46 protein-coding genes, 1 pseudogene and 1 riboswitch (2 of these 48 running past the window's edge) are annotated in these 57,136 nt (G+C 69.2%); of the genes and pseudogenes, 26 read left to right on the top strand and 21 right to left on the bottom strand.

What is annotated here, in order from left to right; all coding sequences use genetic code 11:
- Positions 1-258, bottom strand: the 5' portion of a protein-coding gene (locus ALMP_RS26490) for a PadR family transcriptional regulator (RefSeq protein ID WP_264932734.1). The gene continues 426 nt to the left of window position 1, outside the view; only the first 258 of its 684 coding nucleotides appear in the window; the start codon lies at positions 256-258; its stop codon lies off the left edge, out of view.
- Between the two features lie 351 nt (positions 259-609).
- On the opposite strand from ALMP_RS26490, the gene ALMP_RS26485 reads away from it, so the two are divergent.
- Positions 610-3,303: a transglycosylase domain-containing protein gene (locus tag ALMP_RS26485; RefSeq protein ID WP_264932731.1), complete on the top strand. Its 2,694-nt coding sequence runs from the start codon at positions 610-612 to the stop codon at positions 3,301-3,303.
- A gap of 128 nt (positions 3,304-3,431) precedes the next feature.
- Entirely contained in the window at positions 3,432-4,931 is a 1,500-nt protein-coding gene (locus ALMP_RS26480) for a glycosyltransferase family 87 protein (protein ID WP_264932730.1), read from the top strand.
- 88 nt (positions 4,932-5,019) lie between these two features.
- On the opposite strand, the gene ALMP_RS26475 is transcribed toward ALMP_RS26480, so the two are convergent.
- From ALMP_RS26475 to ALMP_RS26465, 3 genes are all read right to left on the bottom strand, one after another.
- Positions 5,020-6,051, bottom strand: coding sequence for an alanine racemase (locus ALMP_RS26475; RefSeq protein WP_264932728.1), 1,032 nt, complete (start codon positions 6,049-6,051; stop codon positions 5,020-5,022).
- Positions 6,052-6,147: 96 nt separating this feature from the next.
- Positions 6,148-7,269: a peptidoglycan bridge formation glycyltransferase FemX gene (gene femX, locus ALMP_RS26470; RefSeq protein WP_264932725.1), complete on the bottom strand. Its 1,122-nt coding sequence runs from the start codon at positions 7,267-7,269 to the stop codon at positions 6,148-6,150.
- 208 nt (positions 7,270-7,477) lie between these two features.
- Positions 7,478-7,789, bottom strand: a complete 312-nt coding sequence (locus tag ALMP_RS26465) for a hypothetical protein (protein WP_264932723.1) — start codon at positions 7,787-7,789, stop codon at positions 7,478-7,480.
- Positions 7,790-8,075: 286 nt separating this feature from the next.
- On the opposite strand from ALMP_RS26465, the gene rpsF reads away from it, so the two are divergent.
- From rpsF to rplI, 4 genes are all read left to right on the top strand, one after another.
- Positions 8,076-8,366: a 30S ribosomal protein S6 gene (rpsF, locus tag ALMP_RS26460; RefSeq protein WP_004950685.1), complete on the top strand. Its 291-nt coding sequence runs from the start codon at positions 8,076-8,078 to the stop codon at positions 8,364-8,366.
- 81 nt (positions 8,367-8,447) lie between these two features.
- Positions 8,448-9,032 (top strand): single-stranded DNA-binding protein, encoded by a 585-nt coding sequence (locus tag ALMP_RS26455; RefSeq protein WP_264932691.1) that lies wholly within the window; start codon positions 8,448-8,450, stop codon positions 9,030-9,032.
- 89 nt (positions 9,033-9,121) lie between these two features.
- Complete coding sequence (gene rpsR, locus ALMP_RS26450; RefSeq protein ID WP_003949403.1) at positions 9,122-9,358, top strand: 30S ribosomal protein S18; 237 nt, start codon at positions 9,122-9,124, stop codon at positions 9,356-9,358.
- 18 nt (positions 9,359-9,376) lie between these two features.
- Entirely contained in the window at positions 9,377-9,823 is a 447-nt protein-coding gene (gene rplI, locus ALMP_RS26445; RefSeq protein WP_264932528.1) for a 50S ribosomal protein L9, read from the top strand.
- A gap of 203 nt (positions 9,824-10,026) precedes the next feature.
- Here the strand turns inward: rplI and ALMP_RS26440 are convergent, their stop codons facing one another.
- Positions 10,027-11,364 carry an MATE family efflux transporter gene (locus ALMP_RS26440; protein ID WP_264932526.1) on the bottom strand — a complete coding sequence of 446 codons (1,338 nt, stop codon included), beginning with the start codon at positions 11,362-11,364 and terminating at the stop codon, positions 10,027-10,029.
- A 459-nt stretch (positions 11,365-11,823) separates the two neighbouring features.
- On the opposite strand from ALMP_RS26440, the gene dnaB reads away from it, so the two are divergent.
- From dnaB to ALMP_RS26425, 3 genes are all read left to right on the top strand, one after another.
- Complete coding sequence (gene dnaB, locus ALMP_RS26435) at positions 11,824-13,302, top strand: replicative DNA helicase (RefSeq protein WP_264932523.1); 1,479 nt, start codon at positions 11,824-11,826, stop codon at positions 13,300-13,302.
- A gap of 406 nt (positions 13,303-13,708) precedes the next feature.
- Entirely contained in the window at positions 13,709-14,020 is a 312-nt protein-coding gene (locus ALMP_RS26430) for a LysR family transcriptional regulator (protein WP_309299542.1), read from the top strand.
- 178 nt (positions 14,021-14,198) lie between these two features.
- Positions 14,199-14,882: a 1,4-alpha-glucan branching protein gene (locus ALMP_RS26425; RefSeq protein WP_264932521.1), complete on the top strand. Its 684-nt coding sequence runs from the start codon at positions 14,199-14,201 to the stop codon at positions 14,880-14,882.
- 516 nt (positions 14,883-15,398) lie between these two features.
- Here ALMP_RS26425 and ALMP_RS26420 read toward each other — a convergent pair.
- The gene (locus ALMP_RS26420; protein WP_264932519.1) at positions 15,399-16,370 is read right to left on the bottom strand and encodes a succinylglutamate desuccinylase/aspartoacylase family protein; all 972 of its coding nucleotides are present in this window, start codon (positions 16,368-16,370) and stop codon (positions 15,399-15,401) included.
- Positions 16,371-16,582: 212 nt separating this feature from the next.
- Complete coding sequence (locus ALMP_RS26415; RefSeq protein ID WP_264932516.1) at positions 16,583-19,609, bottom strand: aminotransferase class III-fold pyridoxal phosphate-dependent enzyme; 3,027 nt, start codon at positions 19,607-19,609, stop codon at positions 16,583-16,585.
- A gap of 867 nt (positions 19,610-20,476) precedes the next feature.
- Between ALMP_RS26415 and ALMP_RS26410 the strand changes: the two genes are divergently transcribed.
- The 4 genes and pseudogenes from ALMP_RS26410 (at position 20,477) to ALMP_RS26385 (ending at position 26,128) form a co-directional block, all read left to right on the top strand.
- Positions 20,477-21,694, top strand: coding sequence for a helix-turn-helix domain-containing protein (locus ALMP_RS26410; protein WP_264932514.1), 1,218 nt, complete (start codon positions 20,477-20,479; stop codon positions 21,692-21,694).
- A gap of 598 nt (positions 21,695-22,292) precedes the next feature.
- A complete protein-coding gene (locus ALMP_RS26405) occupies positions 22,293-22,976 on the top strand; it encodes a haloacid dehalogenase type II (RefSeq protein WP_264932511.1) in 684 nt (227 codons plus the stop codon).
- Positions 22,977-23,033: 57 nt separating this feature from the next.
- Positions 23,034-24,318: pseudogene (locus ALMP_RS44185) on the top strand (NAD(P)/FAD-dependent oxidoreductase).
- 424 nt (positions 24,319-24,742) lie between these two features.
- Positions 24,743-26,128 (top strand): serine hydrolase, encoded by a 1,386-nt coding sequence (locus tag ALMP_RS26385; RefSeq protein ID WP_264932504.1) that lies wholly within the window; start codon positions 24,743-24,745, stop codon positions 26,126-26,128.
- Between the two features lie 69 nt (positions 26,129-26,197).
- Here the strand turns inward: ALMP_RS26385 and ALMP_RS26380 are convergent, their stop codons facing one another.
- Together ALMP_RS26380 and ALMP_RS26375 are read right to left on the bottom strand one after the other, a co-directional pair.
- The gene (locus ALMP_RS26380; RefSeq protein ID WP_264932502.1) at positions 26,198-26,650 is read right to left on the bottom strand and encodes a GNAT family N-acetyltransferase; all 453 of its coding nucleotides are present in this window, start codon (positions 26,648-26,650) and stop codon (positions 26,198-26,200) included.
- Between the two features lie 9 nt (positions 26,651-26,659).
- Positions 26,660-27,124 (bottom strand): MarR family winged helix-turn-helix transcriptional regulator, encoded by a 465-nt coding sequence (locus tag ALMP_RS26375; protein ID WP_264932500.1) that lies wholly within the window; start codon positions 27,122-27,124, stop codon positions 26,660-26,662.
- Positions 27,125-27,262: 138 nt separating this feature from the next.
- Between ALMP_RS26375 and ALMP_RS26370 the strand changes: the two genes are divergently transcribed.
- Positions 27,263-28,471, top strand: a complete 1,209-nt coding sequence (locus tag ALMP_RS26370; RefSeq protein ID WP_264932499.1) for an MFS transporter — start codon at positions 27,263-27,265, stop codon at positions 28,469-28,471.
- Between the two features lie 139 nt (positions 28,472-28,610).
- On the opposite strand, the gene ALMP_RS26365 is transcribed toward ALMP_RS26370, so the two are convergent.
- A complete protein-coding gene (locus tag ALMP_RS26365; RefSeq protein ID WP_264932497.1) occupies positions 28,611-29,477 on the bottom strand; it encodes a GNAT family N-acetyltransferase in 867 nt (288 codons plus the stop codon).
- A gap of 169 nt (positions 29,478-29,646) precedes the next feature.
- Here ALMP_RS26365 and ALMP_RS26360 point away from each other — a divergent pair, with 169 nt between their 5' ends.
- Together ALMP_RS26360 and ALMP_RS26355 are read left to right on the top strand one after the other, a co-directional pair.
- Entirely contained in the window at positions 29,647-30,279 is a 633-nt protein-coding gene (locus tag ALMP_RS26360; protein WP_264932495.1) for an HAD family phosphatase, read from the top strand.
- Between the two features lie 431 nt (positions 30,280-30,710).
- Entirely contained in the window at positions 30,711-32,414 is a 1,704-nt protein-coding gene (locus ALMP_RS26355; RefSeq protein ID WP_264932493.1) for a globin domain-containing protein, read from the top strand.
- A 16-nt stretch (positions 32,415-32,430) separates the two neighbouring features.
- Here the strand turns inward: ALMP_RS26355 and ALMP_RS26350 are convergent, their stop codons facing one another.
- The 5 genes from ALMP_RS26350 to ALMP_RS26330 all read right to left on the bottom strand — a co-directional run bounded on the left by ALMP_RS26350 (position 32,431) and on the right by ALMP_RS26330 (position 36,185).
- Positions 32,431-32,913: an NUDIX domain-containing protein gene (locus ALMP_RS26350; protein WP_264932491.1), complete on the bottom strand. Its 483-nt coding sequence runs from the start codon at positions 32,911-32,913 to the stop codon at positions 32,431-32,433.
- 88 nt (positions 32,914-33,001) lie between these two features.
- Positions 33,002-33,907 (bottom strand): LysR family transcriptional regulator, encoded by a 906-nt coding sequence (locus tag ALMP_RS26345; protein ID WP_264932489.1) that lies wholly within the window; start codon positions 33,905-33,907, stop codon positions 33,002-33,004.
- A gap of 253 nt (positions 33,908-34,160) precedes the next feature.
- Positions 34,161-35,312 carry a cystathionine gamma-lyase gene (locus ALMP_RS26340; RefSeq protein WP_264932487.1) on the bottom strand — a complete coding sequence of 384 codons (1,152 nt, stop codon included), beginning with the start codon at positions 35,310-35,312 and terminating at the stop codon, positions 34,161-34,163.
- Positions 35,309-35,800 carry a low molecular weight protein-tyrosine-phosphatase gene (locus tag ALMP_RS26335; RefSeq protein WP_264932485.1) on the bottom strand — a complete coding sequence of 164 codons (492 nt, stop codon included), beginning with the start codon at positions 35,798-35,800 and terminating at the stop codon, positions 35,309-35,311. Before ALMP_RS26335 ends, ALMP_RS26340 begins: the two co-directional genes overlap by 4 nt.
- A 7-nt stretch (positions 35,801-35,807) precedes the next feature.
- On the bottom strand, positions 35,808-36,185 hold the full coding sequence (locus tag ALMP_RS26330) for a phage holin family protein (protein WP_264932483.1): 378 nt from the start codon (positions 36,183-36,185) through the stop codon (positions 35,808-35,810).
- 48 nt (positions 36,186-36,233) lie between these two features.
- Here ALMP_RS26330 and ALMP_RS26325 point away from each other — a divergent pair, with 48 nt between their 5' ends.
- The 4 genes from ALMP_RS26325 to ALMP_RS26310 all read left to right on the top strand — a co-directional run bounded on the left by ALMP_RS26325 (position 36,234) and on the right by ALMP_RS26310 (position 38,551).
- Positions 36,234-36,551, top strand: a complete 318-nt coding sequence (locus ALMP_RS26325) for a cupin domain-containing protein (protein ID WP_264932482.1) — start codon at positions 36,234-36,236, stop codon at positions 36,549-36,551.
- Positions 36,552-36,730: 179 nt separating this feature from the next.
- Entirely contained in the window at positions 36,731-36,943 is a 213-nt protein-coding gene (locus ALMP_RS26320; RefSeq protein WP_264932480.1) for a DUF5326 family protein, read from the top strand.
- 197 nt (positions 36,944-37,140) lie between these two features.
- The gene (locus ALMP_RS26315; protein WP_264932478.1) at positions 37,141-38,004 is read left to right on the top strand and encodes an IclR family transcriptional regulator; all 864 of its coding nucleotides are present in this window, start codon (positions 37,141-37,143) and stop codon (positions 38,002-38,004) included.
- Between the two features lie 100 nt (positions 38,005-38,104).
- Positions 38,105-38,551, top strand: a complete 447-nt coding sequence (locus ALMP_RS26310) for an SsgA family sporulation/cell division regulator (protein WP_264932476.1) — start codon at positions 38,105-38,107, stop codon at positions 38,549-38,551.
- Positions 38,552-38,747: 196 nt separating this feature from the next.
- Here ALMP_RS26310 and ALMP_RS26305 read toward each other — a convergent pair whose 3' ends face one another.
- Positions 38,748-40,388 carry a YibE/F family protein gene (locus ALMP_RS26305; RefSeq protein WP_264932474.1) on the bottom strand — a complete coding sequence of 547 codons (1,641 nt, stop codon included), beginning with the start codon at positions 40,386-40,388 and terminating at the stop codon, positions 38,748-38,750.
- A 630-nt stretch (positions 40,389-41,018) separates the two neighbouring features.
- Positions 41,019-41,209: riboswitch (TPP riboswitch) on the top strand.
- Between ALMP_RS26305 and thiC the strand changes: the two genes are divergently transcribed.
- Positions 41,202-43,016, top strand: coding sequence for a phosphomethylpyrimidine synthase ThiC (thiC, locus tag ALMP_RS26300; protein ID WP_309299541.1), 1,815 nt, complete (start codon positions 41,202-41,204; stop codon positions 43,014-43,016). (Overlaps the previous riboswitch by 8 nt.)
- Before the next feature lie 142 nt (positions 43,017-43,158).
- On the opposite strand, the gene ALMP_RS26295 is transcribed toward thiC, so the two are convergent.
- From ALMP_RS26295 to ALMP_RS26285, 3 genes are all read right to left on the bottom strand, one after another.
- Complete coding sequence (locus ALMP_RS26295; RefSeq protein ID WP_264932472.1) at positions 43,159-44,037, bottom strand: hypothetical protein; 879 nt, start codon at positions 44,035-44,037, stop codon at positions 43,159-43,161.
- Between the two features lie 204 nt (positions 44,038-44,241).
- Entirely contained in the window at positions 44,242-45,330 is a 1,089-nt protein-coding gene (locus tag ALMP_RS26290) for a metallophosphoesterase (protein ID WP_264932469.1), read from the bottom strand.
- Between the two features lie 499 nt (positions 45,331-45,829).
- Positions 45,830-46,942 (bottom strand): LacI family DNA-binding transcriptional regulator, encoded by a 1,113-nt coding sequence (locus ALMP_RS26285; RefSeq protein WP_264932467.1) that lies wholly within the window; start codon positions 46,940-46,942, stop codon positions 45,830-45,832.
- 415 nt (positions 46,943-47,357) lie between these two features.
- Here ALMP_RS26285 and hisC point away from each other — a divergent pair, with 415 nt between their 5' ends.
- The 5 genes from hisC to ALMP_RS26260 all read left to right on the top strand — a co-directional run bounded on the left by hisC (position 47,358) and on the right by ALMP_RS26260 (position 56,030).
- Complete coding sequence (hisC, locus tag ALMP_RS26280) at positions 47,358-48,443, top strand: histidinol-phosphate transaminase (RefSeq protein ID WP_264932465.1); 1,086 nt, start codon at positions 47,358-47,360, stop codon at positions 48,441-48,443.
- A 211-nt stretch (positions 48,444-48,654) separates the two neighbouring features.
- Positions 48,655-50,163 (top strand): cytochrome ubiquinol oxidase subunit I, encoded by a 1,509-nt coding sequence (locus ALMP_RS26275; RefSeq protein WP_264932463.1) that lies wholly within the window; start codon positions 48,655-48,657, stop codon positions 50,161-50,163.
- 20 nt (positions 50,164-50,183) lie between these two features.
- Entirely contained in the window at positions 50,184-51,188 is a 1,005-nt protein-coding gene (cydB, locus tag ALMP_RS26270) for a cytochrome d ubiquinol oxidase subunit II (RefSeq protein ID WP_264932461.1), read from the top strand.
- A gap of 59 nt (positions 51,189-51,247) precedes the next feature.
- Positions 51,248-54,745 carry a thiol reductant ABC exporter subunit CydD gene (gene cydD / locus ALMP_RS26265; protein WP_264932459.1) on the top strand — a complete coding sequence of 1,166 codons (3,498 nt, stop codon included), beginning with the start codon at positions 51,248-51,250 and terminating at the stop codon, positions 54,743-54,745.
- A gap of 220 nt (positions 54,746-54,965) precedes the next feature.
- Entirely contained in the window at positions 54,966-56,030 is a 1,065-nt protein-coding gene (locus ALMP_RS26260; protein ID WP_264932457.1) for a M23 family metallopeptidase, read from the top strand.
- A gap of 1 nt (position 56,031) precedes the next feature.
- Here the strand turns inward: ALMP_RS26260 and ALMP_RS26255 are convergent, their stop codons facing one another.
- Together ALMP_RS26255 and ALMP_RS26250 are read right to left on the bottom strand one after the other, a co-directional pair.
- The gene (locus ALMP_RS26255; RefSeq protein WP_264932455.1) at positions 56,032-56,931 is read right to left on the bottom strand and encodes a Cof-type HAD-IIB family hydrolase; all 900 of its coding nucleotides are present in this window, start codon (positions 56,929-56,931) and stop codon (positions 56,032-56,034) included.
- A gap of 60 nt (positions 56,932-56,991) precedes the next feature.
- Positions 56,992-57,136: the 3' portion of an LLM class flavin-dependent oxidoreductase gene (locus ALMP_RS26250; RefSeq protein WP_264932453.1), read on the bottom strand. Its footprint extends 758 nt past the window's final position; only the last 145 of its 903 coding nucleotides appear in the window; its start codon lies beyond the right edge, outside the window; its stop codon occupies positions 56,992-56,994.

Raw genomic sequence — 57,136 nt, 5'->3', positions numbered from 1 at the left:
CGTCAACCGGTAGACGATCTTGGCGCGGCGTCCCGTGAGGGGAGCGGTGAGGGCGTCGTCGGGGGCGTTTCCCGGCTCTTCGATCAACCAGCCGTTGGCGACCAGCGTCTTGAGGCAGGGATAGAGGGTGCCGTAGCTGAACGCTCTGAACACACCCAGTGACGTATTGAGTCGTTTGCGCAGCTCATAGCCGTGCATCGGGGACTCGCGGAGCAGGCCGAGGACGGCGAACTCAAGGATCCCGGAACGCCGGCTCATGATCGCCTCCCTCGCCTTATCTCGCCCTGATGTATCGACTCGATACATCACGACGATAGAACGGCCTTCCGCATGCGACAAGAGGGGGGATGGTGAACGGGATCACATCACCGATTCATTGCATGCAAGTTGTCCGATTTGGTGTGAACTTCGGGGCTAGGCAGGTTTTGAGGGTGCGTAGTCTGTGCGCCATGCACATCACCGGGACTCACGTGGCGCCGGGGGGCGCCGAGGTCCCCGGTGCGGTACGGGTGAATGCGCCAGCGACCGCATCCGTACTTCGGGGGGACAGGAAACCAGCCGCCGTTTCCAGGCGCGCACGGATGCGCCTGCCCGAGGAGTAATCGTTCGATGAGCGAGCACCGTCGCAAACCGCCGCAGCCGCAGGGAGGCGGACGTGCCGCGGCCCGACGCGGCCAGCCCGGCTCGTCCTCCGGCCGCCGTGCGGCACCGCGAGGCGCCACCGGGTCTCCTTCCGACTCTCATGAGTCGGGTTTCTACGGGTTGGGAGGCGAGGAACGATCGCCCGGCGGCCGCGCCGAGGCCCGCCGCGCGGCGCAGAGAAGCGCCGGTGGCCGGCGCAGAGCGGCCGAACCCGCAGGGGGCCGCCGAGGCGGCGCCGCCGGTCCGCCCGGCCGGGGCAGGGGGCGCCCCGCACCCGACAAGAAGCGCCTGATCGACTATCCGCGCGCCTACAAGGACGGTTGGCGCCGGTGGGTGCCCTCCTGGAAGCTGGTCGCCGGCCTCTTCGTGGGCTTCGTCGGCAGCCTGGTGGCCGTGGCGGGCATCGGATACGCCATGGTGGGCATCCCGGACGTCGACAAGACGGCGACGTCGGAGAACAACGTCTACTACTGGAAGGACGGCAGCCAGATGGTTGCCACCGGTGGTGAGACCAATCGCCAGATCATCGCTTACTCCGAGATCCCCGAGGCCATGCGCTGGGCGGTGATCTCGCAGGAGAACAAGACCTTCCTCACCGACAGCGGCATCGACCCCAAGGGCATCGCCCGTGCCGTGTTCAACATGGCTCGCGGTGGACAGACGCAGGGTGGCTCGACCATCACCCAGCAGTACGTCAAGAACGCCATGCTGGCCGACCAGTCGCAGACGATCTCCCGGAAGTTCAAGGAGATCTTCGTGTCCATCAAGGTGGGCGCAAAGCTCGACAAAGAGACCATCATGGCGGGCTACCTGAACTCCGCGTACTACGGGCGCAACGCCTACGGGCTCCAGGCCGCCGCCCGCGCGTACTTCGACAAGGACGCCATCAAGCTCGACGCGGGTGAGTGCGCCTTCCTGGCCGCCATGCTGAAGGGCGCGACGTACTACGACCCGGCGGGTGCGGTCTCCATCGACCCGGCCGCGCGGCCGGAGGACAACCAGAGGCGGGCTCTGCGCCAGATGCAGGACACGCTGAACAAGATGGTCGAGTACGGGCACCTGCCCGCCGCGGAGCGGGCCAAGTACACCACGCTCCCCAAGTGGCAGAACCCGCGCTCGAACACCCAGCTGAGCGGTCAGATCGGTTACCTCGTCGACCTCGCCAACAGCTACGTGGTCACCCACAGTGACGAAACGGGGATCACCCAGGACAAGCTGCAGCGGGGTGGCTACTCGATCTACACGACCTTCGACAAGAAGAAGGTCAAGGAGCTCGAGACGGCCGTCACCAAGGTCCAGAAGGCCAACATCAAGCCCGACAAGCGGCCGGACACGGACACGCACGTCCAGTTCGGCGGGGCGTCCGTCGACCCGGCGACCGGCGCCATCGAGGCGATCTACGGCGGTGAGGACGCGACCAAGCACTTCACCAACAATGCCGACCAGACCGGTGCCCAGGTGGGTTCGACGTTCAAGCCGTTCGTGCTGGCGGCAGCGATGACCTGGGGCGTCCGTGATCCGGATCTGGGGTCCTCGCAGGCCCAGGACGAGCGGACCATCGTCTCTCCCAAGAGCCTGTTCAGCGGCAAGAACAAGCTCAAGATCAAGAACTACGACGGAACGATCTGGAAGAACGAGAAGGGCGAGGAGTGGCTCCAGACCAACGACGGCAACGTCTCGCTCGGCACTCCCCCGGAGTACAAGATCGATCTTCGTGAGGCGATGCGGGAGTCGGTGAACTCCGCCTTCGTGCAGCTCGGCATGGACGTCGGCCTGGACAAGGTGAAGGAGGCCGCCGTCAGCGCCGGCGTCAAGGCGAGCAGCCTGGACGGCAGCACCTTCCCGTCGTTCTCGATCGGCATCTCCGACCCGAGCGCCATCCGGATGGCGGGCGCGTACGCCACCTTCGCGGCCAGCGGCAAGCAGCGTGATCCGTACTCCGTCCAGAAGGTCACGAGCAAGGACGGCGTGATCTACACGCACAAGACCGCGACGAAGGAAGCGTTCACCGCAAAGGTCGCCGACAACGTCACGGACGTCCTCAAGACCGTGGTCGAGAAGGGCACGGGTACCAACGCCCAGCTGCCCGGTCGTGAGGTGGCCGGTAAGACGGGTACCACCGACGGCAACAAGTCGGCCTGGTTCGTCGGCTACACGCCGCAGCTGTCGACCGCGATCAGCATGTTCCGCCTGGACGACGACGAGACGAACAAGAACCGCAGCTTCCTGGAGATGTTCGGAACGGGTGGTCAGAAGAAGATCCACGGTGCCTCGTTCCCGGCCCAGATCTGGCACGACTACATGGCCGAGGCCATGGAGGGCCTGCCGGTGAAGACGTTCCCGACCCCCGAGCCCATCGGCGAGGTGGTCAACGCGGAACCGTCCCCGACCCCCACTCCCTCGCAGACCGAGACCGAGGAGACGAGCCCCTCGCCCTCCCCGAGTCCCAGCGAGACGGAGACCGAGCCCTCGCCCTCTCCCAGCGAGACATGCACGTCGTTCTTCGGCTGTGACGAGAACACGGGCGGGGCGAACAGCGGTGGCACGGAGGGCGGCTCGGGCGAGACAAGTCCGACACCGACGGCCACGGAGACAGAAGGCGACAACAGAGGCAACGGCAACAGTTCCGGCGGAGGCTTCTTCGGAGGCGCGACCGGTTAGGCACTCTTGCCCGGCACGGGTGTTTCACGTGAAACATGGGGATGTTTCACGTTAAACGAGGGCCGTCCCACCGCACCAGGTGGGGCGGCCCTCGGTGTTTTCCTAGGTGCGTACGGCAGGATGAGCCCATGCCCAGTGCAGAATCGACGCCAGCGCGCGCGCACGAGCCGGACCCGGTGCGGCCGACGAGGGACGACGAGGTGGCCGCGGCCGGCAGTGAGCTGATCGGCGGCCCTCTCGGACGACGAGCCCTGACCGGGACCTCCTGGTGGACCCCCGTACGGGTCGTCGCGCTCGTGGCGATCGGGATGTTCGCCCTCGGGATGGTGCAGAAGGCGCCCTGCTACAACGGCGCCTGGTTCTTCGGCGCCAGCTCCCAGTACACGCACGCCTGCTACTCGGACATCCCGCACCTCTACCAAGCGCGCGGATTCGCCGACGGGCTGGTGCCGTACTTCGACAGGCTCCCCGGCGACATGCAGTACCTCGAATACCCGGTTCTCACCGGTGTGTTCATGGAGGTGGCCAACTGGCTGACCCCGGGCAGTGGAAGCATCCAGCGCCAGGAGCAGTGGTACTGGATGGTCAACGCGGGGATGCTGATGGCCTGCGCCGCCGTCATCGCCATCTGCGTGGCCCGTACGCACGCCCGGCGGACCTGGGACGGCCTGCTGGTCGCCCTGGCACCGGCCTTCGCGCTGACCGCCACCATCAACTGGGACCTGCTGGCGGTCGCTCTGACGGCCGCGGCGATGCTGATGTGGTCGCGGGGCCGCTCCCTCGCCTTCGGTGTCCTCCTGGGGCTCGCCACGGCCGCCAAGCTCTATCCGGTCTTCCTGCTCGGGCCGTTGTTCGTCCTGTGCTGGCGGGCCGGGAAGTGGCGGGACTACGGCACCGCGCTCGGCGGTGCGATCGTGGCCTGGCTCGTGGTCAACCTGCCGGTGATGCTCTTCGCCTTCGAAGGCTGGTCGAAGTTCTACACGTTCAGCCAGGAGCGGGGCGTCGACTTCGGTTCCTTCTGGCTGATCCTGGCCCAGAACTCCAGCGACCCCCTCACCACCGAGAACGTCAACACCTTCGCCACCCTGCTGGTGGCGCTGAGCGGCCTGGGTATCGCGGCGCTGACCCTGACCGCGCCGCGCCGCCCGCGCTTCGCCCAGCTCGCCTTCCTGATCGTGGCGGCCTTCATCCTCACCAACAAGGTCTACTCGCCGCAGTACGTCCTGTGGCTGGTGCCGCTGGCGGTGCTGGCCCGGCCGAAGTGGCGGGACTTCCTGATCTGGCAGGCGTGCGAAGTGGCGTACTTCCTGGGGATCTGGATGTACCTCGCGTACACGACCAGCGGAGACGCCCACAAGGGTCTGCCGACCGACGGCTACCACTGGGCCATCGGCGTGCACCTGCTGGGAACGCTCTACCTGTGCGTCATGGTCGTGCGGGACATTCTGATGCCGGAGCGGGACGTGGTGCGGCAGTCCGGCGACGACGACCCCTCGGGCGGCGTGCTCGACGGCGCGGAGGACGTCTTCGTCCTCGGCGGGGCGGCCCGTCCCCGACGGCCGGCGGCCGACTCGGACGGGCCGCAGGTGGAATGGGGCAAGCAGGCAGCGGTCGACGGTTCGCCCTGAGCGAACATGTGACCGCCTGGGTCATGCGAAGGGCCGTACACGGAACCCCGTGTACGGCCCTTCGTGCTGATGCCGGTCCGGTCAGCGGTCAGCGGTCTACGATTCGGTCGAACTGCGTGGTGGTGTGCCGCAGATGGGCCACCAGCTCGTCGCCCACCGTCGGCTCCGGCGCGTCGGCGGGCACGAACAGGATGGACACCTGCATGTGCGGTGGCTCGGCGAACCAGCGCTGCTTGCCGCCCCAGACGAACGGTGAAAGGTTCCGGTTCACCGTGGCGAGGCCGGCACGGGCGACGCCCTTGGCACGCGGCATGACGCCGTGCAAGGCCTTGGGGGCCTCCAGGCCCACCCCGTGCGACGTACCGCCCGCCACGACGACCAGGAAGCCGTCGGAGGCCGCCTTCTGCTGCCGGTAGCCGAAACGGTCGCCCTTGGCGACGCGCGTGACGTCCAGGACGGCGCCGCGGTACTCGGTGGCCTCGTGGTCGCCCAGCCACAGCCGCGTGCCGATGCGGGCGCGGAAGCGGGTCTGCGGGAACTGCTGCTGGAGCCGGATGAGGTCCTCGGCCTTGAGGTGGCTGACGAACATCGTGTGCAGCGGCAGCCGGGCCGCGCGCAGCCGGTCCATCCAGCCGATGACCTCCTCGACGGCGTCGGAGCCGTCGGTACGGTCCAGCGGCAGATGGATGGCGAAGCCCTCCAGCCGGACGTTCTCTATGGCGGCGTGCAGCTGCGGCAGGTCCTGCTCGCTGATGCCGTGGCGTTTCATCGAGGACATCACCTCGATCACCACACGAGCGCCCACCAGGCCGTACACGCCGTCGACCGAGGACACCGAGCGCACGACGCGGTCGGGCAGCGGCACGGGCTCCTCGCCGCGCCGGTAGGGCGTCAGCACCAGCAGGTCACCGCTGAAGAAGTCCTTGATGCGCGCGGCCTCGTAGGTCGTGCCGACGGCGAGGATGTCCGAGCCCAGCCGGGTGGCCTCCTCCGCCAGCCGCTCGTGCCCGAAGCCGTAGCCGTTGCCCTTGCAGACCGGGACGAGCCCCGGGAACTGCTCCTGCACGTGCTTGTGGTGCGCCCGCCAGCGCGCGGTGTCGACGTAGAGCGTGAGCGCCATGGCCGGACCTGGAACCTTTCTCGGGGGTGTGTCAGAGGGTTGAGAGCCGTCGGAGCTGACGGAGACGTCGAAATTATCGACTCAGCCGGTGCCTGCTCAGCGACGCGACATGTAAATGTCGAGCGCCTTGTGGAGCAGCTTGTTCAGCGGGAAGTCCCACTCACCGAGGTACTCGGCGGCCTGACCGCCCGTGCCGACCTTGAACTGGATCAGGCCGAAGAGGTGGTCGGACTCGTCCAGCGAGTCGGAGATGCCGCGCAGGTCGTACACGGTCGCGCCGAGCGCGTACGCGTCGCGCAGCATCCGCCACTGCATGGCGTTCGAGGGGCGGAACTCCCGGCCGATGTTGTCGGAGGCTCCGTAGGAGTACCAGACGTGTCCGCCGACGATCAGCATCGTCGCCGCCGACAGGTTCACGCCGTTGTGGCGGGCGAAGTACAGCCGCATGCGGTTGGGGTCCTCGGTGTTGAGGGCCGTCCACATGCGCTGGAAGTACGACAGCGGGCGGGGCCGGAAGTGGTCACGCACAGCCGTGATCTCGTAGAGGCGCTGCCACTCCTCAAGGTCGTGGTAGCCGCCCTGGACGACCTCGACGCCGGCCTTCTCGGCCTTCTTGATGTTGCGCCGCCACAGCTGGTTGAAGTTCTTGTGGACCTCTTCAAGGGAACGGTTCGCCAGCGGCACCTGGTAGACGTAGCGCGGCTGGACGTCGCCGAAACCGGCGCCGCCGTCCTCGCCCTGCTGCCAGCCCATGCGACGCAGCTTGTCGGCCACCTCGAAGGCGCGCGGCTCGATGAAGTCGGCCTCGATGTCCCGCAGCCGCTTCACGTCCGGGTTCTGGATGCCCTGCTTGATGGAGGGAGCCTCCCAGCGCCGGATGATCACCGGCGGGCCCATCTTCACCGAGAAGGCGCCCTGCTGCTTGAGGTGCGCGAGCATCGGTTCCAGCCACTCGGTCAAATTCGGCGCGTACCAGTTGATGACCGGGCCCTCGGGCAGATAGGCCAGGTAGCGCTTGATCTTGGGCAGCTGACGGTAGAGGACGAGGCCGACGCCGACCAGCTCGCCGGTCCTGCTGTCGAACCAGCCGAGGCTCTCCGAACGCCACTCGGCCTTGACGTCGGCCCAGGCCGGAACCTGCATGTGGCTCGCCGACGGCAGGCTCTGGATGTACGCCAGATGCTGCTCGCGACTGATCGTCCTCAGGGTCAGGCTCATTCGGGGCGCTCCTCGGGCTGGTGTGTCCCCATGGGTACAGGGGCTCCGGCTCTAGCGCCGAAGCCTACTGCGCCTTGCGAGCAGCCCGTCTGGGCGTACGGCACCTTCGCCCCGGCCGAGTTGGCGGCCGGGGCGTCAGGAGGGTTCGCAGACGTCCTGCGCGCCGTCGGCCGAGGACAGTGTCCATGGCCGGCCGACGGCGGTCAGGTCACCAGAGCCCGCCGAAGAGTCCGCCGTGGGCCATGCCGAGGAAGAAGCCGACGGCGGCGGCACCGAAGCCCAGGATCAGGAAGAAGCGCTCACGGGTGGTCTCGGAGATCCACTGTCCGTACGCGCCGGTGAAGATCCCCACCAGACCGGTCCAGGAGCTGAGCAGGTGCAGGCTGTGGAACATCGCCGTGACGAAGGACACCGCCCCGAGCACCAGAGTCACGACCATCAGCGTGTCCTGGACGGGGTGGGGTCGGCCGTCGGTGGCGAAGAGGGATCCGGCGGTGTTGGGTCGCAATGCCTGTGCCATGGGGCACCTCCTGCGGAAAACGGCGTATCGTAGCGCCATACACACCCGATGTGTACAGATTGGCGGTCCACCCGGCCGGATTTCAACCGGAAGCGCGATGCGGGTAGTCTGTACCGTCTGCACCGGTGTCTGCCCAGGCACAGCCAGGGATTCCGCCCAGCTCAGAGTGGGAGCGTCGTAAGCCGACCCCCCATTGTCAGTGGCGGCCGATACCGTTGCGTACGCATCACAACCCTCCTGCCACGGAACGACCGTGGCCGCTGAGTCCAAAGGAGGTGGGTTCCACATGCGTCACTACGAGGTGATGGTCATCCTCGACCCCGATCTCGAGGAGCGCGCTGTCTCCCCGCTGATCGAGAACTTCCTCTCCGTCGTCCGTGAGGGCAACGGGAAGGTGGAGAAGGTCGACACCTGGGGCCGTCGTCGTCTCGCGTACGAGATCAAGAAGAAGCCCGAGGGCATCTACTCGGTCATCGACCTGCAGGCCGAGCCTGCGGTCGTCAAGGAGCTCGACCGCCAGATGAACCTGAACGAGTCGGTCCTCCGGACCAAGGTCCTCCGCCCCGAGACCCACTGAGCTCTCCCGCTCAGCTGATCTCGGGATTCTGAGTAGCAGCACAAGCAGCCAGCAGCAGCAAACCCGCCGAGAGGTTCCCCCATGGCAGGCGAGACCGTCATCACGGTCATCGGCAATCTTGTCGACGACCCCGAGCTGCGCTTCACCCCCTCCGGTGCGGCGGTCGCGAAGTTCCGTGTCGCGTCCACTCCCCGCACCTTCGACCGCCAGACGAACGAGTGGAAGGACGGCGAGAGCCTCTTCCTGACCTGCTCGGTCTGGCGTCAGGCGGCGGAGAACGTCGCCGAGTCGCTCCAGCGAGGCATGCGCGTCATCGTGCAGGGCCGGCTGAAGCAGCGGTCCTACGAGGACCGCGAGGGTGTCAAGCGCACGGTCTTCGAGCTGGACGTCGAGGAAGTCGGCCCCAGCCTGCGCAACGCGACGGCCAAGGTCACCAAGACCTCCGGTCGAGGCGGCCAGGGTGGCGGTGGCGGATTCGGCGGCGGTGGCGGCCAGGGTGGCGGCGGCTGGGGCGGCGGCCCCGGCGGCGGTCAGCAGGGCGGCGCGCCGGCCGACGACCCCTGGGCGACCGGCGCTCCCGCCGGTGGCAATCAGGGCGGTCAGGGCGGCGGCTGGGGAGGAAACTCCGGCGGCGGTGGCGGCTACTCGGACGAGCCCCCCTTCTAGACCCTCGGGCCCGCGGTCCACGGACCGCATCGGGCCTCCGGGCGGAGGCGGGGCGTACCCCAACTTCTTGATCACACAGGAGAAACACCATGGCGAAGCCGCCTGTGCGCAAGCCGAAGAAGAAGGTCTGCGCTTTCTGCAAGGACAAGGTCACGTACGTGGACTACAAGGACACGAACATGCTGCGGAAGTTCATTTCCGACCGCGGCAAGATCCGTGCCCGCCGCGTGACCGGCAACTGCACGCAGCACCAGCGTGACGTCGCCACGGCCGTCAAGAACAGCCGTGAGATGGCGCTGCTGCCCTACACCTCCACCGCGCGCTAAGGGAAGGGTGACCGACACATGAAGATCATCCTCACCCACGAGGTTTCCGGCCTCGGTGCCGCGGGCGACGTCGTCGACGTCAAGGACGGTTACGCTCGCAACTACCTGATCCCGCGGAACTTCGCGATCCGCTGGACCAAGGGTGGCGAGAAGGACGTCGAGCAGATCCGTCGTGCTCGCAAGATCCACGAGATCCAGACCATCGAGCAGGCCAACCAGGTGAAGGCCCAGCTCGAGGGTGTGAAGGTCCGTCTGGCCGTCCGCTCCGGCGACGCCGGTCGTCTCTTCGGTTCCGTGACCCCGGCCGACATCGCCTCGGCGATCAAGGCCGCCGGTGGCCCCGAGGTCGACAAGCGCCGCATCGAGCTCGGCGCGCCGATCAAGACCCTGGGCGCCCACCAGACGTCCGTGCGTCTGCACCCCGAGGTTGCCGCCAAGGTCAACATCGAGGTCGTCGCGGCCTGATCGCTGCGTTCAGCTTGCAGAGCTGAGAAGGGGCCGCACCCTCAGGGTGCGGCCCCTTCCGCATGCTCCGGTACAGGAGAGGACCGGCCGAGCCGCTTTCCGCGTGCTGGCGCACCAGAGAGCACCGCCAAGCCGCTTCCGCTCCTGGACACCAGAGAGCACTGCCATGTTTCACGTGAAAACCGGCGTTTCACGTGAAACGCTCAGCGGGTCGCGCCGGTGACCACCCAGCGGCCCGACCGTGCACGAAGCCAGAGGGTCAGCATCCGGACCATCATCATCAGCGCCATCGCTGCCCAGACCGCGGTGAGGCCACCGCCGAGTGCCGGAATGAGCAGGGCCACCGGAGTGAAGACGGCGAGGGTGAGCACCATGGCCCATGCGAGGTAGGGCCCGTCGCCGGCGCCCATGAGGACGCCGTCCAGGACGAAGACGATGCCACTGATCGGCTGGCAGAGCGCCACGACGAGAAGTGCCGGGAGCGCGGCGTCCTTCACTGCTGAGTCGCCGGTGAACAGCGGAAGGAACAGCGGCCGGGTGAGCACGACCAGCAGGCCGAGCAGGATGCCCACGGCGATGCCCCACTCCACCATGCGACGGCAGACGTCCCGGGCGCCCTGTGCGTCGTCGGCGCCGAGATACCGCCCGATGATGGCTTGTCCGGCGATGGCGATCGCGTCGAGCGCGAAGGCGAGCAGGGTCCACAGGGACAGGATGATCTGGTGTGCCGCGATGTCCGCGTCGCCGAGTCGGGCGGCCACCGCTGTGGCGATCATCATGGCGGCTCGCAGGGAGAGGGTGCGTACCAGCAGCGGCACGCCGGCCTGGGCGGAGGCCCGTATCCCGGCGGCGTCGGGGCGCAGCGAGGCGCCGTGCCGCCGAGCACCCCGGATGACGACGGCGAGGTAGGCCCCCGCCATGCCGCACTGGGCGATGACAGTGCCCCAGGCGGAGCCCGCGATGCCGAGGTCCGCGCCGTAGACGAGGCCCATGTTGAGAGCGGCGTTGGCCACGAACCCCGCGACGGCGACGTAGAGCGGGGTCCTCGTGTCGTGGAGACCGCGCAGAACCCCGGTGGCGGCGAGCACGACGAGCATGGCGGGGATACCGAGCGCCGAGATACGCAGATAGGTCGTGGCATAAGGGGCCGCGGTGTCGGAGGCGCCGAAGAGTTCCACGAGCGCGGGGGCGGTCGGCAGGACGACGGCGATCACGGCGGCGCCGAGCAGCAGTGCCAGCCAGATGCCGTCCATTCCCTGGCGGATGGCTGCCGGGAGGTCGCCGGCTCCCACCCGGCGGGCGACGGCGGCTGTGGTGGCGTAGGCGAGGAAGACGAAGACGCTGACGGCGGTCATCAGGAGTGCCGAGGCGACGCCGAGTCCGGCGAGCTGGGCCGTGCCCAGGTGGCCCACGATCGCGCTGTCGACCATGACGAAGAGGGGCTCGGCGACGAGCGCGCCGAAGGCCGGAACGGCCAGCGCGACGATCTCTCGGTCGTGCTGCCGACGGGTGGCCCGGGAGGTCGCGGGAGCCTGTGTCATGTGCATCAATCTAATCGTCCACAGGTAAGAGATGCAACTGCTCTATGACTATTACATTTGGTCTCGGGCTGTATCCTCTCGCGCACCGTTCGAAGCGATCTTGGCCCGACTGGGGAAGTTTTTCTTCTGCACAGCCGGTGGATGACAACAGTGCAGGTCAGAGAGGTTCCATGGGGAAAGGCGAGGGCTTGTTCACAGCGCTGTCCACCGGGTCGTGCACAGGTTTTGCGGAGTTGTCCACAGCATCTGGGCGGTCGTCCACACGGCCTGTGGATAACCAGATTGGCTGACGGTGCCCGCGGCCCTACGGTGGTCCGGCGCCTGCTCCTCCCACCGGCTCGGAAAACCTCACAAATCCGACCTGGCACAACCGGAGTTGGGTCTCTTAGTTGTCAGTGTCGTGCCGTAGAAATGAAGAGCGCGGCGAGGTCCGCTCCGCGGACGGGAGGAGGTGGCTCGGTGAGCATTTCCGAGCCCTTGGACGATCCGTGGGCCGACAGCGGTCCCAGCGATCGTCTTCCTTCCGCCCGGCGACGGGGCGACGGCGGCCGGGGCCGTGACGAACAGCACGACCGGGGTCGGGACAACGGCGAGTGGGACGGCGGCGGCACCGCCTTCGAGCGGGTACCGCCGCAGGACCTCGACGCCGAACAGTCCGTGCTCGGCGGCATGCTCCTGTCCAAGGACGCCATCGCCGACGTCGTCGAGATCATCAAGGGCCACGACTTCTACAAGCCCGCGCACGAGACGATCTTCCAGGCGATCCTCGACGTCTACGCGAAGGGCGAGCCGGCCGACCCCATCACCATCGCCGCCGAGCTGACCAAGCGCGGCGAGATCAACAAGGTCGGCGGCGCGTCCTATCTGCACACGCTCGTCCAGACGGTGCCGACGGCGGCGAACGCCGAGTATTACGCGGAGATCGTGCACGAGCGCGCGGTCCTGCGCCGCCTCGTCGAGGCCGGCACCCGCATCACGCAGATGGGATACGCGGGCGACGACGACGTCGACGAGATCGTCAACCGCGCCCAGGCGGAGATCTACGCGGTCACCGAGCAACGCACCAGCGAGGATTACCTCCCGCTCGGCGACATCATGGAGGGCGCCCTCGACGAGATCGAGGCGATCGGTTCACGCAGCGGTGAGATGACCGGTGTGCCCACCGGGTTCACCGATCTCGACTCGCTCACCAACGGCCTGCACCCGGGCCAGATGATCGTCATCGCAGCCCGACCGGCCATGGGAAAGTCCACGCTCGCGCTGGACTTCGCCCGTGCCGCGTCCATCAAGCACAACCTTCCGAGCGTCATCTTCTCCCTCGAAATGGGCCGCAACGAGATCGCGATGCGTCTGCTGTCCGCCGAGGCCCGTGTCGCCCTGCACCACATGCGGTCCGGCACCATGACGGACGAGGACTGGACCCGTCTGGCCCGCCGGATGCCCGAGGTGTCGTCCGCGCCCCTCTACATCGACGACTCACCGAACCTGTCGATGATGGAGATCCGCGCGAAGTGCCGTCGTCTGAAGCAGCGCAACGACATCAAGCTCGTGATCATCGACTATCTGCAGCTGATGCAGTCCGGCGGCTCCAAGCGCAGCGAAAGCCGGCAGCAGGAGGTCTCGGACATGTCCCGGAACCTCAAGCTCCTGGCCAAGGAGCTCGAAGTCCCGGTGATCGCGCTCTCCCAGCTCAACCGTGGCCCCGAGCAGCGCACGGACAAGAAGCCGATGGTGTCCGACCTGCGTGAGTCCGGCTCCATCGAGCAGGACGCCGACATGGTGATCCTGCTGCACCGCGAGGACGCGTATGAGAAGGAGTCCCCGCGCGCGGGCGAGGCGGACATCATCGTGGGCAAGCACCGTAACGGCCCGACGGCCACGATCACGGTCGCCTTCCAGGGCCACTACTCGCGGTTCGTGGACATGGCGCAGACCTGATCGGCGCCCCTGTAGGGTCTCAGATTTCGTGGCCAAAACTCACGGTCGATGGCCAAGCGATGGCAGATCTGACACGAGTTTGAGATTGGCAGGTCAGGCCCTTCACTCATATGGGGAGCGGGGCCTGATGCCGCCCCGCTACCGAATCTGCGCCGACGACTGGCCGGAACCCGGGAGGCGTTCAAGGCTCACCGGCATGGCCGTGGCGATCGTCGAGGCCCTGGAGCGCGACGACTTCCGCATCGTGGATGTCTTGAGCGGCAGCCGGACCGAGAGGCCCACACCCGAGCCGGCCTGACGGCATGGCAGCGGGGCGCCGGCCACTCCCGCCCCGCTTGCGTTCTGCCCTCCGTCAGCTGGTGGTTAGCCAGCGAGCTGACGAGCCAGCAAGCCAGCCGTCCCGAGGATTCGGACACGATCGAAGCCGACGCTCTCCCCGCCATCCTCCGCAAAAGCGCTCACCAGCCCATACGCACGCCAGAGGCTCTCCCGCTTCCTGGCAGCTCGGTCCTACCCCACCCTCACTGAAGCAGCCCGAGACCTCGGCATCCACCAATCCACCCTGGTGATCCAGATCAACCGCCTCGGAGCGGACCTAGGACAGCTCCTCTTCGAACGGGCCGAACGCGGCACGGCCATGAAACTGACCCGATTCGGGAAACGCGTCGCCGCAGCCGCCCAGAAGATCCCGGCCAAGGGGCGCAAGGCCACGAGTTGATCGCGTCATGACTGGATCGTTCTGATGTCCGACCCGAAGGTCGCAGCCGTGCTTGTTCAGGAGTGCGGTGATCGGGGGCCTGTCTCGTGGAGCCTGTCGGCTGAAGAACCGCCATGCCGACGTCGCGCAGTGGGAATATGCGAAGGTCGCACCCGTTCGGCGGAGGAGAATCCTCGGCATGGCCGTCATCCACAACGTTGCTCTCAAGCCGAGCAAGCTAGAACTGCTCACCTCCTGGCTACCCTCCCGGCCGTGGTACTTCGGCGGCGCGGGCGAACCGGAATTGGCCGAGGCCGGCGGCTTCCGGCTGGACGACCCCCAGGGTGAGGTCGGGATCGAGTTCATGGTGGTCACCGATACCTCGGGCACCCAGCCGACCGCCTATATGGTGCCGCTCACCTATCGCGGTGCCCCACTCGACGGGGCGGAGCACGCCCTCGTCGGCACCATGAAGCACGGGATTTTGGGGCGGCGCTGGGCTTACGACGGCTGCCACGACCCGGTGCTGGTGGCCCAGTTGCTGGCTCTGATCGAGGGCCGGGTCCAGGCACAGGACCAGAACACCAGCGACATCCCCGACCGGGACGTCACCCGCTCCTACATAGGTGATAGCCCCGCCCGCATGGACTTCACCGCCACTGCCATCGATCACCGAGAGTGCACTGAGCTGTCTGCACCGCATGGTCCGGCCCTCCGCCTGCATCGGGCCCTACGTGCCGCCCCAGACAACGCGCCTGTCCTTCCACTGGAGGCGACTGGCCATGTCGCCGGTGCCTGGCACATGCCGGATGGCACCCGCGCGCGGGGGCTGTTCGTTGTCTTGCACAACTGGGGACAAGCTGCCGCTGTTGGGGCCAGCTGAGAAACTGGGAGTCGATCCGGCCGAGCCGAGTCACGCTGCCCAGATGCCTCTGCCCTTGGGCGTGTCCGAACTTATCGCTGAGGTCAAAGCCACCGCTGGGCTGCCGGACGAGGGCACGGTGTGAGTGGACCGAGAAGAGCGCCGTCTCCGTGCTTGATTGCTGCATGGAGGAATCTGCCACGGTCGTGAGACTGATCATCCCCGTCACGCAGTGAGACTGTCTGCAGACCACCAGGTCAGCGCGCTGTCCTGTGACACGAGCGGTGAGATCCTACAGCCCCTTGTAGGGTCTCAGATTTCGCTGCACAGTCTCACGCTCTGCTTCATATCGGCTGCACTTATCCTCCGCCGCAGCGGAGGAGCAAGTCACCGTGCCGCCCTCTGAACAACCGAACTCGCTGCGTATCTCCCGGCTATCCTGCGAAGCGGCCTCACCAGTCCCTTCGCGCGGCAGGAGTGAAATGGGGCCATCTCGGTGGGGTAGGGGATGGGATCAGTGGGCGGGCGTGCGGCCCGTCAGTGGTGCGGGGCGGCGATGGCGGCGAGATGCGTGCCGGGGCGGACGGAGAGCCCGTTCATGTTGTAGATGATCTTTCCGGTGGCGATGGCGGTGATCTTGTGCTCGGTGCCGTCGACCGGGTCGATGATGCGGCCGATGGTCTGTCCCTCGGTCACCTCGTCACCGGTGACCGCGTCCGGGTACCAGAGGCCTGCGGCCGGAGACTCGACGTCGCCCGTCCAGATCCAGTCGCGCGGCTGCACGGTCGGCGGCTTGACGTGCTCCGACGCCTCGATGGCACCGAGGTGGTGCAGGATCCGGTACAGGGCGTCGAGCAGCCTGCGCACGGTGGCGGGGTCGCGGTCGCCGAGCTGCCCGGTCTCCACGAGGATCGCGGGGACTCCCTGCCGGTTCGCCGCGGCGTGGCTGTTGCCGCCGTCCGGGCTGGTGCCGAAGACGACCCGCTCGTATCCGACCGCGTGGGCCATCGCCTTGTTCTTCGCGTCCAGCTCGTCGTCGCCGGTCAGGCGGTAGCCGACGAAGTCGAGCAGGTGCTGGTCGATGCCGCCGCTGTGCAGGTCGATGTAGGCGTCGGCGCCGTCGATCAGGTTCTCGAACAGCCAGGCCGCCATCCGCTCGGTGGGGCCGCCGTCCTTGTCGCCGGGGAAGACGCGGTTGATGTTGACGCCGTCCAGCGGGGAGATGTTGAGCCTGCCCCCGTAAACGGCCGGGGGGTTGGCCACGGGGCAGATCACCAGCTGGCCGGCGACCTCGTCCGCTTCCAGCAGCCCGGCCAGGCGGGTGGCGGCGTCGACGCCGATGAACTCGCCGCCGTGGACGCCCCCGGTGATCACGACCCTGGGGCCGGGGCGGGAGCCGTTGACGAGGATCAGGGGGACCTCCGCCGTCGTGGAGCCGAGGTCGGCGGACAGGCTCCCGCGGGTCTTCCGGCCGGGCTCGGCCCTCAGCGTGCCGATGGTCAGGGTCATGTGTTTCCTCTTTCTGACTCAGGCCGTGGAGCGGCCGATTGTGGTGATGAAGTCGAACGACTGGGAGGCGCGGCGCTCCGGGGCGATCTCCGCGGAGATGCCGCCCATACCGGGCGAGAGCTTGAAGCCCTGGCCGGAGAAGCCGGCCCGCGGGGCGCTTTTCGCTTTCGCGGGCCACTCTCGTTCACTGCCTCAGTGGACGGTTGCCCGTCTCAGGACTGAACGGCCGAGCGCAGCTCGGGAAGGGACAGGACCTCGTCCAGTACGTCGACGTAGAGATCCACGTGCTCGCGGCGGAAGGTCATGGGCGGTTTGATCTTCAGTACGTTGTCGTGCACGCCATTGGGGAAGACGATGACGCCTCGCTCCTTCATGAGCTCGGTGACCATGAAGGCCTGCTCAGTGGCCGGCGTTTTGGTGGTGCGGTTACGGACCAGTTCGACGCCGAGGTAGAGCCCTTCCGCCCGCACGTCACCGATGACCGGCTGGCGCTGCTGGAGCTCTCGCAGCGACTGGGCGAAGTACCCGCCCACGCTCACGGCGTTCTCCCTCAGCCCGTCCTGCTCGACGATGTCGAGCACGGCCTCGCCGATCGCACAGGAGACCGGGTTGCCGCCGAAGGTGTTGAAGTACTTCATGCCCGTGTCGAACGCGTCGGCGATCTCCCGAGTCGTGACCACCGCCGCGAGGGGATGCCCGTTCCCGAGCGGCTTGCCCATCGTGACGATGTCCGGGACCACCCCCTGGAGCTCGAACCCCCACCACGGCCCGAGTCGTCCGACGCCGACCTGGACCTCGTCGGAGATGCACAGCGCGCCCGCCCGCCTGGCAGCGGTGAACACGCCGTCGAGGTAGCCGTCGGGGAACACGATGTTCCCACCCGATCCCATCAGGGACTCGGCGATGAAGGCGGCCGGGGGTCGGCCGTCGGCCGTGATCCGCTCGATGACAGCCGCGGCGTCGCGCGCGTACTTGACTCCGGCGTCCGTGTCGTCGTACCCGTAGGTGCTGCGGTAGCGGTCCGGGATGACGACCTCGTGGGTGGTCGCGGGCGCACCGGCGCCGCCGGGGCCCTTGTAGCGGTTCGGGCTGATCCCGGTCACCACACCGGTGTTTCCGTGGTACGCGCCGTCGATGTTGACGATGTGCTGACGACCTGTCACCTGGCGGGCGATCCGCAGCGCCAGGTCGTTCGCCTCGCTGCCGGTGCACACGAGGAAGACGACCTCGAGCGGGTCGGGCAGCGTGGCTACCAGCTTCTGCACGTAACTGGCGATCTGCGGGTAGACGAAACGGCTGTTGGTGTTGAGCTTGCGCATCTGTCGGGTGGCGGCGGCCGTCACCCGTGGCTCGGCATGGCCGACGTGGGTGACGTTGTTCAGCGAGTCCAGATAGGCAAGGCCGTCCTCGTCGTGGAACCACACGTCCCGCCCACGCACAAGGTTCATCGGGGTGCGGTAGTAGTTGCGCTGGGAGCGAGCGATGTGGCGACGGCGCACTGAGACGACGTCGTCGATGGTGGGGGCCGCGGCGGGGGACTCGGTGAACCCGAGAAGCCGGGCGGGGTCGGGTGACAGGTGGCTCCACACCTGCCGTGCGGAAGGCGGCACGACACGAGGCGGCGGCCACGTGGCCATCCGCGCGGTGCGGTGGACCTGTACCTGGACGCAGGACCCGAGCGGGTCCGTCTCCTCGCTCGCGCCGGCGCGTCCCAACGGCGCCCCGGCCGGGACCGTCGCCGCGACGGGCGGCGTGTCGTCGAGTCCCCACCAGCACGTCCAGAACTCCAGCCCCTCGACCGCATGTCGCAGTACCAACGGCATCCCGGCGCCACCGCGGGTTTCGACGACGCCGGACAGCGGGCTGGCAACCTCCTCGGCGTCTGCCACGATCAGCGAGCCGCCGACCTGAACTGTCGCGGGCTCGTCGGCTCCCGGGCGGCGCCGGCCCCCCAGGAGCAGCGATGCGCTGAGGTGGGGCACGTAGCCCCGCCGCCGTCGTCCGTCGAGGACGTCGTCGATGCTCGCGCGCACCGCCCTCGCGTCGTGCCAGTCGACTTCGTCGTAGAGATCACTTGCCGGTCGCAGGTCGAGCAGCTGCGGGGCCGGTGTGTGCGGGGCACCGTCTCGGGCCGCCTCTGCCAGGACCTCTTCCAAACCTCGCTGCTCCCGCGTCGGGGGGAGCCCACACGCGACCCGGAACGTCGCCTCGGCGACGTCGGGGCAGACCTCGGCCACCTGCGCGATCGCGGGCCAGGTGTGTTGCATGCGGGTCCGCCCGTACGGCGTGTCGCTCTCGGCGACCCGGCGCGTCCACGTCACGGCGTTCATGCACAGCCGGGCGGCCGCCAACGGATAGACAGCCGCCAGTTCCTCGGCCGTCAGGGGGAGCACCGAGTGGAAGCCGGCCACGACTTCGGCCGCCGCAGCGAGCGGGTCGGCCTTGCGGACCATGGCGTAGCCCGCCGCGATCGCCACCTCAGCCGCGCGCACACTGTAGAGCGAGTCGCCCAGGTCGACGATGCCCGAGATCCGCAGCACCCCGTCCTCGTCGGTGTCGGCCAGGACGTTGGCGTCATTGAGATCCTGGTGTACGACGCTCCGAGGCAGTCGGTCCCATGCCGGCAGGAGCTCGTCGTACCAGCCCATGATCGTGCGCACCGACTCCCGCCGGTCCGCGTCCTGTACAGCGTGCAGCGACGCCTCGACGATCTCAGCGGCCCGGCGCATGTCCCAGTCGTGCGGTTCCAGGCCCACCGGTGGCTCCACGCTGGAGAGTCCGAGGCTCAGCCGCCCGGCGGCTTCTCCCAGCTGGCGCAGAAGCGCCGCGGGGTGGTCGTCGAGATCCGCCAGGACCCGGCCCTCAAGCCAGCTCATCACGCGAACCACGTGCGTTCGGCCCTCGTGGACGACGGCGGCAAGGAACTTCCCCTCGCGTGTCGGGACCAACCGTGGCACCGGAAGGCCGGGAACGGTGGAGGCCAGGTGCTGGAAGAGCGAGTTCTGCCAGAGAACGTCGGCCGAGTCCGGCTCCGCGCGGGTGACCCGTACGAAGTAGCGCATGCCGTCGTCGCCGGTGATCCGGACGTTCTGGTCGACCTCCCCTCCCAGGGGGTGCTGGACGTATCCCTCGAGTCCGAAGGACTGCCGCAGCACGTGATCGAGGAGCGAGCCCGGCAGTTGGCCGGTGTGACCGGGGATGGTCGTTCCGTCCTGGCCGGTGGTGGTCGCTGAGGTCATCGGTGCGTTCTCTCTCTCGTCGTCAGGTCGCTCATCACTCACCGGGGGCCCGCGCCACGACGCTCAGGTCGTGGTCAGTCCCCCGCCGCCACCCGTGTCGGACCTTTGCCCGACGCGGTCAGCCGGCTCCCGGACGGTCCGATCGGTTGCGGTTCCCGAGGGCGGCGGGCGGGGCTGCCGCGGCTGTGCCTCGATCGCTTCACGGGCTGCGCAGACCTCGACCAAGTGGGACCCGGGCCAGGACGCTCTCCAACACCTGGTCGGCGATCAGGTCCGAGGCGGGTCGTCCGTCAAAGGCGGAGCTCTCATCGAGACCGGTCATCAGCTCACGCGGCGGCGGTCATGGCGCCCCAGGTGACGTTGGCGGCGAGCACCCCGCGCAGCGCCTCGGCGGCGTCCAGCGGTGTCCTCATGGTCCTCGACCGTCGCCTTGAGCACGGCGTAGTCTCTGCGGGAGTCCTGGGGTGATCTCGATCCCGCTCTGCCTGGCGAACCGGTTGGCTCGGCCGCCCTGGTCCTCGCCTCCTGGTGGGCTTCTTAGCGGAAGGCCGACATTGAGCCGAGCAACGCGGCGCCCCTCAGCAGCGCCTCCTCAAGGTGACGGACTGAGGATCAGGTGCCTACGGAAGTGCCATAACTGCTCCAAGCGCGTGGTCATGTCACGAGGTCTCTCCAGCCCGAGGTGATGCGTCAGATGAAACACCGCGGAGAATCCGGCAACAAGGGACGCGAGGCCGCGACATCGACCCCGTATTTTGTGCCTGTGCACAATCTCTGTCAGGGAGCCCCGGCGGCATGTCAGCGGCATTACCCGGAGACGGCCCCGGATCCGTCCGGTGACGGTTGTCGTCGGGAGAGGCGGTCCTCATGAGCGGCCCGGGACGCCGTCAGGGCGGGGCTCGCCACGACGCCGTGCAGGCGATCGCGCGCCGGCTCCTCGAGGAACGACTCGACGAACTGACCTCTCGTGCTCTCGAACAACTGGAAGCCGAGGAGCCCGCCTACGCGTCGGCGGACTGGGACCCGGTCCAGAAACGGGAGGGGATGCGACGAACCCTCGAACTCGCCCTGACCCGGCTGGCCGGCGGTCCCGTGCCCCGGACGGTCTCGCGCGCCACCGAGGACGTGGGACGCGAGCGAGCGGAGCAGGCGTTTCCCCTGACCGCTCTGATGCACTCCTTCCAGCTGGACCTCAGGACCCTGTGGGAGGCCGTGCTCGCAGAGGGGCGAGCACGTGGCATCAGCGCCGATCCCGACTTCCTCGACGGGTTGATCCGCGTCTGGGAGGCGACGGACGCCAACAGCGTCGAGGTCGTCGACGCCTACCGCCGCACCGAGCGCGACCTGGCGAGCCGTCGTACGGAGGTGCGCAACCGCGCCTTCAGCCGCCTGGTCCTGGAAGGGGAGCAGGATCCCTCCATCGTCGCCGAGGCCTCCACGTTGCTGGGCTTCTCCGAGAACGTCGCCCTGACCGTGGTCGTGGTCGAATCCGTTCCCACCGGGGACCCGGCTGTGTCCCAGGTCGACGACGCGCTGCGTCGGGGCGGCCTGGTACGTCACTTCGGATGGATGGGTGACGAGCTCCTCGGCATCATCGGTCACGGACGGCGCGATGAAGAGGCCGTGCTTGCCATGCTCCGGCCGTTCGCCCCGTGGCGCTGCGGCGTCGCGGAAGTCCCCGGCCTGGCGCTGACGGCGCGGGGCATCCGGTTCGCACGTGCCGCGATCCGCGGCTCCGCGCAGCCCGGAGTGCGGCACGTGGAGGGCCACTGGATCGGGGCGATCATGTCGGCGCAGGAGGAGCTCACCGGTGCGATGGCCACCGGCGTGCTGCGCCCACTGCTCGGGCTGCGTGACAGCGAGAGCATCGTCGAGACCCTGCGCTGGTACCTGGACCTGGGCTCGGTCGCTGAGGTGGCCGCACGCACCTACCGTCACCGGAACACGGTGGGCAATCGCCTGCAGGCTGCGGAAGAGGCGACCGGGCTGAAGCTGTCCCGACCGAACGACGCCGCCCGGCTGGTCCTCGCCCTGGCTTGGCTGGAGACGGACGCGGGCGCCCGCTTCCGGGCGACGATGTCCTGATCCACCGATCGCTGGACGGGTCGAGGCAACCGGCCGGGGCCGCGACCGAGAGAGCTGGAGCCAAAGCGTGGCGGTCAGAGGCCACATGCCCTTCATGAGGACGGCAGCCTTGGCGGCCGACAGCCCGGTCATGCCGCCGGGCAGCAGCGCCGAGCGGCCGCAGTCCGGAGCCGCTCGCGGTGCCTCTCAGAGACCATGCGGTTCGAGCGGAACTGCAGGGGATCCCTGACAGAAAATTGTGCACAGGCACAAAATACGCGGTCGATCTCGCGGCCTCACGTCCCTTGTCGCCGGATTCTCCACAGTGCTTCACTGACGCAACACCTCGAGCCGGAGAGCGGCTCATCGCATCGGGGCAGCAATGATCCTGCCGCCGACTACCTGATCAGCATTCGCCGTCCCCGGCCTGCCGGGGGGCTCGTCCTCCAGCGGCAACCCCTCGGGCACCCCCTCAGCTCCCATGCCCCCTCAACAGGTCGCCGCCCCAACGCCTCGGCAGCCTCCTGAACTTCCGATGCGGCCGACCTGGCCGCACTCGACGAGATCGTGACTCCCGGCAAACGTAATGTCCCATATGCCTGGAAAGAGGTTCAATATCATGCGTCAGATCGTCACCTTCGATGCCTACGGCACCCTGGTCGACTTCCAGCTCGGCCCCACCACCCTGAAGGTTCTGGCCGACCGGCTGGACCTGGACCGTCTGAACGTCGACGAGTTCCTCGACGACTTCCGCATCATGCGGTTCCACGCCGTCCTGGAGGCATACCGCCCCTTCCGCGAGCTGCTGCCCGCCAGCCTGGAGATAGCGATGCGTCTGCACGGCCTGGAGTACCGGCACTCCGACGGCGAGGCCCTGGTCGCGGCCGTGCCCACCTTCGGCCCCCACCCCGAGGTCCCGGCCGCCCTGCGGGCGCTGAAGTCCCGGTACGAGATCGCCATCATCTCCAACACGGACGACGACCTCATCGCCCAGAACCTGGCCAACATGGGCGTCGAGTTCGACCATGTCATCACCGCCCAGCAGGCCAAGGCGTACAAGCCGTCCCGGCAGACCTTCGAGTACGCCTTCCAGGCCATGGACATCGACCCCGCCCAGGTCATCCACGTCGCCCAGGGCTGGGAGTACGACCTCATCCCCACCCGCGACCTCGGCCTCGCTCGCCGCGTGTGGATCAACCGCTACGGCCACAACGGCTCCATCGGCGCCCGCGGCAGCGCCGACTACCAGCCCTTCGACGAGCTGCCCGACCTGTCCGGCCTGCCGGCCCTGCTCGGCTGCTGAAGCCGGGACCCGGACAACACACCCCTGGACCACCAGGAAGACCCGAGGAGGTATGTCATGAAGCAGATCCCCTACTGGCTCGACACAGCTCCTGCCTTCCCCGACCGGACCGGCAAGCCCCTGCCCGATCAGGCGGACCTGGTGGTCATCGGCGGCGGCCTCACCGGCCTGTCCAGCGCCTACCACGCGGCACGCAAGGGCGCCCGCGTCGTCCTCGTGGAGAAGGACAAGGTCGGCTCCGGCGCCTCCGGGCGCAACGGCAGCATGTGCACCCAGGGCATCACCATCAGCCCAGCCGAGGCGCGCAAGCGCTACGGCAGTCGCGGGCCCGGGAACTGTACGACGCCTTCCGCGAGGCGGTGGACCTGGTGGAGGAGCTGACGGTCAAGGAGCAGATCGACTGCGACTTCCACCGCGTAGGGCGTCTGGGCGTCGCGTTCAAGCCGCAGCACTTCGAGAGCATGCGGGCCAAGCAGCGCGACCTGGCCGACAACTTCGGCCACGACACCACGCTGCTGAGCAAGAGCGATCTACGTGCCGAGCTGGGCTCCGACTACTACCACGGCGCCCTGCTCGACCCGCTCAGCGCGCACCTTCACGTCGGCAAATACGTCCATGGCCTGGCCGAGGCCGCCGAACGCGCCGGGGCTCAGATCCACGAACGCAACGCCGCCACCGCGCTGCACCGCCTCCCCGAGGGCGGTTTCCTCGTCGAGACCCTGCACGGCACCATCCGCGCCAAGCAGGTCATGGCGGCCACCGACGCCTACACCGACAAGTCGCTGCCCTGGTTCCGCAAGCGGCTGATCAACGTCGGCAGCTTCGTCATCGTCACCGAGCCACTGGGCGAGGAGCGGGCCCGGCAGCTCATCCCCAACAACCGCGTGGTCGTGTCCTCGAAGAACATCGGCCACTACACATTCGCATCACCCCGGACAACCGCCTGGCCTTCGGCGGCCGGGCCCGCTTCGCCCCCTCCGACCCCGCCTCGGACGTCAAGAGCGGTGACGTCCTGAAGCGGGAGATGACCGAGATCTTCCCGCAGATGGCCGGGGTGAAGATCGATTATGTATGGGGCGGCATGGTCGGCTTCTCCTGGGACCGCGTTCCGCACGCGGGCGAGGACAACGGCCTCTACTACTCCATGGGTTACTGCGGCCACGGCGTTCAGATGGCCACCTACATGGGCCGCGCCATGGCCGAGGTGATGGACGGCCACCCGGAGGCCAACCCCATGCGCGGCTTCGGCTTCCCCAAGGTTCCGGTGCCGTTCTACAACGGCACCGCCTGGTTCCTGCCCTTCGGCGGGGCGTACTACAAGGCCAAGGACCGGCTGCGCTGACCCTCGGCAAGAGGCATTCGTCAAGTTGCGTGCCGCAGTTACTGATACCAGCCAACCCTGGTCACTCAGATCAACCGCCTGGAGCGGGACCTCGGGCAAGCACTGCTCCAACGCGTCGAGCGCGGTCGGGCTATGAAGCCGCCTCGATGAGTACGACAGCAGGTCCGGGATCACAGCCCGGCTGACCTCTCGGCCCCGCTAAGGCTTCTTGGCATCATCTCGACATGGCCCCGACCCTTCCCCGCACCGTCCGAGCCGTCGACACCGCTCAGCTCCTAGACCTCGCCCAGGAGGCCGCCATGCACGGGCTGAGACAGCGCAGGAACCCCTGGTCAGGGCTGTGCTCTATGGCACGAGCCGCGAGATCCTACAGCCCCGTCGAAATGCGCTCGACGTGCACCGCCCGGCCGGGTGGACTGGGCCCATGACAACACCTCAGGAAGAGCTGCTTCCCGGCACGCGTCGTGCGCTGCTGCACCGGATCGCCGTGGCCCAGGCCGAAGGACGGGCACCGTCGCTCGTGGCCGCGGTCGTACGGGACGGGCGAGCCGTGTGGCACGGCTCGCGCACCTCGGTCGATGGCCACGGGCCCGACGAGAACGTGCAGTACCGGATCGGTTCGATCACCAAGACCTTCACCGCGGTGCTCGTGCTGCGGCTGCGTGACGAGGGGGCGCTCGACCTCGAGGACCCGCTGGAGAAACACCTGCCGGGCACCGGGGCGGGGGAGGCCACCGTGGCCCAACTGCTCGCCCACACCGGCGGCCTGGCCGCCGAGTCGCCCGGCCCGTGGTGGGAGCGGACGCCCGGGGCGCTGCGGCCCGGCCTCACCGACGTCCTCGGCGACCAACCCGTCCTCCACAAGGCCGGCCGCCGTTTCCACTACTCCAACCCCGGCTACAGCCTCCTGGGCGCTCTCGTCGAGGAGCTGCGCGGCGCCCCGTGGGACGACGTACTACGGCGGGAAGTGCTCGAACCTCTGGGGCTGGAGCGCACGGGTATTCGACCCGAGTATCCACACGCCGGTGGATGGGCCGTGCATCCCTGGGCCGATGTGATGATGCCGGAGCCCACCGAGGACTTCGGACGGATGGCCGCGGCCGGTCAGCTCTGGTCCACGACCGGCGATCTCGCGCGGTTCGCCGCCTTCCTGGCGCGTGGGGACGACCGGGTGCTGAGTGCGGAGTCCCTGCGGGAGATGCGTACCCCCGCGGCACCGCCCGAGCTGACGGACTTCGTGGAGGGCAGCGCCTACGGACTCGGTCTGCGGATCGAGAACCAGGGCGGGCGGCTCCTCGTGGGCCATTCCGGGTCGGTTCCGGGCTTCCTGGCGAGCCTCACCCTCAGCTTGGCCGACGACGTCGCCGCAGTCGTGCTCACCAACTGCACCTCCGGCCCGATGGTGTCCCAGGTGGGAGCCGACCTTGTGCGGATCGTCGCCGAGGCCGAACCGCGGATCCCCGAGCCGTGGCGCCCGCTGCCGGAGATCGATCGTTCCGCCCTGGAGCTGGTGGGTCAGTGGTACTGGGGGACCAGTCCTTTCGCCCTGCGGCTGACGGCCGACGGTTTCGCCTCCCTCGGACCGCTCTCGGGCGGCGGCCGGCGCTCCCGCTTCCGCCCGAACAGCGACGGAACCTGGACGGGACTGGAGGGCTACTTCGCCGGCGAGGTCCTGCGGGCCGTACGACGCCCGGACGGGGCCGTCGACCATCTGGACCTCGGATCGTTCGTGTTCACGCGTCAGCCGTACGACCAGGAGGCCGCTGTGCCCGGTGGCGTCGACCCTGAGGGATGGCGGGGGATCGGCTGACCGAGCGCGTGAGGAAGAAGGCGCCGTGTTTCACGTGAAACACGGCGCCTTCTTCCTCACGGTCGAGCCTCAGAGCTGGAGCTTGAAGCCGACGTGGGAGGCCACGAAACCGAGCCGCTCGTAGAAGCGGTGGGCATCGGTGCGTGAGTTGTCGGAGGTGAGCTGCACCAACTGGCAGTTCTCGCGGCGGGATTCCTCGATGGCCCACTCGATGAATCGGGTGCCCAGGCCGCTGCCCCGCTCGTCGGCGTGGACGCGCACACCCTCGATGATCGACCGGGTCGCGCCGCGCCGGGAGAGACCAGGGACGATCGTCAGCTGGAGTGTGCCGACGACGCGCCCTTCGCGCACGGCGACGACCAGACGCTGGTTCGGATCCGCGCTGAGCCGTTCGAGGGCGGTCCGGTACGGGCTGAGGTCGTCCGGAGACTCCCGCTGGGCGCCCAGCGGATCGTCCGCGAGCATGGCGACGATCGCGGGAAGGTCGCCGGTGACAGCTGCGCGTATTTCAAGATCTCCCATGCCCGCAGCCTACGCAGGAGTGGGCGCCTTCAACGTCTCCACGGCCCGTACCAGTGGCGCCAGTTCGGGGTTCTTCGCCGCCTCGTCGAGGGCCTCGCGCAGTGCCGCGTCGTTGGTCGGCCGAGCCTCGTCGAGCAGGTGGAGGCCGGCCTCGGTGACGTTGGTGTAGATGCCGCGGCGGTCGGTGGGGCACAGGTAGCGCTCGAGCAGACCGCGGTCCTCGAGCCGGGTGACCAGCCGCGTCGTGGCGCTCTGGCTGAGGACGACCGCGTCGGCGACCTGCTTCATCTGGAGATGGCCCCCCTCGCCGTCGTGCTGGCGGCTGAGCACGTCGAGCAGGGAGTACTCGCGAACGCTCAGGTCGTGCCGGGCCTGCAACGCGCGCTCGATGCGGGCCTCGATCCTCCCGTGGAGCAGGGAGAGGGCGCACCAGCCCTGGGCGAGGGCGGTGAGTGCGGGGTCCGTCGCAGTCATGAACGTTTCCTCCGTCCCGGAGCGGCTGCGTCCAGGATAGAGCAGCTTCGAAATATCCAGCGCTTGCAAATAAAGCGCGTCTGCAATTATTGTCCTCGCCAGTTAAGCGCACATGCAATCGTCTGGAAGGTGTACCCCATGCCTCTCGCGCTGCTGGCCCTCGCGATCGGCGCCTTCGGAATCGGGACGACCGAGTTCGTGATCATGGGCTTGCTGCCCGAGGTCGCGGGCGACTTCGGGGTCTCCATCCCCACGGCCGGCTTCCTCGTGACCGGCTACGCGCTCGGCGTGATGTTCGGCGCTCCGCTGATGACCGTCCTCGGGACCAAGGTGCCCCGCAAACGGATGCTGATGCTGTTGATGGGCCTGTTCATCGTCGGCAACCTGCTCTCGGCGGTGGCCCCGGCCTTCGCCGTCATGCTGATCGGCCGCGTGGTCGCCTCGCTCGCCCACGGCGCCTTCTTCGGCATCGGCTCCGTCGTCGCGGCCGATCTCGTCGCGCCGGACAAGAAGGCCGGCGCCATCGCGATGATGTTCACCGGTCTCACCGTCGCCAACGTCGTCGGCGTTCCGCTGGGCACCCTCATCGGCCAGAGCATCGGCTGGCGCGTCACCTTCGCGATCGTCGCCGCGCTCGGCGTCGTGGGCCTGGCCGGTGTCGCCAGGCTGGTGCCCGAGATGCCCCGGGCCGAGGGCGTCCGACTCCGCCACGAGCTGGCCGCGTTCAAGAACGCCCAGGTCCTGCTCGCCATGGCGATGACCGTCCTGGGCTTCGGCGGAGTCTTCGCGGCCATCACCTACATCGCGCCGATGATGACCCATGTGACCGGCTTCGCCGACGGCTCCGTCACCTGGCTGCTGGTCCTCTTCGGGCTCGGCATGGTCGGCGGCAACCTGATCGGCGGCAAGTACGCCGACCGCGCCCTGATGCCGATGCTGTACGTCTCTCTGGGCGCTCTGGCGGTCGTCCTCGCGCTGTTCACCCTGACCGCGCACAACAAGGTCCTCGCGGCCGTCACGATCGCTCTCATCGGCGCCCTGGGCTTCGCCACCGTCCCGCCACTGCAGAAGCGCGTCCTCGACCAGGCGCACGGCGCCCCAACGCTGGCCTCAGCCGTGAACATCGGCGCCTTCAACCTCGGCAACGCCCTGTCCGCCTGGCTCGGCGGCCTCGTCATCGCCGCCGGCCTGGGCTACACAGCCCCCAACTGGGTCGGCGCCGCCCTCGCCGCGGCCGCCCTGGTGCTGGCCTTCGTCTCAGCCGCACTGGAGCGCCGTTCGAGCACCCCGAGCCCCGTCGTGGCCGGAAGCGCGCCGTCCGAGCCGCGCACGGCCGTCCATCACTGAGGACGGGGACTTCTCAGGACGCGGCTCGACCGTAGCCTGCCAGGTCGGCCGTACCCACCCCGCTCGATCTGGCGCACGCCGCAGCCCGATCGCGGACAGCAGACGTCGGCCCCTCACCGGGCCGGCGTCGTCCGTTGCTTCAGCCCGCCGCCACCGTCAGCGGCGCGAACCGTCGGGCCCAGTCCCCGGGGAGCTCGGTGATCCCATACGTCATCACGGCGTTGAAGGCGACCGACGCGAGCCCATGGTCCTTCGCCCACGCCAGCAGCTCCTCGTGACGCACGTCGATGTCGGTGCGCAGCGGGCGGTCCGTGTGGGCGGCGAGGGACGTGATGAGCGCCTTGGCCGTCTCCGTGTCGCGGGCCACCAGCGGGCCCACGACATGCGTCTCCATGTTGGGCCAGGCGCCCGCGTACCCGATGATGCGGCCGTTCTCCTCAGCGACGTGCAACTGGTCCGCGAAGGCCGGCAGGCGGGTGATGATGTGGGTGCGATCCGTGCCGAACACCTCCTCGTCGATGCTGAGTATCGCGGCGAGGTCCTCCGCCGTGGCCGCGCGTGTGGCGGTACGGGGCGCCGGACCGCCTGCGGTGAAGTGCCCGCGCAGCATCTCCACCCGTCCAGTCACCTTGAAACCGAGCTCTTCGTAGAGCGGGCGGCCGTTCGGTGTCGCGTGCAGGGTCAGCGGTGTGGTGCCCATGGCGGAGAGGACATGCCGCATCAGCCGTCGGCCGATGCCCTGCCGGGAGTGCCGCTCGGCGACCAGCACCATGCCGATGGCCCCGAGCGTGGGCCGGCCGTGCGGGCCGTACTCGGTGACGACACAAGCGCTGACGAGCCCCCCCTCGGGGTCGTCGATGCCGTAGCCCTTCCCGGCGGTGAGGAGGAGACCCCACTTGTGCTCTTCGCGTGGCCACCCCCGGTCCTCGGACAAGTCGGCGCAGGCAGTGAGATCACGGTGCGTCAGACGGCGGATGGGGAGAGCGGCGAGGGAAGGAGTCGACACGCAGGTCAGGCTGTCCGACCAGCCCCCTCGGCGTCCACCTGTTTCCGTCGAGACGTACGTGCTTTTGGCCATGTCGTGGTCAACTGCACAGAAGACCGACAGACACCGGCCTGTTTCACGTGAAACGTCGGCGAGTTCGGTCGAAAACCCCTCCGTTAGCCTCGTCCCCATGGCGAGGCTTCATCTCTTCGATCTCGACGGCACGCTGTTGCACGGGACGTCCGCCCCATTGGAGATCTCACGGCAACTAGGCGTGGAAGCCGAGACGGTCGCGCTGGAGCAGGCGATCCTGGCCGGAACGATCGAACCGCCGGAGTACGCGACGCGTGTTCACGCGATGTGGACGCGACTCACCGAGGAACATGTCACGGCGGCGTTCGACGGGGCTCCCTGGCTGGCGCGCATTCGTGAGGTCTGGGCGGCGATCAGGAGTCGGGGCGAGTACTGCGCGGTCGTGTCGCTCTCGCCTTCCTTCTTCGTGGAGAAGCTGACCGGTTGGGGTGCACACGCGGCACACGGTTCTCGCTTCCCCGCCGTGCCGTTCACCGAGCCGCTGGACCCGACGGGTGTCCTGAACTCCGCGGCGAAGGTGGTGATCGCCGACCGGCTGTGTGGCGAGTTCGGAGTGACGCGGGCGGACTGCGTCGCGTATGGCGATTCGCTCTCCGACAAAGACCTGTTCGGCGCGGTGCCGATGTCCGTGGCGGTCAATGCGGATGCTCACCTGGCGGGACTGGCCACCCACTCCTACGCGGGGAAGGATCTGTGGGATGCCTATGAATTGGTGCGGCACGCCCGGTAATTGAAGGAATCGGCCGTTCGCACCCTGGTCATGCGGTGAGGGGGGAAGGGGGGACTTGTGTGCGGAGCGGCGGCCGGTATGGTCGACTCCGGTTCGTGTCCGGGGCGTGATCCGCGACAAGCGGTGTAGGCATTCCGTGTGGGCCAGAGCAGGGCAATGCAGCCTAACGGGACGGAGAGATCGAAGACCCGCGATTTCGGTTATGCGGCCGGGGTATCCACAGGGGGTGGGATGCTGCGGTGAGAGGACTGCGGCCCATGTCGCACCCTCGCCTTACCCGACCGTACGAGCTGGAGTGCGGGGTGGGCTGCGGCCGTATCGGCCGTGGAGCGGAACGGAACGGAAAAGCAAGCCGTCTGCGGGGGAAGCAGGCACTGTCCGATCGCGGACGTGCGCAGACCGACCGATAGATGTTCGAGGCGAGGCACACCATGGACGCTCCGACCACCAGGTCGGCCGACAACGGCACGTCCGGCGGCGGGGACGGATGGTTCACGCCGCGCAAGCAGCCGACACCGGCTGCCGGCAGCGAGCAGGGAACCCCCGACGGCCGCCGCCTGGCCGCGCTGCGCCCCATGGGCAGGCACACGGGGCCGAACGGCGAAGCACCCCAGGACGAGAGCGCGGACGCGAGCCCCCGAATATCCGCGCTTCCGACGGCGACGGCCATACCGACGGCGGACGGGCCTGACGCGCCCCCACAGGCCCGGTCGGCCACCGCGACGCAGGAAACCGCCGAGACTCCGGAAGACACCGAGCCTCAGACCGCCCCTCACCCCGAGTCGGCCGGCCACCCCGGGCCTGCCCCCCACCTCGCCGAGCCGGCCGCGCATCCCCAGCCTTCGCCCCACCTCGCCGAGTCCGCCGCGCAGCCCCGGCCCGCCTTCCACCCCGAGCCCGTCGGCCATCCCCGGCCCGCGCTCCACTCCCAGACGCCCGCCCCGGTCTCAGCACCCCCGCCTCCGGCACCGGCCACCGAGGCCCGTGTGCCCGCCCAGCGGTCCGTGCCCGCCGGCGACCCCTCCCCGGACGCCGTCTTCATCCGCCGGACCATGGCCGAGGTCGGGCCCGTGGCCGACAAGGTCACCTCGTACTTCTACGCGCTGCTCTTCGTCCGTCACCCAGACCTGCGCTCCCTCTTCCCGCCCGCGATGGACGCCCAGCGGGACCGGCTGCTCAAGGCGCTGCTCACCGCGGCGGAGCACATCGACAACACCCCGGTCCTCGTGGACTACCTGCAGAACCTCGGCCGAGGCCACCGCAAGTACGGCACCCGGGCCGAGCACTACCCTGCGGTCGGCGAGTGCCTCATCGGCGCGCTGAGCAAATACGCCGGGTCGGTCTGGGACGCCGAGACGGAAGCCGCCTGGGTCCGGGCGTACACGACGATCTCCCAGGTCATGATCGACGCCGCGGCGGCGGACGAACTGCGCGCACCGGCCTGCTGGTACGCGGAGATCGTCGCGCACGAACTGAGAACCCAGGACGTCGCCGTCCTCACCCTCCGCCCCGACCAGCCCTACCTCTTCCTCGCCGGGCAGTACGCGAGCCTGGAGACACCGTGGTGGCCGCGCATATGGCGGCACTACTCCTTCGCCTCGGCCCCCCGCTCCGACGGTCTGCTCACGTTCCATGTGAAGGCGGTCCCCGCCGGATGGGTCTCGAACGCGCTGGTGCACCGGGCCCGGCCCGGCGACATCGTCCGGCTCGGTCCGCCGGCGGGTTCGATGACCGTCGACCACACGCGCGACAGCGGACTGCTGTGCCTGGGCGGCGGCACCGGCATAGCGCCGATCAAGGCGCTGGTCGAGGACGTCGCCGAGCACGGCGCCCGCCGCCCGGTCGAGGTGTTCTACGGCGCTCGCAGCGATCGCGACCTGTACGACATCGACACGATGCTCCGGCTCAAGCAGTCCCACCCCTGGCTGGAGGTCCGAACGGTGGTCGACCGCGACGGCCTGCTCCAGCTGCCCGACGCCATACGCTCCTTCGGCCCCTGGACCGAGTACGACGCGTATGTCTCCGGTCCGCCCGGCATGATCCGCAGCGGAGTGGACGCCTTGCGCGGCGTCGGCATCCCGGCGGAGCGCATACGCCACGACTCGGTCGAAGAGCTCGTCGCCGCCGCACACTGACCCGGCATCCCAGGCATCAGCCCAGGTCGGGAGCGTGCATGGCGCGCACACCTTCGATGTTGCCGTCGAGGTAGTGCCGCAGCGACAGCGGTACCAGGTGGACCGAGGCGATACCGACCCGGGTGAACGGCACCCGGACGATCTCGTACTCGCCGATGGGTTTCTCCACCTCCGGCCCGTGCCGCAAGGCGGGGTCCATGGATTCGAGGCGACAGACGAAGAAGTGCTGCACCTTCACTCCGGTCGCGCCGCCGTCGTCACCGATGTGCTCGACGGTGTCGACGAAGCAGGGCACCACATCGGTGATCTTGGCGCCGAGTTCCTCGTACACCTCGCGGTGCAGGGCGTCGACGACGGTAGCGTCATCCCGTTCCACCCCGCCGCCGGGCGTGACCCAGTAGGGATCCACGCCGGGCCTGGTGCGCTTGATCAGGATCAAATCGTCACCGTCCAGCAGAACGGCGCGGGCGGTGCGCTTGACCACAGGTCGGACGGTCATGGGAGAAATGTGGCCCGGCTGGTTCCACGTGAAACATCGCGAAACGTCACCGGACGACCTCCCTCCGTGAGGCACCGGAGCAGCGTATTCAGCACCAGTCGGCCGCCGTCCGCAGCAGCCACTCGTGAGCCCGCGCGATATGCGGTATCGCCAGCGTGCCGGTGCGCACGACCAGCACATATGTCCGTAACGGAGGAACTGCCGGCTCGTGCAGTGCGACGACGTCACCGCGCTCCAGTGCGGTCGCGCACAGATAGCGCGGCAGTACCGCCAGGCCTGCCCCGGCGATCGCACAGGCCAGCACCGCACGCAGATCGGGGACGATGACGGTGCCGGAGGCGGCGGGGCGGGAGTCGAAGACGGAGGCCCAGTAGCGGGAGACGAACGGCAGCGACTCATGGACCTCGACGACGGGCAGGTTCTCCAGCGCTGACGCACCCGGGCGGCGCAGCTTCTGGGCGCCGATCAGCTCGGCTTGGCGGGGGGAGCCGACAAGGACGTGCTCCTCGTCGCACAGCGGGGTGGCGGTGAGCAGGGCGCCGCGCGGCCGGGCCGTGCTGATGGCCAGGTCGTGGTGTCCGGCGGCGAGCCCCTCCAGGACCTCCTCGGCGGTCCCGAAAGAGGCGCGCAGGGCGAGGCGCTGACCGTCGTCGCCGGCCAGCTCGGTGAGGGCGGGCAGGGCCCGCTCGGCGGTGAACTCGGGCGGTCCGGCCAGATGCAGCGTCCGTACGGAGGACTCGTCGTCGAGGCCGGTCTCGGCGATCTCCACCAGGGCGTCGAGGTGCGGGGCCGCCTTGTGCGCGAGTTCGTCGCCGATCGTCGTCGGAGTCACACCGCGGGCCTGGCGCAGGAACAAGGGGCGGCCCAGCTGCCGTTCCAGCGTGCGGATCTGGGAGGTGACGGCCGGCTGGGACAGCCCCAGCAGGGCGGCGGCGCGGGTGAAGGAGCCGGCCCGGTGCACGGTCACGAAGGTGCGCAGCAAGGCCAGATCCATGGAGCGTCCTCCCTTTCTGTGCCTTCCTCCCGGCCCTGAGGCAGGGCCCAACTATAAATAAGTCGATAGGTCTCTGTCGCTACAGTGATTGGACACTGACACAGAGTCAACTAGCCTTGTTCGCGCGGTTCTTCGCGCGCGGAACCGCGGACGGTCCGAGCCACGAGGGGGGAGGCTCGGACCGTCCGATGTACGGGGGCGGGGTACGGCGGGTGCGCGGAACGGGACACCGCGGGAGGCGTCCGCAAGGCCGTCACCGCGCCGACTCCTCCAGCGCGCGCAGCACGTCCGCCAGCAGGTCCTCGGGATCCTCGGCGCCCACCGACAGCCGGATGAAGCCCTCCGGTACCGGGTCCCCGCCCCAGCGGCCACGCCGCTCCGCGGTGGAACGCACCCCTCCGAAGCTCGTCGCGTCGTCCACGAGCCGCAGTTCCTCCAGGAAACGCTCGGCACGCGCGCGCGTGGGCAGCGTGAAGGACACCACGCACCCGTAGCGTCGCATCTGCTGTGAGGCGACCTTGTGGGACGGGTCGTCGGGCAGCCCCGGGTAACGCACCCCGGTCACCTCGGGCCTCGACCGCAGGGCCTCGGCGACGGCCAGGGCGGTGGCGCTCTGCCGGTCGACGCGCATCTGCAGCGTGGCGATCGACCGGTGCGCGAGCCAGGCCTCCATGGGCCCCGCGATCGCCCCGCCGATCTTGCGCCACCGCCGTACGGCCGTCATCGGCTCGCCGGAACGGCCGGTGACGTAGCCGAGGAGTACGTCGCCGTGCCCGGTGAGCTGCTTGGTGCCGCTGGCCACGGAGAAGTCGGCGCCGAGTTCCAGCGGGCGCTGCCCGAGCGGCGTCGCGAGCGTGTTGTCGACGGCCACCAGGGCGCCACGGACGTGTGCCGCCTCCACGAGCCGGCGGATGTCGCACACGTCGAGACCGGGGTTCGACGGGGACTCGATCCACAGCAGCTTCGCCCCGTCGAGGGCGTCGAGCTGGGCGTCGCCCCCGGTCGGAGCGGTGCGCACCTCGATGCCGTACGCCTCCAGCTGGGCGCGGACCAGGGGCAGCGCCTGGTAGCCGTCGCTGGGCAGCACGACGGCGTCCCCGGAGCGCACCTGGGAGAAGAGCACCGACGAGATCGCGGCCATGCCGGAGGCGAACACGAGCGTCTCGACGCCGTCCTGCCCGGGGGCCTCCAGCTCGCCGATGGCGTGCTCCAGATGTGTCCAGGTGGGGTTCTCGTCGCGGCCGTAGGCGTACGGGCCGGTGGGCTCGCCCGGCAGGTGGAAGTGCGCGGCGAACACGGGACCCGGCAGGGTCGGCTCGTACTTCACCGGCTCGGGCAGACCCGCCCGCACCGCGCGCGTGCCCTCGCCGGCGCTCAGCGGACCGCCTGTTGCGGAATCGTTCATGCCACTCGTCCTTCCACGTCCGCACGCACCGCGGCGAGCAGACCGACGCTCGCCTCCTCCACCATCTCAAGACACGTGTCGAAGCCGTCCGGGCCGCCGTAGTAAGGGTCCGGGACGTCGAGGTCGTCGGCCGCGGCGGGGTCGTAGGAGCGGAGCAGGCGCACCTTGCGGGCGTCCCGCTCGGTCGGGGCGATGCGGCGCAGGGCCCCGAGGTGACCGGCGTCCAGGGCGACGACGAGGTCGAGCCGGGCGAACCAGGACGGTTCGAAGACCCTGGCCGTGTGCCTCAGGGCGTAGCCGTTCGCCTCCAGGACGGCCACCGTACGCGGGTCGGCGCCCTCGCCCGCGTGCCAGTCGCCCGTGCCGGCGCTGTCGACCTCGACCAGCTCGTCGAGCCCGGCTTCCCGCACGCGCGCGCGGAAGACTGCTTCCGCCATCGGCGAGCGGCAGATGTTGCCGGTGCAGACGAAGCAGACGCGGTAGGTCATGGCGCCCTCAGTCCTTGTCGGGCAGGACGACGTTGAGCGCCCAGGAGACGACGGAGATGATCAGGCCGCCCAGGACGGCGGTCCAGAAGCCCTCGACGTGGAAGCTGAGGTCGACCACATCGGCCAGCCACGAGGTGAGCAGCAGCATCAGCGCGTTGACCACCAGGGTGATCAGGCCGAGCGTGAGGATGAACAGCGGGAAGGTCAGCACCTTCACGATCGGCTTGACCAGGAAGTTGACCAGGCCGAAGAGCAGCGCGACCAGGATCAGGGTGCCGATCTTCTTGCCCGTGCTGTCGCCAGTCAGAGTGATCTTGTCGAGCAGCCATACGGCGACCGCCAGGGCACCCGCGTTGGCGATCGTCTTGACTACGAAATTCTTCATGTGTCTGATCGTGGCAGAACAGATCGGCTACGAGTGTGGACGAGGGCGATGAAGGCATTCCGGCTGGACGAACTGGAGGCGGAGCGAGCCGCCAACGACGGCGCCTACCTGCAGTTTCTGCGGGAGCGGAACATGTCGGTCGGGTTGTATGCGCTCAACGCGGGAGAGCATGATCCACAGAACCCGCACAACCAGGACGAGGTGTACTTCGTCGTGAGCGGCCGGGCCGCCATCACCGTCGGCCTGGAGACCACCCAGGTCGCACGCGGCAGCGTGGTGTACGTGCCGGCCGGGGTCGCCCACAAGTTCCACCACATCAGCGAGGACCTGCGGGTCCTGGTCGTGTTCTCGCCCCCCGAGGGCTGACCTCCTCCGCCCCGGAGGTGAGGCGGCGTCTCCGGGTTCCCTAGGGGATCGGTCAGGGGAGGACAAGGGGTGCGAGGCCCCCGACGGCACCCTCTTCGGACCTAGCATCGACGGCAGGACATTCGAAAGGATCCGGACCGTCTCAGGCTCCGGACATCGGACAGATGAGGACGAGGGCGATGCGAGAGATCTTCGCGGGACTGCCGTGGTGGGTGAAGTGGGTGGCGGTGCCGGTCATCGCCCTGGTCGTGTTCGGCGGCCTGATAGCCAGCGTCGTCGGCTTCGTGATCGGCCTGCTCTTCAAGCTGCTGGTCTTCGTGGCGCTGGTCGGCGGACTCATATACGTCGTACGGAAGTTCACGTCGAGTTCCACCTCGCGCGGCGACTGGTGAGCGACGCGGGAGCCGGTGATCGGTAACAGGAATCGCCGGTTCCCTCGGCCGAGGGAAGTTTCTCCCGGGCCCAGACCGTGAGCGGTGGCGGACAGTTAAAGTCCGGAGCCCGACGTGGGGACGACCCCCGCGAGCGGCGATCTCCCCCTCCCGTGTTCCCCGCACGGACCCGCCCCCTCGCGCTTCCGGAGTGACCCTTGGCCACGGTTGACACCGCCTCCGCGGAACCGCACGCATTCCCGGCCCGACCGCGTTCCGCGACACCCCCCTTCCAGCGCCCGCCCGCCGCGACCGTCCCCGAGCAACCCAACCCGACGACGACGCTCATCGGCTCGGTGCAGCGCGCGATGCGTCTTTTGGAATGCGTCGCCGAGCACCCGTACGGGGCCCCGGCCAAACAACTGGCCCGCGAAACCGGCCTCGCCCTGCCCACGGCGTACCACCTGCTGCGCACCCTGGTGCACGAGGGCTATCTGGCCCGGGAGAAGGGGTTGTTCTTCCTCGGCGAGGCCGCCGAGCGGCTGGGCAGCAGTGGAGCGGCGCAGAAACGTCGCAGCGTCGTCGCCGACGCCCTCGCCCAGTGGCGGGATTCGATCGGTGTTCCGGTCTACTACGCCCTGTACCGCGACGGCGAGATCGAGGTCATGTGTGTCTCCGACAGTCCGGGCAATCCTGCGGTCGAGGAGTGGGCCGACTTCCGTGAGACCGGGCACGCGCACGCCATCGGTCAGTGTCTGCTGGCCCAGTTGGACGACCGGGCCCGGCGCGACCACCTGGACCGCTATCCCGTGCAGTCGATCACGCCGTACACCGTCCGCGACGAGCACACGCTGCTGCGGCGGCTGGCCAGGGTGCGGCGGACGGAGACGGCCGTCGAACGGCAGGAGTACGCGCTGGGCACGGTGTGCGCGGCGATCCCGATCACCGTGGGGACGACCGCCGGCACGATGGCCATCTCGCTCCCCGCCCACCAGGCCGACCGGCTGCACGCGGCGGCACGACAGCTCCAGGAGGAGCTGGGGCGGATGCTCGGGTCGCTCGCCATCTCTATCAGTATCTGAAAACTCACTCCTTGTGATCTGTTGTGCACGTTCAGCAAGATGCCGTGCAATGTCAGGGGTTCATTCCCAGCCATTTCGACGGCAGTGACGGGATAAAGCGATGTGCGAGTCCGTACAGGCGGTACAGGCAGAGGTCATGATGAGCTTCCTCGTCTCCGAGGAGCTTTCGTTCCGTATCCCGGTGGAGCTGGGCTACGAGGCGCGTGATCCCTATGCCGTGCGGCTCACCTTTCATCTGCCCGGGGACGCCCCCGTGACCTGGGCGTTCGGCCGTGAGCTGCTCATCGACGGGGTGGGCAGGCCGGTCGGTGAGGGGGACGTGCGGGTCTCGCCCCTCGATCCGGACGCGTTGGGGGAGGTACTGATCCGGCTTCAGGTCGGTGCCGACCAGGCCGTGTTCCGCTCCTCGGCCGCTCCCCTGGTGGCCTTCCTCGACCGCACCGACAAGCTGGTGCCCCTGGGGCAGGAGGCTGCGCTCGGCGACTTCGACGCCCATCTCGACGAGGCATTGGACCGGATCCTGGCGGAGGAGCAGAGCGCCGGCTGAGGAGGGTGCGGAGGCCGGGGAGCGGATCGCTTCAGCTCGGGTGGGGACTGGCAGGAACGCTTCTCCTGCGGGAGTGCGGCGTCTGGCCCGGTGAATCCCTGAGGGGGCGATTCCCGAGGGCCATGAGATGCCCGGCGGTGGGCCGCCGAGGCGCCTGAGGCAGTCATCGGCGACGACCCTCGGGTGCCCCGGCGGCTCAGCGCTTGCGGCGCCTGCCCCTGCCGCCCCGGGGCGGCGACGCGGGAGCCGCACCGGTGGGTGCTCCCCCCGGCTGTCCCGGGCCGGCCGACGCGGTCAGCCCCTCCGGTCCCGTCGCCCCTGCCGTACCGGGGCCCGCGCGGTCGGCCGAGACCACCAGGGCCGCGAGGGCCGTGGTCACCGGCACGGACGCGACCAGGCCGATCGAGCCCACCAGCGTGCGGACGATCTCCTCGGCGACCAGCTCGCTGTTGGCGACCGTACCGACACCGCTCTGCGCGATGGAGAACAGCAGCAGCAACGGCAGCGCCGCACCGGCATAGGCGAGGACGAGCGTGTTGACCACGGACGCGATGTGGTCGCGGCCGATGCGGATGGCGGCCCGGTACAGCCCGCGCCAGCCCACTGTCGGGTTGGCCTCGTGCAGCTCCCAAACGGCGGAGGTCTGCGTGACCGTCACGTCGTCGAGCACACCCAGCGAACCGATGATGATGCCGGCGAGCAGCAGACCACTCATGTCGATCGTCGGATAGAGGCCGTGGATCAGACCCGTGTTGTCGTCCGTGTTGCCGGTCAGCGCGGCCCAGTCGACGAACCACGAGCCGAGCAGGCCGATCAGCAACAGTGAGATGAGCGTGCCAAGCACCGCCACGGAGGTGCGGGCCGAGACGCCGTGACACAGATAGAGGGCGATCAGCATGATCGCACTCGCTCCCACCACCGCCACGACCAGCGGGTTCGAGCCCTGAAGGATCGCGGGCAGGATGAAGAAGTTGAGCACCATGAAGCTGATGGCCAGCGCGATCAACGCCATGACGCCGCGCAGTCGCCCGACGATCACAACGGCGACGGCGAAGAGGCCGGCGAGCAGCCCCATCGGCACACGGCGGTTGATGTCGGTGACCGAGTACTGCAGGTCCTTCGGCGCGGAGGGCTCGTAGGCGACCACGACCTCCTGACCCTCGTGCAACTGCCGCGACTGGTCCGGCTGGACGATCTCCGTGAACGTGCGGCCCTTGTCCTTGCCGGTGTCCACCCGGATCGTGGCCCGTTTGCAGGTGCCGTTCGCCTGCTGCTGGGCCGAAGAGCCCTCGGCCGTGGAGGTGTCACCGGTCGGGGTGTCGCCCGAGGCGTTCACGGACGAGCAGCTCAGGCTCTCGACCTTGGTGACCGTCCCCTGCTGTGTCTGCCGGTCGAAGCCGACCCCCGTACGTTCGTGCGGCGGTGCACCACCGGGCCACAGCACGACCAGTCCCGCGAGGACGGCCACGGCGAACGGGATGAGGACGGCCGCGATGACCTTGCGCAGATGCTTGGAGACGGGCGCGGCCGGGCCATGGCTGTGCGAGTGCCCGTGGCCGTGGCCATGCCCGTGCCCACCACCGCCTCCCGGCCCATGCCCGCCGTTCGCGGGGCCGTGCCCTCCGCCGTTCGCGGGGCCGTGCCCGCCGCCGCCCGCGGGGCCGTGCCCGCCGTTGTCCGTCGGGCCATGCGCCCCGCCGCCACCCGGTGCGTGCCCGCCACCGGAACCGCCGTCGGGCGCGCCAGTGCTTCCGCCACCTGCGCCGTGTCCGCCATGGCCGGCTGCAACGGGGTCGAACCCGCGTTCACGACCGAACTCAGGTTCCCGATCCGGCATGTGGCCCTGCCCTTGCCCCTGCGGGAACCCGTGACCCTGCCCCGGCTCGGACGCGTGCCCTTGTGCGAACCCGCGATCCTGCCCCTGCCCGGGTCCGGGGCTCTGCCCAGGCCGGTGATCAGCACGGCCAGGTCCCTGCCCGCTGCCGTAACCCTGCCCGCCGCCAGGCTGAGGCCCAGGCCCGCTGCCAGTCCCCCGCCCGCCGCCCAACCGCTGTAGCCCGCCCAGCTTCCCGCTGTATCGAGGCCCGTGGTCAGTCCGGCTGGCGAAATCGCGGCCGTCTCCCAGGCCGGGGCCGCCACCAGGCGCGCGTCCGGGCACCGGGCCGGAGCCTGATCCAGCAGGGCCCGGCGCAGACCCTGGACCGAAGTCCGGCCCAGGGCCCGGCGCAGATTCCGGACCGAAGTCCGGCCCACGGCCCGGCCCAGACCCCGGACCGGGTACAGATCCCGATCCGGCGCCGGCTGCAGGCCCAGGCCCGGCCCCGTTGCCATTGCCGGCGCCCGGCCTGCGGGGCGGCTCAGGGGGTGGGTACGGGGGTTGGTGTGTCGTGGTCACCGACCGATCATCGCAAGAACGACCGGGGCCCTCTGTTCACCGCGCCCGAATTGACGCTAGCGTGGAGGCACCTTTTGCACACGCGGGAGCTCGGAGCACCGGGCTGAGAGGGCGCTGACCTCCGTCTTCGCGATGTTTCACGTGGAACGTTCACCGGCAACGAGTGATGTTTCACATGAAACGTCGGCCGACGGTAGCCGCTGCGTCGACCGCTGAACCTGTTACCGGGTAATGCCGGCGTAGGGAGTAGGTCTCATGACCAACAAGGACGCACGCACGCCTGCCTCCATGCAGATCTCCGACGAGGTCGCTGCCGACGGGGAGGCCGGGAAGTCCATCGGCTGGCACAAGGCGTACGTCGAGGGCACCCGCCCCGACCTGCGCGTGCCGGTTCGCCAGGTGCATCTCACCAACGGGAAGTCGGTCACGCTGTACGACACTTCCGGCCCGTACACCGATCCGCACGTCGAGACCGACGTCCGCAGGGGCCTGTCGCCGTTGCGGGAGAACTGGATCGTCGTCCGAGGCGACACCGAGGAGTACGCGGGCCGCCCTGTCCGTCCCGAGGACGACGGCATCAAGCACACCTCGCCGCGCGGCGGACTGCGCAACCTCGACGCCGTCTTCCCCGGACGGCCGCGCCTGCCGCGCCGCAGCCGGGACGGCAAGGCGGTCACTCAGCTCGCGTATGCGCGCCGGGGTGAGATCACGCCCGAGATGGAGTTCGTGGCCCTCAGGGAGAACGTTTCTCCTGAAGTGGTCCGTGAGGAGATCGCGGCAGGCCGCGCGGTGCTGCCGGCCAACGTCAACCACCCGGAGATCGAGCCGATGATCATCGGCAAGCGCTTCCTGGTGAAGGTCAACGCCAACATCGGCAACTCCGCAGTGACCTCCTCCATCGAGGAGGAGGTCGAGAAGATGACGTGGGCGACCCGCTGGGGCGCCGACACGGTCATGGACCTGTCCACGGGCCGCAACATCCACACCACCCGCGAGTGGGTGCTGCGCAACTCCCCCGTTCCCATCGGCACGGTGCCGCTGTATCAGGCGCTGGAGAAGGTCGACGGCAAGGCCGAGGAACTGACCTGGGAGATCTACAAGGACACGGTCATCGAGCAGGCCGAGCAGGGCGTGGACTACATGACGGTCCACGCGGGCGTGCGCCTGCCCTACGTGCCGCTGACGGCGAACCGCAAGACCGGCATCGTCTCGCGCGGCGGCTCGATCATGGCGGCCTGGTGCCTCGCACACCACAAGGAGTCGTTCCTGTACGAGAACTTCGAGGAACTCTGCGAGATCCTCGCCACGTACGACGTCACCTACTCCCTCGGTGACGGTCTGCGTCCCGGCTCGATCGCGGACGCCAACGACGAGGCGCAGTTCGCGGAGTTGCGCACGCTCGGGGAACTCAACACGATCGCCAAGCGTTTCAACGTACAGACCATGATCGAAGGCCCGGGCCATGTTCCGATGCACAAGATCAAGGAGAACATCGACCTTCAGCAGGAGATCTGTGATGAAGCTCCGTTCTATACGCTCGGCCCGCTGACGACCGACGTCGCGCCGGCATACGACCACATCACCTCCGGCATCGGTGCCGCGATGATCGCCTGGTGGGGCACGGCGATGCTCTGCTACGTCACGCCCAAGGAACACCTGGGCCTGCCCAACCGTGACGACGTCAAGACCGGTGTCATCACCTACAAGATCGCCGCCCACGCGGCCGACCTCGCCAAGGGACACCCCGGTGCGCAGGAATGGGACGACGCGCTGTCGGACGCCCGTTTCGAGTTCCGTTGGGAGGACCAGTTCAACCTGGCCCTCGACCCGGACACGGCCCGGGAGTTCCACGACGAGACGCTGCCGGCGGAACCGGCCAAGACCGCTCACTTCTGCTCCATGTGCGGGCCGAAGTTCTGCTCGATGAAGATCAGCCAGAGCATCACCGAGCGATTCGGCGGCGGTGTCGCCGAGGGGGCCTCTCCTGAGGAGGTCGCCGAGGGGATGCTGCAGAAGTCCAAGGAGTTCGCGGCGAGCGGGAACAGGGTGTACCTGCCGATCGCGGACTGACGGGCGGACCGCGGCCCTGCCTCGGCTGCGGCCGTTCCGAGCAGTGACACCGCTTTGCGGTGGTACCGCTTCCCGCTCTCGATCCGGGTGCCCGTGCGGCGTACGGCTTGCGCTCCCCTGCGTGGGGGCGCAAGCCGAGGGCCTATTCCGGCTGGTGCTCCGGGCCTCCGAAGTCCGGGCTGGTGTAGTCCGGGCTGCTGAAGCTCGGGCGCGTGCCGGTGGAGGAGACGTCGTCGGGGCTGGTGAAGCCCGGACGGTCGTAGCCGATCTTCGGCAGGCGGCCGGTGGGGGCCGGCGGGGCCGACGTGGGGTGCAGCGCGGCGGCCGTACCGGGGTCGGCGAGGGCCTCGCGCAGGAAGGGCAGGATGCCTCGCTTCAGCAGTGCTTCCCGCCAGGCTTCCTTGGCTCGGGCGACTTCCTCGCTCAGTTCGCCGTACGGGCCCGCTTCCAGGGAGGGCCGGTTGCGCAGGGCGGTGAGCAGGAGCGCGACGGTCGCGACGAGGATCGCGGCCGCGGCGAGGGCCCCGAAGGCCCAGCCGGTGTTGACCATGGCCTCTGCGGCTGTCGGCGCGGGGTCGAGCATCTTCAGGAGGTAACCGACGAGAAGGAAGATCACTGCGGCGGTTCCGGCGAGGACGGGGGTGAGGACGGCGGCGACGGCGCCCGCTCCGGCGGCCTCGGCGGCCTGCGCCGCCTCCCCCATGGTGGTGGCGAGCCCCATCCCGCCCACTCCCGGCTCACCGGAACCCGGCTCGTGGGTGGACGACGACGGGGTGGGCGGCGCCGGGTGGCGCAGTTCCTCGCGGACCTTCACATAGTGCTGGTACTCGGTCGCCGCGGCGGCCGTGATGAGGGCGGTGGCGTTGAGCGCCATGGTGCGCAGCTGTTCGGCGTTGAGCCGCTGTCCCACAGCGGTGAGTTCCGGGTGGTCTGGTGCGGAGCGCAGCGCCTCATCGAGGATCCGCTCGTACTCTTGGCGGTCCTCACTGTGCAGGTGCTGCGGAACGCTGTTCATGTGCATCCCCCGATGCTCCGTAGGGCTTGGGGCTCGCATGCCAACGAGCCGTCGGGCAGAAACGGAGGGGAGCCTGCTACGGATAGACCGATGGTAGAGCGGCGACGGCATGAGGTGACAGGGGGTTTGCGGAAATTGGCCCCTGGCCTGCGGCGTCGCCGGCCCGTCCGGTGCCGGGTCCGGCGTGCGGTGAGCCGGACCCGTGAACCGTCAGCCGGTCAGCGGCAGTTGCTGGACCAGCAGCTTTCCGGCCATCGTCACGCCGCCGTCCATCGCGATGGCCAGTCCGTCGGCGTAGACGTGCGGTCCCTCGACCACGGGACCGGCCGAGTCCTCGCCGTCCTCGGAGCCGACTTCGCCCAGCAGGTAGGGAATCGGGCTGTGCCCGTGAACGATGCGGGTGCCGCCGTACGTATCGAGAAGAGAGCGGACGGCGTCGGCGCCGCCCTCGTCACGGAAGGAGAAGCGCTTGGTGAACTTGCGGAAGAGATCCCAGACTTCGTCCGCGTCGTTGCGGGTGAGTGTCTCGCGGACGGTGTCGTTGACGGCCTCGATCGAGTCCCCGTAGTCGAGATAGGCGGTGGTGTCGGAGTGCACGAGCAGGTGGCCGTCGACCGCCTCCATGGCGTCCAGGCGGGCCATCCACTGCAGGTGGTGGTCCTGGAGACGGTCCATGTCGGACTTCTGGCCGCCGTTGAGCAGCCAGGCCGCCTGGAAGGTGGCGGTGCCCGCGCCGGAGTTGACCGGGGTGTCGCCGAAGCGCTTGGCGCCGAGCAGCAGCAGCTCGTGGTTGCCCATGAGGGCCTTGCAGTAGCCGCCGGCCGCGGCTGCTTCGGCGGACAGCCGCATCACGAGGTCGATGACGCCGATGCCGTCCGGGCCGCGGTCGGTGAAGTCACCGAGGAACCACAGCCGGGCGGTGCCCGCGCACCATTGGCCGGCCGCGTCGATCAGGCCCTTCTCCTGAAGGGCGGCGACCAGCTCGTTGAGGTAGCCGTGCACGTCGCCGACGACGAACAGCGGGCCCGGGCCGGTCGTGGGCAGCGGCGCCGGTGCGGCGACGGCCACGGGGTCGACGGTCACCTGAAGGGTGTCGCCCCGGTTGATGACAGGCAGGTCGCGCTGGGTGGGTGTGTAGCCCTCGGGGTGCTCCAGCGGATCGTCGAGCGCCGGCGTGACGTTCCCGGGATGGGTGCTGTGGTCGTACGGACCGGTCTCATGGACGTACGCGGGCACGCGGAAGTCGCGCAACGTCGCCGTCCGCTCCACCTCGGGTCCCTGACCGGCCCCCTGAGTCATCAGACCCCTCCACCATCGCGCCGCATCTGCACCGCTTCGGACTGCCTGGTCGCGACGGCCCGCGGTGCCGTGCGCCCATCATAGGAATGCGGATCGTGCCATGTGATGACCCAGGGGTGGTGAATCGGAGCAAGACTCCAGTTCATCGCGGCTTTCGCCCCGATTGGGCCGGGCTTCGGCAGTCCCCGCTCACCCGCCACACACCCCGCTCGCACCCTCGCCCCACATGTATCGGCGGTCATACGGGGGCGTGAGGGGCGCGGATACCGTTGCGGTTGCCGCCTGAAAGGGGTTTCCACGCGCCCCCGGCCCTCGGCTCCGGGCCATCGTTACGGCTCGCCGCGCGCCGAGCTTCCACAAGCCGCCCGCGCGTGCCGCGCGCCCCCCTCGGACGAGAGACAGCGGGCCGAGAGCCGAGAGACGAACCGAGCCGTCGCGCGTGGCCGGCCCGCCCCAGCGTGTCGTCGGCTGGGGGCCGACCCCCTGCCCCCAGCGCCGCCTACGTCTCCTCGGGCGCCCTCGGCGGGCTGACCGTCGTTCGCGGGGGACGTCGCTGAGAAGAGGTACGCACGATCAGTTCGGTCGGTATCACCTGCTCGACCGGCTTGTCCGACTCCACACCCTCGATCGCGTCGATGAGCAGCTGGACCACCGCCGTGCCGATGCGCCGAGGCTTCAGCGAGAGCGTGGTGATGGGCGGCTCGGTGTTGGCGTACACAGTCGACTCGCTGCAGCACACCAGCAGCAGGTCCTCCGGGACGCGCAGCCCGTACCGGCGGGCGGCGGCGAGCAGGTCGGTGCCGTTGGGGTCGAACAGGCCGTAGACCGCGTCCGGGCGGTCGGGCCGGGCCAGCAGCCGGTCGGCGGCGACGGCGCCCGCGCACGGGTCGTGGGCGGGGTAGGACTCGTAGACCGGGTCCTGGCCGACCCGCTCGCACCAGTGCAGGTAGGCGCGGGTCGACAGGTGGGTGTACGTGTCCGTCGAGGTGCCCGTGAGTAGCCCGATACGGCGGGCGCCGGCGTCGGCCAGGTGGTCGAGGATGTCGAGGACGGCGGCCTCGTGGTCGTTGTCGACCCACGCGGTGACCGGGAGCGACCCGGCCGGGCGGCCGTCGGAGACGACCGGTAAACCCTGCCGGACCAGTTCGCTGACGACGGGATCCTGATCGGACGGGTCGATGACGACCGTGCCGTCCAGGGCGACGTTCGACCACACGTCGTGGCGCGAGGTCGCCGGGAGGATCACGAGCGCGTAGCCACGGGCGAGCGCGGCGGAGGTGGCGGCGCGCGCCATCTCGGCGAAGTACGCGAACTCCGTGAAGGTGAAAGGTTCATCCCCGTACGTCGTCACGGTCAGGCCGATGAGGCCCGACTTGCCGGTACGGAGGGTTCTGGCCGCGGCCGAGGGGCGATAGCCCAGTCGGTCGGCGACTTCGCGGACATGGCGTCGGGTGGCATCGGGGAGCCTGCCCTTGCCGTTGAGGGCATCGGAGACGGTCGTGATGGAGACTCCGGCGGCGGCGGCCACGTCCCTGATGCCCGCCCGGCCCGGCCGGTTGCCTCGGCGTGAGGTTTCCGCGCGGCTCACCTGGTGCTTCCCTGCTGCTGTCATGGCGAGCCGATAGTAGGGCTCATCCGGTGGGGTAGGGCGGACGCATATTCACGCATTGACAGGCACGTTTCTGCATGGTCGTAAGGTATCAATTGCCTTGGAAAGAAAGGCAGTTGAGTGATCATGTGCCAGGACGTGGTGCGTGGGCACGGATGAGCCTGCCAATGCACCGATGTTTCGAAGAGGTCTCAACTCACCTGCACGAGGGATGCGCGCCAGGGCGCGAGCCACCGGCGCATAGATATATGTATGGCGCGCCCCCCGTTTCCCGCGCCTTCGTCCTCAGAGGTCGCAGACATCCGCGCGCTTCGTCGTGAGTCGGTCCTTTGCTGCACGCACTGCCTGTACGCAGCGGCGCCGAATCCTCATAAGGTGAGAAGTATTGAAGCCGGTGGTGGTCACGAGGAGGACTGCGGTGAGCGAGACGAGCCCCAAGCTGCGCGCCGAGCTGGAGGGGATCCCCACCTACAAGCCGGGCAAGCCGGCTGCGACCGGTGGTCCCGTGGCCTACAAGTTGTCCTCCAACGAGAACCCGTACCCGCCGCTGCCGGGCGTGCTGGAGACCGTGACGGCCGCCGCCGCGAACTTCAACCGCTACCCCGACCTGGCGTGCACGGGCCTGGTGAACGAACTCTCCGAGCGCTTCGGGGTCCCCGTTGCCCATCTGGCCACCGGTACCGGTTCGGTCGGTGTCGCCCAGCAGCTGGTCCAGTCGACCGCCGGCCCCGGCGACGAGGTGATCTACGCCTGGCGGTCCTTCGAGGCGTACCCGATCATCACGCAGATCAGCGGGGCGACCTCGGTGCAGGTGCCGCTGACGCCGGATGATGTGCACGACCTGGACGCGATGGCCGAGGCGATCACCGAACGGACCCGGCTGATCTTTGTCTGCAACCCCAACAACCCCACGGGCACCGTTGTGAAGCGGGCCGAGCTGGAGCGGTTCCTGGACCGCGTGCCCGGTGATGTGCTGGTCGTACTCGACGAGGCGTACCGGGAGTTCATCCGTGACCCCGAGGTGCCGGACGGCGTCGAGCTGTACCGCGACCGGCCCAACGTCTGCGTCCTGCGGACCTTCTCCAAGGCCTATGGTCTGGCGGGGCTGCGGGTCGGCTTCGCGATCGCTCATGAGCCGGTGGCGGCGGCGCTGCGCAAGACGGCGGTGCCGTTCGGTGTGAGCCAGCTCGCCCAGGAGGCGGCGATCGCCTCGCTGCGAGCCGAGGACGAGCTGCTCGGCCGGGTCGGCTCGCTGGTCTGTGAGCGCAACCGGGTGGTGGAGGGGCTGCGCGCCCAGGGCTGGACGGTGCCGGAGACACAGGCCAACTTCGTGTGGCTGCGGCTGGGGGAGCACACGATCGCTTTCGCGGGGGCGTGTGAGCAGGCCGGTGTGGTGATCCGGCCGTTCCCGGGGGAGGGCGTGCGGGTGACGGTCGGGGAGGCCGAGGCCAATGACATCTTCCTGAAGGTGGCGGAAGGGTTCCGGAAGGAGCTGGAGCTGTAGGGCTCCGCGCCGTCCCGAGGGGGGTCAGGGCGTCTTGGTTTCACGTGGAACCGAGGCGCCCTTTCGGTTGTCCGGGATCACTGCTCCATCCCAGGTCAGGGCGGTTGTTCCGGGTTGGGGACCCCCGCCGTTCGGGTGTCGAGCGGCCATGCGTCATAATTGCTTGTGAATGTGAACGCTTTCACAAGCGTGTGAGGTAAGGAGCGGCGACGTGGACCTGGCTTTGGCGCCGGAGACTCTGGCGCGCTGGCAGTTCGGCATCACGACCGTCTACCACTTTCTGTTCGTCCCCCTGACGATCTCGCTGGCCGCGCTGACGGCCGGGCTGCAGACCGCCTGGGTGCGCACGGAGAAGGAGAAGTACCTCAGGGCGACGAAGTTCTGGGGCAAGCTCTTCCTGATCAACATCGCGATGGGTGTCGTGACCGGCATCGTGCAGGAGTTCCAGTTCGGCATGAACTGGTCGGACTACTCCCGCTTCGTGGGCGACGTCTTCGGTGCGCCGCTCGCCTTCGAGGCCCTCATCGCCTTCTTCTTCGAGTCCACCTTCATCGGTCTGTGGATTTTCGGCTGGGACAAGCTGCCCAAGAAGATCCATCTGGCCTGCATCTGGATGGTCTCGATCGGCACCATCCTGTCGGCCTACTTCATCCTCGCGGCCAACTCCTGGATGCAGCACCCGGTCGGCTACCGGATCAACGAGGCGAAGGGGCGGGCCGAGCTCACCGACTTCTGGCTCGTGCTGACCCAGAACACCGCGCTCGCCCAGGCCTTCCACACCCTCTCCGCGGCCTTCCTGACCGGTGGCGCCTTCATGGTCGGCATCTCCGCCTTCCACCTGCTGCGCAAGCGGCACATCCGTGACATGAAGACCTCGCTGCGGCTCGGCCTGGTCACCGTCGCCGTCGGCGGTCTCCTCACCGCGGTCAGCGGCGACGTCCTCGGCAAGATCATGTACGAGCAGCAGCCGATGAAGATGGCGGCGGCCGAGGCACTGTGGGACGGCGAGGCGCCGGCGCCCTTCTCCGTCTTCGCCTACGGCGACGTCGAAAAGGGCCACAACAAGGTCGCCATCGAGATCCCGGGCCTGCTGTCCTTCCTCGCCAAGGACGACTTCACCTCGTACGTCCCCGGCATCAACGACGTCAACAAGGCCGAGCAGGAGAAGTACGGGCCCGGTGACTACCGGCCCAACATCCCCGTCGCCTACTGGGGCTTCCGCTGGATGATCGGCTTCGGCATGACGTCCTTCGCCATCGGGCTGGCCGGGCTCTGGCTGACGCGCAAGAAATTCATGCTGCCGCAGCACCTGCGGGTCGGCGACGACGAGAGGCCGCACCTCGTCCTGTTCCGGAAGAAGGCGCTCAGCCCCAAGCTCACCAAGCTGTACTGGCTCGCGGCGATCTGGACCTTGGCCTTCCCGCTGATCGCCAACTCCTGGGGCTGGATCTTCACCGAGATGGGCCGCCAGCCGTGGGTCGTCTACGGCCTCTTCCAGACCCGCGACGCGGTCTCCCCCGGTGTCTCCCAGGGCGAGATCCTCACCTCGATGATCGTCTTCACGTCCCTGTACGCGATTCTCGCCGTCATCGAGGTCAAGCTGCTGGCCAAGTACGTGAAGGCCGGCCCGCCCGAGCTCACCGAGGCCGACCTCAACCCGCCCACGAAGATCGGCGGCGACTCCCGTGACGCCGACAAGCCGATGGCCTTCTCGTACTAGGCCGAGGGAGCTGCACAGTCATGGAACTGCACGACGTCTGGTTCGTCCTGATCGCCGTCCTGTGGACCGGCTACTTCTTCCTGGAGGGCTTCGACTTCGGGGTCGGTGTCCTCACCAAGCTGCTCGCCCGCAACCGGCCCGAGCGGCGGGTTCTCATCAACACCATCGGACCGGTCTGGGACGGCAACGAGGTCTGGCTGCTCTCGGCGGGCGGCGCGACCTTCGCCGCCTTCCCGGAGTGGTACGCCACCCTTTTCTCAGGCTTCTACCTGCCTCTGCTGCTCATCCTCGTCTGCCTCATCGTGCGAGGTGTCGCCTTCGAATACCGGGTCAAGCGACCCGAGGAGAACTGGCAGCGCAACTGGGAGCACGCGATCTTCTGGACCTCGCTCCTCCCGGCGTTCCTGTGGGGCGTGGCCTTCGGCAACATCGTGCACGGCGTGAAGATCGACCAGAACTTCGAGTACGTCGGCAATGTCGCGGACCTGCTCAACCCGTACGCGCTGCTCGGTGGTCTGGTCACCCTGACGCTGTTCACCTTCCACGGAGCGGTGTTCACGGCCCTCAAGACGGTCGGTGACATCCGGGAGCGGGCGCGGAAGCTGGCGACCAAGGTCGGTCTGGCGACCTCGGTCCTCGCGGCGCTCTTCCTGCTGTGGACCCAGGTCGAAGGCGGTGACGCCAAGAGCCTGGTGGCGATGGTCGTGGCAGTCGCCGCCCTGGTCGCGGCGCTCGTCGCCAACCAGGCGGGTCGCGAGGGCTGGTCGTTCGCCTTCTCCGGCGTCACCATCGTGGCCGCCGTGGCGATGCTGTTCCTGACGCTCTTCCCGAACGTCATGCCGTCCTCGCTCAACGCGGACTGGAGCCTCACGGTGACCAACGCGTCGTCGAGCCCCTACACCCTGAAGATCATGACCTGGTGTGCGGCGATCGCCACGCCGATCGTGCTGCTCTACCAGGGGTGGACGTACTGGGTGTTCCGCAAGCGGATCGGGACGCAGCACATCGCTGAGGCCGCGCATTGAGTCCGAGTTGGGGCGTGTTTCACGTGAAACACGCCCCTTGAGAAGAGGGTGTGTTTCACGTGAAACCGATCGACCCGCGTCTGCTGCGGTACGCCAGCGCCACGCGCCTCTTCCTGGTGGCGGTCGTCGGCCTGGGCGCCGTCGGGGCGGCGCTGGTCATCGCGCAGGCGATGCTCATCGCCGAGGTGGTGGTCGGCGCCTTCCAGCACGGACTGTCCGTGTCCGGACTCCGCAACCCCCTGCTGCTGTTGGTGGCCGTGGCCATCGGACGCGCGCTGGTCGCCTGGCTCACCGAGCTGGCCGCACACCGCGCGAGCGCCGCCGTGAAGTCGGAGCTGCGGGGGCGTCTGCTGGAACGGGCGACCCTGCTCGGTCCCGGATGGCTGAGCGGGCAGCGGACCGGCTCGCTGGTTGCCCTCGCCACACGGGGCGTGGACGCGCTCGACGGCTATTTCTCGCGCTATCTCCCACAGTTGGGCCTGGCGGTGGTTGTGCCGGTGGCCGTGCTGGCGCGGATCGTGACCGAGGACTGGGTCTCCGCCGCGATCATCGTCGGCACGCTGCCGCTGATCCCGATCTTCATGGTGCTCATCGGTTGGGCCACGCAGTCGCGGATGGACCGTCAGTGGCGGCTGCTGTCCCGGCTGTCCGGACACTTCCTGGACGTCGTCGCGGGGCTGCCGACGCTGAAGGTTTTCGGGCGGGCCAAGGCGCAGGCCGAATCCATCCGGCGCATCACCGGTGATTACCGGCGGGCGACCATGCGGACGCTGCGGATCGCGTTCATCTCGTCGTTCGCGCTGGAGCTGCTGGCGACGCTCTCGGTGGCGCTGGTCGCGGTGACGATCGGCATGCGGCTCGTGCATGGCGAGATGGACCTGTACATCGGCCTGGTCATCCTCGTGCTGGCGCCCGAGGCGTATCTGCCGCTGCGGCAGGTCGGGGCGCAGTACCACGCCGCTGCCGAGGGGCTCGCGGCCGCCGAGGAGATCTTCGCCGTGCTGGAGACACCCGTGCCGTCCTCGGGGACCGGCGCGGTACCCGAGGGCGGTGTGGTCTTCGAAGGCGTGACGGTCCGCTATCCCGGCCGGTCCGCCGACGCCGTCTCGGACGTGTCCTTCACCGTCGAGCCGGGGGAGACGGTCGCGCTCGTCGGGCCGAGCGGCACAGGCAAGTCGACGCTGCTGAACGCACTGCTGGGCTTCGTACGCCCCACTGACGGTCGGGTGTGCGTCGGGGGAGCCGACCTCTCGGATCTCGATCTCGACCAGTGGCGGTCCCGTATCGCCTGGGTGCCGCAGCACCCGCATCTGTACGCCGGCACGATCGCTGAGAACGTACGGCTGGCGCGTCCCGACGCCGATGACGCCGCCGTGCGCCGTGCGCTGGCCGACGCGGGGGCTCTGGAGTTCGTGGAGGCTCTGCCCGCCGGGGCCGGGACCGTGCTCGGCGAGGACGGGGCCGGGCTGTCCGCGGGGCAGCGGCAGCGGCTCGCGCTGGCCCGGGCGTTCCTCGCGGACCGGCCGGTGCTGCTGCTGGACGAGCCGACGGCGGCGCTCGACGGGGAGACCGAGGCGGAGGTCGTGGCGGCCGTGCGGCGGCTGGCGGCCGGCCGGACGGTCCTGCTGGTGGTGCACCGGCCGGCACTGCTGGCGGCGGCGGACCGGGTGGTCCGGCTGGCGCCGACCGAGCCCACGGCAGGACCGAACGGGCCGCACGGGCCTGCCGCGGCCAAGGGCACCGCCGTCTACGCCGTGGACGCCTCCTCCGAGGCGGAGGCGGCCGAGACACCTGCCACGGGCACCCCGGGAAAGGTTCTCGCCCGGATCCGTGACATGGCCGGCGCCCGGCGCGGCCGGCTCGCCCTCGCGCTCTTGCTCGGCAGCCTCGCCCTGGGCAGCGCCGTCGGGCTCATGGCCACGTCCGGCTGGCTCATCTCGCGCGCCTCGCAGCAGCCGCCGGTGCTGTACCTGATGATGGCCGTGACGGCGACCAGGGCCTTCGGCATCGGGCGGGCCGTGTTCCGGTACGCCGAGCGGCTCGTGTCGCACGACGCGGTGCTGCGGATGCTGGCCGACACGCGGGTCGCCGTCTACCGGCGGCTGGAGCGGCTGGCACCCGCCGGACTGCGCGCCACCCGCCGGGGAGACCTGCTGACGCGGCTCGTCGCCGACGTGGACGCCTTGCAGGACTACTGGCTGCGCTGGCTGCTGCCGACCGGTGCCGCCGTCGTCGTCTCGGCCGGCTCCGTCGCGTTCACAGGGTGGCTGCTGCCCGAGGCCGGAGCCGTCCTCGCAGCCGGGCTGCTGGTGGCCGGTGTGGGTGTTCCGCTGGTCACCGGGGCCGTGGCGCGCAGGTCCGAACGCCGGCTCGCTCCCGCCCGAGGGGTGCTGGCCACCCGTACGGCCGACCTGCTGACCGGCACCGCCGAGCTGACCGTGGCCGGTGCCCTGCCCGGCCGGACCGCCGAGGTGCGCGCGGCCGACTCCGTGCTCACCCGGATCGCCTCGCGCGCGGCCACCGCCACCGCGCTCGGCGACGGGCTGACGGCGCTCGTCTGCGGACTGACTGTCGCGGCCGCCGCGCTGGTGGGCGCCCAGGCGGTCGGCGCCGGCCGCCTGGACGGCGTGGCGATGGCTGTCGTCGTCCTCACCCCGCTGGCCGCGTTCGAGGCCGTCCTGGGGCTGCCGCTGGCCGTCCAGTACCGCCAGCGGGTCCGTAGGAGCGCGGAGCGGGTGTACGAGGTCCTGGACTCCCCAGCGCCGGTGCGTGAGCCCGAGCGGCCCCGGCAGGCGCCCGTGTCGCCGTTCCCGCTCGTCGTCAGGGGAATGGCCGCCCGGCACGCCGGGCAGGACCGGGACGCGCTCGCCGGCCTCGACCTGACCCTGTCGCAGGGGCGCCGGATCGCCGTCGTGGGGCCGTCCGGCTCCGGCAAGACGACGCTCGCGCAGGTGCTGTTGCGTTTCCTGGACGCGGGCGCGGGCTCGTACACCCTCGGCGGGGTGGACGCCTACGCCCTCGACGGCGACGACGTGCGGCGGCTCGTGGGGCTGTGCGCGCAGGACGCGCACCTTTTCGACAGCTCGGTCCGCGAGAACCTGCTGCTGGCGAAGAAGGACGCGACCGAGGAGGAGCTGCGGGACGCGCTCGGACGGGCCCGGCTGCTGGAGTGGGCCGACAGCCTGCCCGAGGGACTCGACACACTCGTCGGCGAGCACGGGACCCGGCTGTCCGGCGGGCAGCGGCAGCGGCTCGCGCTGGCCCGCGCCCTCCTCGCCGATTTCCCCGTCCTGGTGCTGGACGAGCCCGCCGAGCACCTCGACCTGCCGACCGCCGACGCGCTCACCACGGACCTGCTGGCGGCCACCGAGGGCCGTACGACGCTGCTCATCACCCACCGGCTGGCCGGGCTCGAGGCGGTGGACGAGGTGGTCGTCCTGGAGGAGGGACGGGTCGTGCAGCGCGGCGCGTACGCGGAGCTGGCCGCCGTGGAGGGTCCGTTGCGGAGGATGGTGGAACGGGAGGCGGCGGCCGAGGAGTTGGTGGGGGTGAGGTGAGAGCCGCTCTCACCTTGCCCGGGGGGACGCGCGATGTCCGCCGTACCGGCTCGTCTCCGCCCCGGGGATCGGGCGTTCCCCGCCGTACTGCCTCCTGAGGCTGCCGTGTGCTCGACAGGGCCGTCCGGTGTGCTCGCGCTGAGCCATTCGGGTCGGCCGGTCCCCCAGGCGTACGACTTGAACAGGACCGGCACCGGGCGGTCGGGACACGATCGCTGACATGCGCTCATCTCGCCGCCGTCGCTTGTTGGTTCCGGCTCTGCTGTGTGCGGCCGCGGTGCTCGCGGCGCGGCCCGCGGACACCGACGCGGATCTCGGCGGTGAGGGCTCCGGCGCGGACAGCGAGATCGGCGCGCAGGTGGCGCGGCTGTACGAGGAGGCGGCCGTGGCCACGCAGCAGTACGAGGCGGGACGGCTGGAGGCGGAGGTGCAACGGGCCGAGGCCCTGCGGCTGGAGGAACTCCTCGACCGCGAGCGGCAGGGGATCGCCTTGTTGCGCGAGGACCTGGGTCGCATCGCGCGCGCCCAGTACCGGGAAGGCGGTGGACTGCCGGCCGCCGCGCAGGTCGTCCTGGCGCGCAGTCCCGACGAGCTGATGCGGGGACAGCATGCGTTCGAGAGGACAAGCCTCGCCGTGGACAACGCGATCGACAAGCACCGGCGGGCGGAGGCGCGGCTGGCCGCCGACGAGGCGCAGGCCGCGGAGGCCTGGCAGACGCTGGAGCGGCGCAACGTCGAACTCGCCGTCCTGAAGAAGGACATCGAGCAGAAACTCGAACAGGCACGTTGGCAGTTGCAGGGACAGGCGGACGCCTCCGTCGCCGCCGGTGCCTGCCGCGGTGCCGTACGGCTCGACCAGCCGCCGACTCACCTCACCGGGCTGTGGGTCGCGCCCGTCGAGGCGTACTCCCTGTCGGCGTCCTTCGGCAGCGGCGGTGAGCGCTGGGCGAACCGGCACACCGGGCAGGACTTCGCGGTACCGATCGGGACGCCCGTGCGAGCGGTCGGCGCGGGCCGAGTGGTGCGCGTGTCGTGCGGCGGGCCGTTCGGCATCGAGGTCGTGCTCGAGCATTCGGACGGCTATTACACGCAGTACGCCCACCTGGCGTCCGTCTCCGTCGACCAGGGCGAGAGCGTGGCTCCTGGGCAGTGGATCGCCCAGTCGGGCACCAGCGGCAACTCCACCGGCCCGCATCTGCATTTCGAGGTGCGGGTCACCCCGGAGACGGGGTCGGCGGTGGACCCGGCGCCGTGGCTGGCCGCCCGCGGCGCACCCGTCGGATGAGTCAGTTGGAGGACTGGACCCGCTCGGCGATCAGCTGCTCGATCACGACGGCGACCCCGTCCTCGTTGTTGGCGACCGTCTGTCCGGAGGCCGCGGCGACGACATCCGGGTGCGCGTTGCCCATGGCGTACGAACGGCCCGCCCAGGTGAGCATTTCGACGTCGTTCGGCATGTCACCGAAGGCGACGACCTCGTCGTGGGAGATTCCGCGCTCCGCGCAGCACAGGGCGAGCGTGCTGGCCTTGGAGACGTCCGGGCCGCTGATCTCCAGCAGGGCGCTGGGGCTGGACCGGGTGACGTTGGCCCGGTCGCCGATGGCCAGTCGCGCCAGGGTGAGGAAGGCGTCCGGGTCGAGCGTCGGATGGAACGCGAGGATCTTCAGGACGGGCTCCCCGGCCCCGGGTGCGTCCGGCGCCAGGAGTTCCTCGGCCGGCGCGAGGGAGTCGGGGATCTCCATGTGCATCTTCGGATACTCCGGCTCCTGGTAGAAGCCGTATGTCTGCTCGACGGCGTACATCGTCCCGGGCGCCGCCTCGCGCAGCAGGCGGACCGCGTCCAGGGCGTTGTCCCGGGCCAGTTCGCGCACCTTCACGAAGCGGTGGGCGCCGGGGCCGCCGTGCAGGTCGACCACGGCGGCACCGTTGCCGCAGATCGCCAGGCCGTGTCCGTGGACGTGTTCGCTGACCACGTCCATCCAGCGGGCCGGGCGGCCGGTGACGAAGAAGACCTCGATGCCCGCCTCCTCGGCGGCGGCGAGGGCCGCGACCGTCCGTGGGGACACGGACTTGTCGTCACGCAGCAGAGTGCCGTCCAGGTCGGTGGCGATCAGCCGCGGCGGGGTGGTGGCGGGCGGGGTCTCGGGCTGTCGAGTCGCTGAGGTCACCAAGTCATTCTCCCGCATATGCCCGCACGAACGTGTGGGAGTGCGCACAGATGAGGCGCAGCCCACTGAGCGTCGACGTCAGCGCAGTTGGGCCGGTGCCTCCATGGCGATCTGCTCGAAGACCTTCTCGTCGGCGGCGAAGTCGGAGTCCGGGATGGGCCAGTGGATCACCAGCTCGGTGAAGCCCAGCTCCTGGTGCCGGCCCGCGAAGTCGACGAAGGCG

It is taken from the genome of Streptomyces sp. A012304, assembly GCF_026008495.1.
Lineage (GTDB): Bacteria > Actinomycetota > Actinomycetes > Streptomycetales > Streptomycetaceae > Streptomyces.
Note: the sequence above shows the minus strand (reverse complement) of the source record. Positions and strands in the feature narration are given on the sequence as shown.

Excerpts from the sequence above, each read along its gene's own strand:
- ALMP_RS26485 (WP_264932731.1), top strand. The coding sequence starts at position 610 with ATGAGCGAGCACCGTCGCAAACCGCCGCAGCCGCAGGGAGGCGGACGT.
- ALMP_RS26480 (WP_264932730.1), top strand. The coding sequence starts at position 3,432 with ATGCCCAGTGCAGAATCGACGCCAGCGCGCGCGCACGAGCCGGACCCG.
- ALMP_RS26475 (WP_264932728.1), bottom strand. The coding sequence starts at position 6,051 with ATGGCGCTCACGCTCTACGTCGACACCGCGCGCTGGCGGGCGCACCAC.
- femX (WP_264932725.1), bottom strand. The coding sequence starts at position 7,269 with ATGAGCCTGACCCTGAGGACGATCAGTCGCGAGCAGCATCTGGCGTAC.
- ALMP_RS26465 (WP_264932723.1), bottom strand. The coding sequence starts at position 7,789 with ATGGCACAGGCATTGCGACCCAACACCGCCGGATCCCTCTTCGCCACC.
- rpsF (WP_004950685.1), top strand. The coding sequence starts at position 8,076 with ATGCGTCACTACGAGGTGATGGTCATCCTCGACCCCGATCTCGAGGAG.
- ALMP_RS26455 (WP_264932691.1), top strand. The coding sequence starts at position 8,448 with ATGGCAGGCGAGACCGTCATCACGGTCATCGGCAATCTTGTCGACGAC.
- rpsR (WP_003949403.1), top strand. The coding sequence starts at position 9,122 with ATGGCGAAGCCGCCTGTGCGCAAGCCGAAGAAGAAGGTCTGCGCTTTC.
- rplI (WP_264932528.1), top strand. The coding sequence starts at position 9,377 with ATGAAGATCATCCTCACCCACGAGGTTTCCGGCCTCGGTGCCGCGGGC.
- ALMP_RS26440 (WP_264932526.1), bottom strand. The coding sequence starts at position 11,364 with ATGACACAGGCTCCCGCGACCTCCCGGGCCACCCGTCGGCAGCACGAC.
- ALMP_RS26425 (WP_264932521.1), top strand. The coding sequence starts at position 14,199 with ATGGCCGTCATCCACAACGTTGCTCTCAAGCCGAGCAAGCTAGAACTG.
- ALMP_RS26420 (WP_264932519.1), bottom strand. The coding sequence starts at position 16,370 with ATGACCCTGACCATCGGCACGCTGAGGGCCGAGCCCGGCCGGAAGACC.
- ALMP_RS26415 (WP_264932516.1), bottom strand. The coding sequence starts at position 19,609 with ATGACCTCAGCGACCACCACCGGCCAGGACGGAACGACCATCCCCGGT.
- ALMP_RS26410 (WP_264932514.1), top strand. The coding sequence starts at position 20,477 with ATGAGCGGCCCGGGACGCCGTCAGGGCGGGGCTCGCCACGACGCCGTG.
- ALMP_RS26405 (WP_264932511.1), top strand. The coding sequence starts at position 22,293 with ATGCGTCAGATCGTCACCTTCGATGCCTACGGCACCCTGGTCGACTTC.
- ALMP_RS26385 (WP_264932504.1), top strand. The coding sequence starts at position 24,743 with ATGACAACACCTCAGGAAGAGCTGCTTCCCGGCACGCGTCGTGCGCTG.
- ALMP_RS26380 (WP_264932502.1), bottom strand. The coding sequence starts at position 26,650 with ATGGGAGATCTTGAAATACGCGCAGCTGTCACCGGCGACCTTCCCGCG.
- ALMP_RS26375 (WP_264932500.1), bottom strand. The coding sequence starts at position 27,124 with ATGACTGCGACGGACCCCGCACTCACCGCCCTCGCCCAGGGCTGGTGC.
- ALMP_RS26370 (WP_264932499.1), top strand. The coding sequence starts at position 27,263 with ATGCCTCTCGCGCTGCTGGCCCTCGCGATCGGCGCCTTCGGAATCGGG.
- ALMP_RS26360 (WP_264932495.1), top strand. The coding sequence starts at position 29,647 with ATGGCGAGGCTTCATCTCTTCGATCTCGACGGCACGCTGTTGCACGGG.
- ALMP_RS26355 (WP_264932493.1), top strand. The coding sequence starts at position 30,711 with ATGGACGCTCCGACCACCAGGTCGGCCGACAACGGCACGTCCGGCGGC.
- ALMP_RS26350 (WP_264932491.1), bottom strand. The coding sequence starts at position 32,913 with ATGACCGTCCGACCTGTGGTCAAGCGCACCGCCCGCGCCGTTCTGCTG.
- ALMP_RS26345 (WP_264932489.1), bottom strand. The coding sequence starts at position 33,907 with ATGGATCTGGCCTTGCTGCGCACCTTCGTGACCGTGCACCGGGCCGGC.
- ALMP_RS26340 (WP_264932487.1), bottom strand. The coding sequence starts at position 35,312 with ATGAACGATTCCGCAACAGGCGGTCCGCTGAGCGCCGGCGAGGGCACG.
- ALMP_RS26335 (WP_264932485.1), bottom strand. The coding sequence starts at position 35,800 with ATGACCTACCGCGTCTGCTTCGTCTGCACCGGCAACATCTGCCGCTCG.
- ALMP_RS26330 (WP_264932483.1), bottom strand. The coding sequence starts at position 36,185 with ATGAAGAATTTCGTAGTCAAGACGATCGCCAACGCGGGTGCCCTGGCG.
- ALMP_RS26325 (WP_264932482.1), top strand. The coding sequence starts at position 36,234 with ATGAAGGCATTCCGGCTGGACGAACTGGAGGCGGAGCGAGCCGCCAAC.
- ALMP_RS26320 (WP_264932480.1), top strand. The coding sequence starts at position 36,731 with ATGCGAGAGATCTTCGCGGGACTGCCGTGGTGGGTGAAGTGGGTGGCG.
- ALMP_RS26310 (WP_264932476.1), top strand. The coding sequence starts at position 38,105 with ATGTGCGAGTCCGTACAGGCGGTACAGGCAGAGGTCATGATGAGCTTC.
- ALMP_RS26305 (WP_264932474.1), bottom strand. The coding sequence starts at position 40,388 with ATGCCGGATCGGGAACCTGAGTTCGGTCGTGAACGCGGGTTCGACCCC.
- thiC (WP_309299541.1), top strand. The coding sequence starts at position 41,202 with ATGACCAACAAGGACGCACGCACGCCTGCCTCCATGCAGATCTCCGAC.
- ALMP_RS26295 (WP_264932472.1), bottom strand. The coding sequence starts at position 44,037 with ATGCACATGAACAGCGTTCCGCAGCACCTGCACAGTGAGGACCGCCAA.
- ALMP_RS26290 (WP_264932469.1), bottom strand. The coding sequence starts at position 45,330 with ATGACTCAGGGGGCCGGTCAGGGACCCGAGGTGGAGCGGACGGCGACG.
- ALMP_RS26285 (WP_264932467.1), bottom strand. The coding sequence starts at position 46,942 with ATGACAGCAGCAGGGAAGCACCAGGTGAGCCGCGCGGAAACCTCACGC.
- cydB (WP_264932461.1), top strand. The coding sequence starts at position 50,184 with ATGGAACTGCACGACGTCTGGTTCGTCCTGATCGCCGTCCTGTGGACC.
- ALMP_RS26260 (WP_264932457.1), top strand. The coding sequence starts at position 54,966 with ATGCGCTCATCTCGCCGCCGTCGCTTGTTGGTTCCGGCTCTGCTGTGT.
- ALMP_RS26255 (WP_264932455.1), bottom strand. The coding sequence starts at position 56,931 with ATGCGGGAGAATGACTTGGTGACCTCAGCGACTCGACAGCCCGAGACC.